This is a genomic window from Streptococcus sp. HN38 (genome assembly GCF_028335765.1).
Lineage (GTDB): Bacteria > Bacillota > Bacilli > Lactobacillales > Streptococcaceae > Streptococcus > Streptococcus suis_P.
The window spans coordinates 173,015-230,685 of sequence record NZ_CP116604.1 but is presented as its reverse complement, the minus strand read 5'-3'; the positions used below and the strand labels follow the sequence as shown (position 1 = coordinate 230,685).

The following is a 57,671-nucleotide window of genomic DNA, read 5'->3' as shown; positions in this document are numbered from 1 at the left end:
ATGCAAGCATTTGTGGAAAAGCTCCGCCTCAATTATGGAACCGAGCTGATCTTGGCAAAACTAGCTGAGTATGGTATTCCCAATAAATTGGCCTTTCAAATCCAAGACCAGTATAAAGAAAAAACACTTCAGATTATTGAAGAAAATCCCTATCAACTGGTCGAAGATGTCCAGGGGCTCGGCTTTACCATTGCCGATAGGATTGCGGAAAACCTGGGAATTGCCAGTGATTCACCCCAACGTTTTCGGGCTGGCATGCTCTTTAGCCTCATCCATCGCTCCATGGAAACAGGCGATACCTATGTGGAGGCCAGAGACTTGCTGGAAGCTACCCTTGAACTGCTGGAAAAATCCCGCCATACAGAACTGGACCCCGCTGCTGTTGCCCACGAGTTGACAGGACTGATTGCAGACGACAAGGTACAGCAAGAAGGCACAAAGATTTTTGACAACAGCCTCTACTTTGCCGAACATGGTATCCATAAAAACCTGATCCGTCTGATGGGAAAAAATGGTTTCAACCCCTTCCCACGCGCAGACGTTGAGGCTGCCATAGCAGAGCTGGAAAGCATGTCTTCTCTCACCTACGATGACATTCAAAAAGAAGCCATCGTCCAAGCCATTACCAATCCGCTTTTCATTCTGACAGGCGGACCAGGGACTGGAAAAACAACGGTTATCAACGGTATTATCGCAGTCTATGCCATCTTGCATAAGATTGATTTGACACGCAACCGAGAAGAATGCCCAGTCCTCCTAGCCGCTCCAACTGGACGAGCAGCCAGACGGATGAATGAATTGACAGGCCTGCCTTCTGCCACTATCCACCGCCATCTCGGTCTGGTAGAAGGACAGGAAGAATCCTACCGAGATGACTACCTCGAAGCTGATTTCATCATCGTGGATGAGTTTTCTATGGTAGATACTTGGTTGGCAAACCAGCTCTTCCAGAACATCTCCTCCCAGACCCAGGTTCTGATTGTCGGCGATGCGGAGCAATTACCATCTGTCAGTCCCGGTCAAGTCCTTGCTGACCTCCTGAAAATTGACAAGCTACCCAGCATCACTCTAGAACGTATCTATCGTCAATCCGATGATTCGACCATTGTTACCCTAGCCAGCCAGATTCGCCAAGGGGCTCTGCCGAGTGATTTCCGTGAGAAAAAGGCTGACCGCTCCTATTTTGAAGCGCAAAACGAACAAATTCCAGCCCTGATTGAGCGCATTGTCGGCGCAGCCATCAAGTCGGGAATTCCTGCAAACGAAGTACAAATCCTCGCTCCCATGTACCGTGGTGCTGCAGGTATTGACCAACTCAACACCATGACCCAGGCCCTGCTCAATCCACTGGAAGAAGGAGAGTTAGAATTCCTCCACAACGAGCAAGCCTTCCGCCAAGGCGACCGGGTTATTCATCTAGTCAACGACGCCGAAGCCAATGTCTTCAATGGCGACTTGGGCTACATCACCGACCTCCTGCCGGCCAAATATACGGACTCTAAGCAGGATGAAATCACCATCAACTTCGACGGCAGCGAGGTCACCTATCCCCGCAATGAATGGTACAAAATTACCTTAGCCTATGCCATGTCCATCCACAAGTCCCAAGGCAGCGAGTTCCAGGTCGTTATCCTTCCTATCACTCGCACCAGCCACCGTATGCTCCAGCGCAACCTGGTCTACACCGCCATCACCCGCTCCAAGAGTAAGCTCATCCTCCTGGGTGAAATCTCCGCCTTCGACTACGCCGTCAAAAACGCCGGCACCGTCCGAAAAACCTATCTGGTCCCACGTTTCCAAGGGGAAATGGCAGAGCAGGATAGCAAGGAAGCTTTAGCTGAAAAAGCCGAAAGCAAAACAGCTACAACCACGCAAACCCAGCCCCCTACTCAGCCAGACAGGAAAAAACAGGCTGAAGTAGTCAAAGAAAACAACCAACAACTCTCCCTTCTTGATCAAGACCAGCTAGAAAAAACAAGTGCCCAACCCACAGAATACATTTTGACTGTAGACAACCTACTAACCATCGACCCCATGATTGGCATAAAACAGGCAGATATTGAAGAATTTTTCAGGAAAAGATAACAAAAATATTTCTTTTGTTACAAAAATGTTACAAATATTACAACTTTGTGTTGACGAACTTGTTTTTATTTGTTATACTCTGTTTATAAGCGGAGGTAAGAACAAATGAAAAAGATATTCAACTACTCAGTATTGTTGCTCTCTGTAACCTGTCTATTGACAGCTTGTTCAGCAAAAAAACAAGAAAGCCAGACAGAAGCAACCACCAGTAAAACGACCCAAGCAAGCACCAAGCAGACTAGTTCCTCCAAGCCTGCTAGTTCCTCCAAGCCTGCTAGTTCCCAAGAAACTACAACTAAAACCAATTCATCAGCAGAGGCTAGTCAACAAAACCAGGAAACTCAGAACTCTCAAGTCGAAGAAAGTGTCCTAAGTACCGAAACGACTCACACTCAGCTCCTAACCCTACCAGCTACCACTATTCCCGACAGTCTAGTTGGAAAATGGCAAGGAAGTAGCCAACAAGCGCGTAATATTGAGGTAACTATCAGCGCAGACGGTACCTTTACTACTTATGAAGATTTTCGACTTAGTGAAAACGAGGAAGGAGAACACCTCATCCATACCTACACAGCTCGAGTTACAGATCTAGTTGAATATGCTCCAAACCACTACCTAATCCGCGAGGCAGAGGGGGAATATTCGGCTCTTCTCCCTGGAATGACTGGATTGGGAGGAAGAATTGCACCAGGATTTATCCTAGAAGGTGGACAATACAAGGTTGTTATGTGGGGAAATCCTGCTGATCCTGCTGCCGAAGCTAAATACAACCTAGTATCAGAACCTAATGTTTTTGTAACCTTGGATAAGGTAGAGTAACCCAAAGGTTTATTCCCCTATTCTCTAACAAACTTAAAGGAATATTCGTGCATCCCTTTCCGAGAAGAAGACAAACATCTTATTTACAGTGTTTGTCTTTTTCTATTGTTCTCTATTTCGCTCTCCATAGAAATAAAGATCGGAGCAAGTCAGCAATAGCCACCTGTTCTTTAGAAGAGTAGCGCACTTGTGAGGAAATCGGCTATTTTATGCTCAATGAAAATCAATGGGATCCTAGGGTCGACCTGAGTTCAGCAAGGTAAGTTGACTACAGATATGTTTAATTTCAAAAAGTATTACCGACTAAGGTAGGCTTGGAACAAAGAGTGTCATCATCCTTCCCAAATCCTCCCATCTGCACAAAAATAAGGAGGGGAAACCCTCCTTAAGTGTGATTAGTTACTGATGATTGATTAGTTTTCTTGTTTTTTGGCAAGCACTGCTGCTGCACCAAGAAGTCCTAGAGCCGTAGCAAAATAAACTGCTGTAGATGCTTCTCCTGTTTCTGGAAGTTTTGCTGATGATGTTGCTGCTTTAGCTGTTGGTACTGCTGCAGCCACTTCTGCTTTAGGAGCTTCAACTTTAGGAGCTACAACTGGCGCTTGTGCTGGTGCAACTGTAAGTGTTGCTGGGTCAATTACTGGCAGCTCTGCTGCTGTTACACTAGCACCTTTAGAGAAGAGATACTCACCTGCTTCATCTTTAGCAACTTCTACAGTTGGTAATTCTTCAGCTGTTACACTTTCACCTTTAGCTGTTTCCAAAGCTGGCAACTCAGCTACTGGAAGAGCTGGTGCTGTTACACTCTCGCCCTTAGCTGTTTCAATAGGAGCACCAAGTGTTGCTGGGTCAATTGTTGGAAGCTCTACTGTCGCACCTTCACCCTTAGCATAAAGATAGAATTCTCCATCTTTACCACCTACTTGCACTTCTGGAAGCGCTTCTGCTGTTGGAGCCTCAACTGGTGTGTTTGTAAAATACAAACCATTTTCATCCAAGGCAACCGCTACTTCATTTAATGTTGGTGCGGTAAGGCCCTCACCATGTTTTGTGATATCTACAGTACTTGGGTCCAAGGCTGGCAATTCTACTGATGCAGTCACACCTGTACCGTGCGCATAAACATATGGCTCACCATTGTCAAAACCAAGTGCTACTTCTGGAAGTTCCGCAGTCACACCCTCGCCATGTTTTGTGATGTCCACCGTACTTGGATCCAAGGCTGGTTTGTAGTCAGAGTTCAATACGCTGCTACCTTTTGCTGTCAATTCACCTGTATTGATATTGAAAGTTGGGATTGGATCTGCATAAGCACCTGTACCATGTGCAGTTGCTACACCAATCTCATTAGCTGATACAGTTGTTCCTACAACCGCAAGAGCTGCCAATGATACCAAACCAATAGAGGTTTTTCTCAAAAGATATGTTTTCTTTGTTGACATAATGTCACCTTCCCTTATATATAATCTACATTTGAAATAAAGCTGAGATAATGTTTCACCATTATCCGTGGCTCTTATCCTAACCATCACCCTATAAATGCAATGATTACAGTTATTATACCCCCCCCCCGATATTTTTGTCAAGTTTTTTATTGTATTTTTTATCATTTTCTTTATGTAATTTTTTGAAAATTTTCTCAAAATCTTTCTTGTTTTTCTGAAAATAAAGGGGAACAAAAAGGACCATTTAGGTCCTTTTTTGTATGTAGATTATTTTCTTTTCTTGAGCAAGGCTGCTGATCCAAGAAGACCTAGGCCACCTACAAGCGAAAGAACTGTCATCACTTCACCAGTTTCTGGAAGTTTTTCTGATGCTGTTGAAGTTGTTTTCTTCTCTGCTGCTTTTGTTTCAGTTGCTTTAACTGTTGCAGGGTCAATTGTTGGCAAAGCGGCTGCCTTAACGCTTTCACCTTTGACAGTTTCCAAAGCTGGTAATGTTGCAGTTACACCTGTACCTTTAGCTGTTTCTACAGCACCTTCGCTTGTTGGAAGGTCTGTTGTCACGCCAGCCTCTGTCCATGATATCAAGGTGGTTTATGAGCTATTAGAGGGGTGTAAGCAATCGGTTATCTTAGGTGATTTAGGCTACCTGAGCAGTGAACTCAAGAAGGACTTAGAACAAGAAGGTTACCATCTATGGACGCCATTTCGACAAAACATGGCAGGGGCTGAAGAACATAACGATTGGAAAGTGATGGCCATGAGACGAACTGAGGAAATATTTTTAAACCTGCTCTAGAACAACTTTACCCGCTATCTCTGCAAACTGCTCTGCTTCAACCTCTGGGAAGTAGTTAAGACAGTTAGCAGTTGCAAAGGCTGCTGCCTCTTTCAAGAAGATTTCAGGGTCTTGTCCTTGGCTGATACCCTTAACTAGCAAGCCCAGGTAAAAATCTCCTGCCGCAATGGGATTGCGTGTTTCTTTTTTAGGCGACTGGATACGGAAGTAACGCTGGCCAATCTTAGCCAAACTGCCCTTTCCACCCATGGTAATGATGATATTCTCATGAGGAGTCACTTCTTTCAGGATACCTAAAATAGCTTCAGGACTTTCTTCATCCAGCTCTGGATAAATATCTTTCAGCTCTTCATTATTGATTTTGATAAGGGCCGGTCTAGCTTGATAAGCCGCACGTAGAGCTGGTCCACTGGTGTCCACTATGGTCATAACCTCTGGGTATTTTTCAATAAACCGCTGAATATAATCATCCGGCATCCCCTTCATCAGACTACCTGAAAAGACTAGGATGTCGCCAGCCTCTAGGCTATTTTCTATCTGCTGGGTAAATTGGTCAAGCAGGTCCTCTGTTAGTTCAAAACCTTTTTCATAAAATAGTACTACATCGCCTGTACTGGTTTCTACGTAAATATTGCAGGTTCTTGTGTTCTGATTATTTTCAACGACCTGCAATTGATTTCCCTTTTGGACATTGAGGTCTTGAATGTAGCGACCAATCTGCCCACCTAAAATGGTATGGATAGTGTAGTCTGCCACTCCATTTTCTCGAAGTGCATAGGCTACGTTGAAACTTTTTCCACCAGGATAATCCCTCACTTCCGTCGGTCTCAGGGGAATATTCTTTTCAATCTTTTCCACAAGAAGCGTGCGGTCTAGGGCTGGATTGGGACAAATCAAGTGAATCATAGGGAACTCCTTTTTTGTTTTATACATATTATTATACTATATAAAACAAAAAATAAAAAAGATAATTCCACGAGGGGAACTATCTTTTCTACTATTTTATGATGCAAAAACCGAAATTCGTTCCTGCTGGTAGCCACCTTTTTCCGCAATGTCAACCAAAGCCACAGCATAGTCGGCATAACTAATATAGCTTTCACCTTGGGCATTGACTTGGAAAACCTCGCCAGCCAAAGTGTAGGCACCTGCTTTTTGTCCTTCTGCATCAAAATCGGCTGCCGGGCTGATATAGGTCCAGTTAACTGCTGTCGCCTGACGATAGAGGTCTAGACCAGCACCCATAGCCTCAGCGATTGGCAGGTAGTCCGCAGGGAAATCTGGTGTATCTTTCAGCATAGCTGTCTGGCTCTCGTCTAAATAAAGACTGCCTGCACCACCAACTACTAAAAGACGGGTTGGACTACCAGCAAGGATAGTCGCTAGATGCTCAGCAAGACGAGCGTGATCCGGCAAGGTTTCTGGTGTCCAAGCACCAAAAGCATTGACTACTACATCAAAACCAGCCAAATCTTCTTTGGTAAGAGCAAAAGCATCCTTCTGGATTACTTCTTGGGCTACGCTTTTATTTTCAGAACGGACAATAGCCGTCACCTGATGACCACGTTCTAATGCTTCCTTTGCAATAGTTTGACCTGCTTGACCATTCGCTGCAATAATAGCAATTTTCATATTGATACCTCACTTGTTTCGTTGTAATAACTTTACTTACAACGTAAGTATAAATCATTTCGGTTGTAATGTCAATTGTTACAGCTCGAAAATTAAAAAAATCATCACAAGGATGATTAAATACCTATAATTCTGCCAATAAATCAACAATGGTCGTGTGTTCCAACTCTTTTTCCAGAGCCGACTGGGCATTTTCCAAACGGCTATCTAGCAGGGGATGGATAGAGCGGCCGACCTGACAGGCTGGATTGGGTTGTTCATGAAAACCAAAAAGTTTCCCTTTTTCTCCAAATAACTCTACAGCCTGATAAATATGAAGGAGGGTAATTTTATCTGGATTTTGGGCCAAACGTGCCCCACCTACACCACGCGCCACCTGAACCAAACCAGCCTCTTTCAACTGGGACAAAATATTGCGGATGATGACTGGATTGACACCTACACTTCCTGCAATGCTGGTACTGGTCTGTTTTTCCTTTTCTCCCTCCAAGGCTAGCAAGACCAAGATATGACTAGCAATGGTAAATCTACTCGAAATTTGCAATTCTACTTTCTCCTTCCATAAAATTGGTAACGGTCACTCCTAGCAAGCGAACACCTTTCTCAGCCTGTCCAACTTCTTCAAAAAGCTGACGGATTTCTTTCTCTATTACTTGAGCTTGATTGGTCGCTTCTTCCAAACTATGCCGCTTTGTCAAGGTTGAAAAGTCACCATAACGAACCTTCAACACAATGGTTCGTCCTTTTTTCTCATTTCTTTCTAAACTAGCTGCTACTCGTTGGCAGAGACTGATTAGCTCTTTCAGGACATCCTCCTCCCGATAAAGAAGTTTGCGATAGGTTCTTTCCTTTCCAATTGACTTACGAACACGGTCCACTTTAACGGGCGAATTAGAAATCCCCCTCGCTTTCCGATAAAGGTCGAAGCCAAAACGACCAAATTTATCAATCAAGGTCATCTCTGGTACATCCAACAAATCCTTCCCTGTGTAAACCCCCATCTCATGCAGGCGTTCCACCGTCTTCTTCCCCACACCGTGAAATTTTTCAACAGGCAGGGAGGCGAGAATACCAACAGCATCCTCAGGCAAAATCAGGGTCAGCCCATGCGGTTTTTCCATATCCGAGGCAATTTTTGCCAAAAATTTATTGTAGGAAACACCTGCGGAAGCTGTCAAATGGAGTTCATTCCAGATGTCGTATTGAATGAGTTTAGCGATTTTGACCGCTGAGCCAATTCCAAGCTTATTTTCTGTTACATCCAAGTAAGCCTCATCAATAGACATGGGCTCCACCAAATCAGTATAGCGATGGAAAATTTCTCGAACCTGTCGCCCAACTTCCTGATATTTTTCATAATTGCCAGAAATGAAAATCGCCTGAGGACAACGCTCATAGGCCTCTTTTGAGGACATAGCCGAGTGAATCCCAAAGGCACGCGCCTCATAATTACAGGTAGACACCACTCCTCTACCGCCAGATAATCTTGGGTCAGCCCCAATGATAACAGGTTTGCCCTTCAAAGCAGGATTATCCCTGACCTCAATAGCAGCAAAAAAAGCATCCATATCTACATGAATAATTTTTCTAGATAAATCATTGATTAGGGGAAAAATTAACATGGACACTCCTTTCTGCTCCTTACTACTAGACATATTATAGCCTATCTAGCAAATTTTTTCATAAAGCGAACATTGACGGGCAAGTAGTACTCAATGAAAATCAAAATCAGACTAGGAAAGTCAGATGTAGATAGAACCCTTCTACTTTCGCATTTTTAGATATTATAGTCGAATGAATTAGCTTTCAGACAAGGAACTGAGGTGCAGGCTGTACTAGAGTACGGCAAGCCGAAAGTGACGATGTATCAAAGTTAATTCAAATGACTATAGAATTTTCAAATGTATAAACTTAGACGTGTCCTGGCTCTAATTCCATTTTGCTATAAGTTTGTGAAAAGGTTCGATAAACAATACAAAAGAGGCAGGTCCGAGACCCACCTCTAATGTATTTGGAGAACAAGCTATATTTTTCTGAAATGACTACTCAAATCGTCTTCTTCGAGCCGCCATAGCCATTAGACCTACTAAACCAGCTGCTAGGAGCAAGCCTTGTTCAGTTGTTTCACCTGTTTGCGGTAAAGTAGCTGAAGTAGCTTTTGCTGGTTTTGGACTAGCAGCTTCTTTCGCCAAGCTTGCAGGATCAATACTTGGAAGAGCCGCTGCTGTAGGAGCATAGTTAGGAACTAAGCCTCCATCGAAAGCAGGTAATGGTTCTGCTTTAACACTATCACCTTTTGCAATCACAAGCGGTGGCAAATCCCCTAACGGAAGAGGATCTGCTTTGGTACTTTCTCCTTTAGCAGTGACGATGTCCTCATCTTGTTTGACTGGCTCATCAACTGGCTTCTCACCTGAGCCTGGGTTTGCAGGTGTTTCACTAGCATTCAAGCGAGCAACTGTAGCATCTAAGATATTTGCTGTCAAAAGATTTGCAGCTTCAACAGAAGCCATAAAGTCTTCCACTTCTTTGACAAGAGCTGTCTTACCTGCTGAACGTGCTGCAGTAAGTGCTGCTTCATATGCTGCCTTATCAAGGGCGGCTTCTTCCTGAACAGGTGTCAAGAAACGGAATTCAGCAGCAGACATAAATTGATCTGCAGTATCACCGTATGAGGCAGTACCTGTAATCACAATCTTCTTAGCCTTAATTGTCTTACCGAAATCAATTGTCTTAGTAGCACTTGTTGCTGGCCAATCCGCACCAGTAAAGGTATGTTCCACATTTTGATCATCAGTAATTACCAATGTCAATGCTTTCAAGATACCGTTACGGCCTGATTGTCTCGGCACGTATTCAAAACGTTGAATGTCAACTGGTCTACGAAGGTTAACTGTCGCTGGCTCATTAATATGACGGCCATTCCATGGTGTGTGCCAGATAGTAGACGGATTGCCGTCAAAGGCTTTAGCTATTTCTTCACCTTCTTGAGCGTTAGCCTGAGCCAAGCCAATATCTTCGTTTGTGATCGCTGTTTTCTTCACTTGAAGATTTTGACGGGCTGTATTGGCAGTAGCAATCAAGGTACGAGCGTCTTCGATACTAATATCCTCAGGAGCTGCAGACACTGCTAACAAAGCTTCTTTGTACGGTGCCAAACTTGCTTGAGTATAGTTTTCATTCAAGACTGGAGTATTCAAGTTAAAGTAATCCGTTGTCAACAAATGACCAGTCAAGGTAACTTCTTCGATCACCAGATTATCCAGCATAAAGTCATTGTAGCCTCGGAAGTTGGCGTTTCCACTAGTATCTCCCTTGGTATCACCACCACGGCGAGTTGAGAAGATACCAACCCAAGTATTGCCAGACTCTGCACCTGTAACTAAGAAACTTGCTTTCTTAGCCTTATCACTATCTTCCCATGAATTGTTCAATGGATTCAGCGTTAGGCTACCGGCATCATTGTTATAACGTCCTTCACCGATAGCAAAGGCATAAGTTCCATTGGAACCAGCTTCATAATCAAAGCTTACACGATAGGCCTTGCCAGCTTCAAAGCGGAAGTTTTGAGGAATAGTTTGGTAAACAATGCTATTGCGAGCTGTCAGACCATTTGTCTTGAGTGACCATGTGCCTTCAATGACATCGTCCACCTTCTTACCATTCCAGCCACGTTGAGTGTATGGAGCATGTTTTTCTGCAAGGTGGGTACGGTTGTCCTCAACTCCTTCAATACCACCGATAACAAATGGGAAAATACCTTGTGGAACACTCTCAAAGTTTTGCTTAAAGGTACCAGCAGTTGTATTGTGACCTCCTGCAAACATCGTTGAGTCATTTTCAAAGACACGAATTTCATCAAAATAGGTTGCTGCAGCATCTGCATCGCGAGATAGGGTCAAGTGTACATTATCCACATTGTCTCCAGTTGTGAAGAAGACATACATATTTTGGAAGTAACTTGTATCCTCAACTGTCGCATTCTGTCTCAATGTGTTATGAGCATAGGCTTTAACGTAGTTCAGAGCAATAGACTCATTTGTATAGTTTGTAACTTCTGAACTGCCTGTATTGACTGTAATGCTAGCTTTTGCTGTACTGCGGTTGTCTACCCCTACATAAGCTGCATAGCTGGTATTTGGTTTCAGACCTGTCAATTTTTGACTGAGACTAACTTTGGATGTATTGCCTTGGATACGGAGCATATCGTTGGCACCTTGGGATTTGACCAAAGTAGCCTTGCTAGTATCACCTTCAATTGTCCAATGGTCTAACTTACCTGAGTTAAAGCCTTGGTCATAGATATGCATACCGTCGCTCCATGACATCTCTGGATTTGTCTGCGGAGATTTATATAGAACATACGGCACATTTGCATCAGCTTGAATGGTAATTTGACCATTTGTTACTGCCAATTCTTGAACATCTGTCTTACCAAGCTCAGTAAGTTTGTAGAGGTAAACCTTGTTACCAGTCCAATCTGAAGGAAGGGTCCAAGTTGTGGCACCTGCAGCAGTGTTGAAGTAATACATCTTATGATCTTTGGCTTCAAGATCCTGACCATTGGCATTCCAGTTCCATGGAACCAAGTAGGCACTGCCATCTTGGATTGTACGACCATTGAGGATTACTGTACGTTGGCGATAGCCTTCATTTCTCACATCATTTGACTTACGTCTGAGCAAGAGTTTGTTACCATCTTCATCTTCTAGACCAATTTCCATTTCAGGTGTCCATCTATAGGTTTCACCATGGTCTGTCATGGTAACTGGTGTACCGTTCTTCCAGCTTGTTACCTTAAAGTGCTGGATATACTTGGTCATCAGGTTGTTGGCAAACAAGTTGGTAATGTAACCATTATAGTCACTACGTCCTTGCCATCCTTCGAAATCTTTCATATCGTAGCCGCCAAGCAGTGGATAGTTGGCCGCACCACCATAAGCCGGGTAATCACCAACCCAAGAGTCTTTTTGGTGGTTGCGAATAAAGCGAACAATGTTACTGTTAATACCTTTTAGACGGTATCCGCCATAAGTCAAGTCTGCTGCCCAGTGTTGGAAGGTCGAGTCATACTCACCTGCATAGCCCCATTCAAAGGCATTTCTCCAACCCTGCATATTGATTTCCTTAGAAAGAATATGGGTTTCCCAAGCATTTTCGCCACCAGACTGGCCGTTACCCCATACATCGACATAGATAAAGTCTAAGCCGTCGCCCAATTCTTTCTTCAAATCTTCCCAACGTTTCAGACGGTTGTGAGCCAAATCGTAGTGACCACTGATATTGATACCTTGATCAATCCAGTTCCAACCATAAACGTACTCGCCATTTGCGTGACGACGAAGAATTTCTTCAGAGAAGTATTTGGATTCTGGATAGGTTTCAGATGCATTAACGTGAATACCTAATTTTGCGCCATATGGTTGCGATTTTTCAATCAAAGTCTTGAAGTCTTCTGTGCCACCGATACGTTTACCAATATCTGCATAGTTCAAGTGACCAGAGTCATGACCTTCACTACCATACCCTTTAAGAAGAACACTTTGACCTAGACCATCTGTATGAAGAGCAATCTTCTTAATACCATCCAAGGTCATCAGGAATGGGTTTTGCGCTTGTGAACCAAAGTTCATGGCAATACGGTAAGCTACCAATTCTGGTACGTATTCATGCCCTTTTGGATTGTTCATAATTTGACGGTAAGCAATAGCACCGTCTTGCCAGTCTACCACATTGTCTTCGTTAGCATCTTTTGTAAAGACAACCTTAGCACTTGGTAATTCCAAGGTGTAGGCTGGATATACAACACTGTTATGTGCCTTTTGCCACTGCCAAGGTGAGCTTGCAATACCGTAGTGGACACCTGTTTCACCATTTAGACTGTACCGTTCGCTGTTTGCAGTCAGACGAGTAAAGTCATCTGCACCACCTGTACCGTGCTGTGAATTGCTCCATACCGCAGCAGCTAGCTTATCAGTAGAAACAAATCCATACATAAATCCTGCACTAGAGCTTGGTGTATTGTCTTGCACATCTACGTGACGATCACCTGTTTGGTGAGTGTTAGTAGACATACGTGCACCGTCAAACTTAGCACCAGCCTGTGTGCTAGCTACCGATACCAAGTTATTATTGGCAAAGGAGATACTTTGTACCAATTTAGCGACATCATCAATGGTCTGACCAGGAGTTACTTGGTTACGGTTGTTTACTTCTGTCACATCAAAGTGCAACTCATTTCCAGCAACCTCTACCTTAACCTTGATAGCGACATTTAGTTTCTTAGCTTCATCAACAACATCTAGAACATACTCTGCAACTCTGTCACTTACCTTATTGAAAGTAACTGTTGGTGTAACTTCGTAATCATTGATTCTGAGGGTACGGATTGGATTGACTTGACCATAAACCTTTTCACCCTGCATCGTATATTCTTTGATACGTGGGAAGGCACGGTCAATCTTAGCAGTAAGAACATCTGAAGCAAGGGTCTCGTAGGCAACATTGCTATCATTTAGTACAATTGCATCTTCTGCTGTTGTTTCAACTGGTTTGACGCCGTCTTGGTTGTCTGCAACCACGTTAACCTTGGTTAGTTGTTGGCCATAGGTTCCCAATTTCAAGGCAATGCGCTTGTCATTTGCCAAGGCTTGACGAACTTCTGTTCCGACTGTATAGGTATCAAATAAGTTCTGACCATTGACAGTCGCATTTAATTGTCCATCTGACTTATAAGAAATCTCTAGGCGGTTAGTGCTTCCCTTAGTTGGTGCTTGAACACTGCGATTGCTGAGGTAATTACCTTGACCATTTACCTTATATTCCCAGAACCAACCACCACTGTCATAGCCGACAAAGATATGGTTGCGTTCATCCCTGTGTTTCAAATAGACACCAAAACGACCATGACCTGCTTCTGAATTTTCCACAAAGGTCACTGCAAGGTTGGCGTTGTCCGAAGCATCTACTGTCAAGCCTTCTTTAACAAACAAGGCTACATTCTCAGAATTGTTATTAGATGTAGTAGAAGCAAGGGCATTATAGCGAACACCATTTACTTCTACGACACCAACTGTTCCTTGAACAGTCGATGCTGGACGCCAGTCTGGACCAATGGTTGTAGGAGCTGTATTTTCAGTTGCTACTGGAGTTGGTGTAGTTGGAGCAGTAGGTGTATTCGTCTCTCCTGTACAAGTTGTGGCATTCGTTATTGGCTGGCTAGCAGTTTCTGAAACTCCTTCTTGGTTTTTAGCAACAATATCTACCACTGTACGGTCAGCATCACGGCTAGTTACTTTTAATTTTGCTGAGCGTGTATTCTTCAAGTCATTCCAAGCTGCTTCAGGAATTTGCTTGGCAACAAATAATTCCTGAGCTTCAGTCATGGAATCTGAAATAATAGATGCAGAAATTTCCCCAGTAGATGTTAGGTTAACACTTAATTCATAGAGAACATTTCTTTCAGGAGCAGGTACCCGTTGCCCTTGGTACCATGTGCTTCCGCTTGGAGACTTGTACTCCCAGAACCAACCACCTTTATCATATCCAACTAGGACATGTTTATTTTGATCAGTATGATTGAGATAAACACCAAATCGAGCCTTTTCTGGCTCAGAACGTTCTACAAATGACAATGATACCTCCGCACTGCCATCTGCATTCATATTCAAGTCAGGATTTTCAAATGTTCCAATATTAGTCGAATTATCTTGGCCACTAACAGAAGACAAACGGTTGTAACGAATTCCTTCTTCTTCAACGACCTCAACTGTACCAGCCGGTGTAGAAGTTGGCGTCCATTCCGCAACGGCTTCTTGAGATTCTGACTGGGCAAAATTCAATTCCGTCCGTACTGCTTCTATATCCGTAGCAACTACCTCGTCTGTTTGGGAGCTATCTTGATCCACAACTCCTTCATTTGTATTGCTAACATCATTGTTTTCTATCGTCTCAACAGGAGTATCGGCAAGTGCTGTTCCCTCTGCCAATACTGTTCCACCTGAAAATAGAGAAATTCCTACGATAACTGACGCCGCACCCACTGTCAATTTTCTAATTGAATATCTATTCTTCTTAGAAAATAATTCCTTAGAGTAAGCTCTCATCGTCTGCCTCCTTTTTATCTTTTGTTATTAATATAATATACACATACATTCTACATGATAGCGCTTTCTTTGTCAATATATCAATCCATTATATTTGACCTCTGTTAGATATTTTAATATAATGATAACTTGAGAGACCGATGACTGGATTATTGGATTTATATTCCACTACTTGGAAAAAATTCCAATTTATTTTTCAGTGTTTTGTCTTGAAGAAAGTGCTTACATATGATATACTAAAATATGTGAAAAGTAACAATATCTTAAAGGAGAACCCTCATGTCAACAAAAGTTAAAACAAAAAATGTTGCTGAAGACATTTTCGCCCAAGCCTGGGAAGGCTTTAAAGGTACAGATTGGCAAGATAAGGCAAGTGTAACACGCTTCGTTCAAGCCAACTACACTCCATACGATGGAGATGAAAGCTTCCTCGCAGGCCCAACTGAGCGTTCACTTCATATCAAAAAAATCATCGAAGAAACAAAAGCTGGCTACGAAGACACTCGCTTCCCAATGGACGTAGATCGTGCTACTTCTATCGCTGATATTCCAGCAGGTTTCATCGATAAAGAGAACGAACTCATCTTCGGTATCCAAAACGATGAGCTCTTCAAACTCAATTTCATGCCACGTGGTGGTATTCGTATGGCTGAAACCACTCTTATCGAAAACGGCTATACTCCAGACCCACTCCTTCATGAAATCTACACAAAACACGCAACAACTGTAAACGATGGTATCTTCCGTGCTTATACAGCTGATATCCGTCGCGCTCGTCACTCACACCACGTTTCTGGTCTTCCAGATGCTTACTCACGTGGTCGTATCATCGGTATGTACGCTCGTTTGGCACTTTACGGAGCAGACTACTTGATGGAAGAAAAAGTAGCTGACTGGAATGCAATTACTGAAATCGATGAAGAATCAATCCGTCTTCGCGAAGAAATCAACCTTCAATACCAAGCATTGCAACAAGTTGTCCGCTTAGGTGATCACTATGGTGTTGATGTTCGCAAACCTGCGATGAACACGAAAGAAGCGATCCAATGGACAAACATTGCCTTCATGGCAGTCTGCCGTGTTATCAACGGTGCCGCAACTTCTCTTGGTCGTGTGCCGATTGTTCTTGACATCTATGCAGAACGTGACTTGGCTCGTGGTACATTTACCGAATCTGAAATCCAAGAATTTGTCGATGACTTCGTATTGAAACTTCGTACAGTGAAATTCGCTCGTACAAAAGCCTTCGACGAAATCTACTCTGGTGACCCAACATTCTTGACAACATCTATGGCAGGTATGGGTAACGATGGTCGTCACCGTGTTACTAAGATGGACTACCGTTTCTTGAACACACTTGACAACATCGGCAACTCTCCAGAACCAAACTTGACAGTTCTTTGGTCAGACCAACTTCCATATTCATTCCGTCGCTACTGTATGGCAATGAGCCACAAACACTCTTCTATCCAATACGAAGGTGTAACAACAATGGCGAAAGATGGTTATGGCGAAATGTCATGTATCTCTTGCTGTGTATCTCCACTTGATCCAGAAAGCGAAGACCAACGCCACAACATTCAGTACTTCGGTGCTCGTGTTAACGTTCTTAAAGCTCTTCTTTCAAGCTGGAACAACGGCTACGACGATGTTCACAAAGATTACAAAGTGTTCGATGGTGTTGAACCAAATACTTCTGAAATCTTTGACTACGATCAAGTTATTGCCAACTTTGAAAAAGCCCTCGACTGGTTGACCGATACATATGTAGACGCGATGAACATCATCCACTACATGACTGACAAGTACAACTATGAAGCAGTTCAAATGGCCTTCTTGCCAACTCACCTTCGTGCAAACATGGGCTTCGGTATCTGTGGCTTCGCAAACACAGTTGACTCATTGTCTGCTATCAAGTACGCTCAAGTGAAACCAATCCGTGACGAAGATGGCTTCATCTACGATTACGAAGTAACTGGCGACTTCCCACGTTATGGTGAGGATGACGACCGTGTAGATGACATCGCGAAATGGCTCATGGAAGCATTCTTCTCTCGCTTGAACAAGCACAAATTGTACAAGAATGCTGAAGCAACTGTGTCTATCTTGACAATCACTTCAAACGTTGCTTACTCTAAACAAACAGCTAACTCACCAGTTCACCGCGGTGTATTCCTCAACGAAGATGGTTCTGTTAACACTTCTAAAGTGGAATTCTTCCCACCAGGTGCCAACCCAACTTCTAAATCTCGTGGTGGTTGGTTGCAAAACTTGAACACTCTTTCTAAACTCAACTTCAAACATGCCAACGACGGTATCTCATTGACAACTCAGGTTTCACCAAAAGCTCTTGGTAAGACCTTCGATGAGCAAGTGAACAACTTGGTGACAATCCTTGACGGATACTTCGAACAAGGTGGTCAACACGTCAACTTGAACGTTATGGACTTGAACGATGTTTATGACAAGATTATGGCAGGTGAAGATGTTATCGTTCGTATCTCTGGATACTGCGTAAACACTAAATACCTCACTAAAGAGCAAAAAACTGAATTGACTCAACGTGTCTTCCACGAAGTTCTTTCAATGGACGACCACGCTGCTGAAGTTTCAGGTCAAGCTTAATCAAGCAAACACAAAAGGACTTGCACATGCAGGTCCTTTTACTATGTCGAAAAATCTACTGAGTGTTGCGGAAGGATAGTTATTAGTCAACAGCCTCTTCTTCCTCCAGAACTTGCCGTATCAGAGCCATGACCTGGTTTCGATCCAGCTTCCACTGGGCACGGACGTCCTTTTCAAAAGTTCGATTAGAAAGGAAAATAGCCGCCTTTTGCAAGGGACGATTGTACATGATAAAGGTTCCTGTATAGCCCGTATGGGACAACCAGTCCCCTTTCTTATCCCAGGCCAGCGACCGCTTGCGCTTGTCGTCAAAGCCATAATCCTGGGTCAAATTCGCCGCAAAGTCCTCTGTCAGATAGCGCTCCAAGAAGATTTCCAAATCCTTGACCGTCGAAAAGAGACCCGCACTACCCGCATGGATACCCAAGACACGCGCCTTGGGATCGTGCACCACACCTGCTTTTACACCACGTACCGTCGGCACCGCCTGACTGACTGGTCCAAAGGAGGTTTGGGACATGCCAAAGGGCTCTAGAACGTCTCGTCTGATCAGCTGGTCCAGACTAGCCCCACCCAGTTCTTCCAGCAAAAAGCCCAGCAGAAGAAAATTGATATCTGTATAGAGAAAATCTTTTTTATCCGTCACCCTAATCTTCAAAATCGCTTCTTTTAATTGGTCGGCATCCAGACTATCCCGATTGGGAATGAAGGGATCAATGCCGCTAGTATGGGTCAATAATTGCCGGATGGTCACTTGACTATTCTGAAAAGCAGGATAGTAAGACTGCAAGGTCCTATCTAGCTCCAAAGCTCCGCTATTGACCAAAAAAGTCGCAAGAGTACCTACACCAACCACCTTAGACACGGAGGCCAAATCATAAGTCAAACCCGCCTCAACTGGCGTCTGACCATCCTGGGTACCCAGATAATACTCCTGCCACTGACCCTTAGAAAAAAGAGCCAGACTGGCACCAGGATAGACTCCTGCTACAATCTGCTCTGAAATCTTGTCTAAAATCGCTTGTCTCATTTTTCAAACCACAATTCAATACCACTTGGGTCAACCGTTTGGATAAAGGTTTCTTTTTTGTCTTTAAAGAAGGGGCCTTCCAACTGACTCTCCAAGTTTGCCCAGTCAAAATCCTGCTCGACAGGAAAACGCAAACTGTCCAAGTCCCAAACCTGATCCGCAGGAGTTACTAAATCTTCACCTTCCGCCCCAACAAAATGCAAAAAGTCTTGTTCAGGTAGGATTGCCTCATAGAAATCCTGACTAACGCTGGCTTGTGGACTATTAATCCACACTGATTCCACCGCAAAAGCAGTCAGACCTGAAAAATCAGCTTGAGCAGTAAAGTGTACTGGCGGAAGAATGGCCGTCAAATCCTCGATAGACTGTTCTGCATGGAGCAAAAAGTTATCTCCCTCTGGAGAAAGAGCTTCAAAGCCAAAACCAGCTTTGCCTTTGTAGAGCTTGGTAAAAACAGTTCCTCGAGCTAGCAAGGCTTCAATTTCATGAGCCTCTTCGACCTTGATGACCAGTTTATTTAATTTTTTAAATCCCTTGACAGCCCGAGTGCGATTGCCCGGCGATTCCATCAAAACCAATTTTGTTGCAGAACTGGTTCTATCGCCAAAATCAGCAAAAGGACCATCTTCTAGTTTCACTTTCATTCCTAGTTGATCTTCTAGGAAGGCTTGATTGATACCACGATTATTGACACGCAATACAGGCACAATCACATCATTTTTTCTCAACACGATAGCTATTCTCTCCTCAATAAATACTAGAATATTGTATAAAAAAAATCACTATTTTACAACTAATTATACTGTCATTTTCTACATTGATATTTTTATGTTTTCATCCGATAAATCTTAGACAAAGGCCTTCTTATCAGATATAATAATAAGTACAGACTACTAAGTAAAAAAGAGGAAAAGCTATGCGTTTTAATCAGTTTTCTTTTATAAAAAATGACGTACCTGGCTCTTTGGAGGAGCTAAACAATCTTGGTTTCGCATTGCAGAGCGACCACAGTCAGAAAAAAAATCTGGAAATCTTTGTCAGAAAGTGCCATTTCCTGACAGCAAATACCGACTTTGCTCTGTCCAACATGATTGCGGACTGGGATACAGACCTGCTGACCTTCTTCCAGTCTGACCGTGAGCTGACAGACCTGATTTTCTATCAAGTGGCCTTTCAGTTGCTGGGCTTTGTGCCTGGTGTGGATTACACAGATGTGGAAGAATTCCGCGAGGCTAGCCAATTTCCTATTGTCTATGGAGATATCATCGACAACCTCTACCAGCTGCTCGCTACCCGCACCAAGTCTGGAAATACCTTGATTGACCAGCTGGTCAGTGACGACCTAATCCCAGAGGACAATCGCTACCACTTCTTCAACGGTAAATCGCTAGCGACCTTTTCAACAAAAAAACTCATTCGTGAGGTGGTCTATGTCGAAACGCCTGTCGATACGGCTGGGACTGGGCAGACAGATATTGTTAAGCTATCCATTCTCCGGCCGCACTTTGACGGAAAAATCCCTGCGGTGATTACAAACAGTCCCTATCATCAAGGAGTCAATGAAGTTGCCAGCGACAAGGCCCTGCACAAGATGGAAGGGGAATTAGCACAGAAACCTGCTGGCACCATTGAGGTCAAGCAGACCAGCATCACCAAGCTAGACTTGGACCAGCGGGAGCTACCTGCCAGCCCTTCCACCGAAAAACTGGGCCACATTACTTCATACTCCCTCAATGACTACTTCCTCTCTCGCGGCTTTGCCAGCCTTCATGTGTCTGGTGTCGGCACGCTGGGCTCGACGGGCTACATGACATCTGGCGACTACCAGCAGGTTGAGGGCTACAAAGCGGTGATTGACTGGCTGAACGGCCGCACCAAGGCCTACACAGACCACACTCGCTCGATTGAGGTCAAGGCCGATTGGGCCAATGGTAAGGTAGCGACGACGGGACTTTCTTATCTCGGCACCATGTCCAATGCCTTGGCAACAACTGGCGTGGACGGATTGGAAGTCGTTATCGCAGAAGCGGGGATTTCCTCTTGGTATGACTACTACCGTGAAAACGGGCTGGTGACCAGCCCTGGTGGTTATCCAGGAGAGGACTTGGATAGCTTGACCGCCCTGACCTACTCGAAAAGCCTGCAAGCAGGCGACTTCCTCCGCAATAAAGCAGCCTACGAAAAAGGACTGGCAGCAGAACGAGCTGCCCTGGATCGCATCAGCGGTGACTACAATCAATACTGGCAGGACCGCAATTATCTGCTCCACGCAGATAAGGTCAAGTGCGAGGTGGTCTTTACCCACGGCTCACAGGACTGGAATGTTAAGCCCATCCATGTCTGGAATATGTTCCATGCCCTGCCAAGTCACATCAAAAAGCACCTCTTCTTCCACAACGGTGCCCACGTGTATATGAACAACTGGCAGTCTATCGACTTCCGCGAGTCTATGAACGCCCTGCTCAGCCAGAAACTGCTGGGCTACGAGAACGACTATCAACTGCCAACGGTTATCTGGCAGGACAACAGCAGTGAGCAAACTTGGACGACCTTGGACACCTTTGGCGGTGAAAACGAGACTGTCTTGCCACTAGGTACTGGAAACCAGACCATTGCCAATCAGTATGCCCAAGAAGATTTTGACCGCTACGGCAAATCATATCCAGCCTTCCACCAAGACCTCTATGCAGGCAAGGCCAACCAAGTCAGCATGGAACTGCCTATAACGGAGGATATCCTGATTAACGGACAAGTCATGCTGAAACTCCGTGTCGCTTCTAGTGTAGCTAAAGGTCTCTTATCTGCTCAGCTATTAGACAAAGGAAATAAAAAACGCCTAGCCCCAATCCCTGCGCCTAAAGCAAGATTGAGTCTAGACAACGGTCGTTACCATGCCCAAGAAAATCTGCTGGAGTTGCCTTATGTGGATATGCCACAACGCTTGGTAACCAAGGGCTTTATGAACCTGCAGAACCGCACCGACCTAATGACTGTTGAGGAAGTGGTGCCAGACCAGTGGATGGATGTGAGCTGGAAACTGCAACCGACTATTTATCAGCTGAAAAAAGGTGATGTCTTAGAGCTGATTCTCTATACAACCGACTTTGAGTGTACTGTTCGGGATAATTCTCAATGGCAAATCCACCTTGATTTAAGTCAATCACAGTTAATTTTACCGCACTAATACTCAATGAAAATCAAAATCAGACTAGTTTCAAAGGTTTGGGAAGCCTTTGGAGGTTGGAGATAAAGTGAACGAAGTTCATTTCTCCAAGAGCAGATATACCCCTGCTACCATAAAATCAAGTCAACAACGTCTGATTTTGATGTTCGAAGAGCATAATATTGATTTTCAGTTCTAAAAAGAGGCTGGGCGTTTCCGCCCTGCCTCTTTATTATTTCATAATAGTTTAGATTTGATCTTTAGATTTTTTGTTTATAGCTGTAGCGACTACTGCCAAGCTAATTCCAGCTAAACCAAGGCCTACTAAGGTTAGGTTATTGCGTTGTTCACCTGTTGCAGGTAGGGTTGCTTTGTTTGCAGAAGGTGCACCCTTCTGACTCATTGTTGGATTTGATTGTACTGAAGGAGTTGTTTTTACTTCTTCTTTCTTCATTTCCAAGCTACCTTTTACAAGGATACGATTTTGGCCTTCAACAACAGTTTCTGATAATAGGTTGGTTGCGACAACTTTACCATCAACTATGACATCTTGATAAACAGATACTTTTTTACCTGCTTTTCCTTCTTGAAGAAGGTATGATTTGCCAAGTGCTAGGCTTGCATCATATCTGATTTCTTCTTTGATAGGGAGAGCTTCTTCTACCTTGCGTTCTTTTGTTGCGAAGTCTAGCTTTGGTTTTTCCGCTGTTTTTGGTGCGACTTCTGGAACTGCTGTCTTAGGTGCAGAGTCTTCCGCTTTTGGTTGCTCCGCCTTTGGCATTTCCTCCTTCGGCATGTCTTCTGCTTTCGGCTGCTTCATTTCTGGTTGCTTAGCCTCTGGCATCTGTTTGTCAGACTCTACTTTATCAGTTTTCGGTTGGTCCATTGGAGTTTCCGGTGCTGGAGCTGGGGTCGGAGCGTCTTCCTCAGTTTTTGGCTCTTCCTCTTTCGGAGTTGGAGCTGGAGCTGCGTCCGGAGTTGGGACTGGTGTTTCTTCTTTCGTTTCCGGAGTCTTCTCTTCTGTTTTCGGCTCCTGTGTTTCCTCTTCTACTTTCGGTGCCGAAGTGTCCTTCTCAGCTTTTGGTGCCGGTGCCTCTGGCATTGGAGCCGGAACTTCGTCCTCTGCTTTCGGCGCTGGTGCTGCGTCCGGTGCTGGAGTTGGAGTTTCTTCTTTCGTCTCTGGTGCCTTCTCTTCTATTTTCGGCTCCTGTGTTTCCTCTTTTGGAGCCGGTGCCTCTGGCATTGGAGCCGGAATTTCTTCCTCGGCTTTTGGCGCTTCTGCTTCCGGTGTTGGAACTGGAACTTCTTCCTCTTTCGGCGCTGGTGCCTTCTCTTCTATTTTCGGCTCCTGTGTTTCCTCTTCTACTTTCGGTGCCGGTGTGTCTTCCTCTTTTGGAGCCGGAGCCTCTGGCATTGGAGCCGGAACTTCGTCCTCTGCTTTCGGCGCTGGAGCTGCGTCCGGTGCTGGAGTTGGAGTTTCTTCTTTCGTCTCTGGTGCCTTCTCTTCTGTTTTCGGCTCCTGTGTTCCCTCTTCTACTTTCGGTGCCGGTGTGTCCTCCTCTTTTGGAGCCGGTGCCTCTGGCATTGGAGTCGGAATTTCTTCCTCGGCTTTTGGCGCTGGAGCTGCGTCCGGTGCTGGAGTTGGAGTTTCTTCTTTCGTCTCTGGTGCCTTCTCTTCTGTTTTCGGCTCCTGTGTTTCCTCTTCTACTTTCGGTGCCGGTGTGTCCTCCTCTTTTGGAGCCGGAACTTCGTCCTCTGCTTTCGGCGCTGGAGCTGCGTCCGGTGCTGGAGTTGGAGTTTCTTCTTTCGTCTCTGGTGCCTTCTCTTCTGTTTTCGGCTCCTGTGTTTCCTCTTCTACTTTCGGTGCCGGTGTGTCCTCCTCTTTTGGAGCCGGTGCCTCTGGCATTGGAGTCGGAATTTCTTCCTCGGCTTTTGGCGCTGGAGCTGCGTCCGGTGCTGGAGTTGGAGTTTCTTCTTTCGTCTCTGGTGCCTTCTCTTCTGTTTTCGGCTCCTGTGTTTCCTCTTCTACTTTCGGTGCCGGTGTGTCCTCCTCTTTTGGAGCTGGAGCCTCTGGCATTGGAGCCGGAACTTCGTCATCTGCTTTCGGCGCTGGTGCTGCGTCCGGTGCTGGAGTTGGAGTTTCTTCTTTCGTCTCTGGTGCCTTCTCTTCTGTTTTCGGCTCCTGTGTTTCCTCTTCTACTTTCGGTGCTGGAGTGTCTTCCTCTTTTGGAGCTGGAGCCTCTGGCATTGGAGCCGGAACTTCGTCCTCTGCTTTCGGCGCTGGAGCTGCGTCCGGTGCTGGAGTTGGAGTTTCTTCTTTCGTCTCTGGTGCCTTCTCTTCTGTTTTCGGCTCCTGTGTTTCCTCTTCTACTTTCGGTGCCGGTGTGTCCTCCTCTTTTGGAGCCGGTGCCTCTGGCATTGGAGTCGGAATTTCTTCCTCGGCTTTTGGCGCTGGAGCTGCGTCCGGTGCTGGAGTTGGAGTTTCTTCTTTCGTCTCTGGTGCCTTCTCTTCTGTTTTCGGCTCCTGTGTTTCCTCTTCTACTTTCGGTGCCGGTGTGTCCTCCTCTTTTGGAGCTGGAGCCTCTGGCATTGGAGCCGGAACTTCGTCCTCTGCTTTCGGCGCTGGTGCTGCGTCCGGTGCTGGAGTTGGAGTTTCTTCTTTCGTCTCTGGTGCCTTCTCTTCTATTTTCGGCTCCTGTGTTTCCTCTTCTACTTTCGGTGCCGGAGTGTCCTCCTCTTTTGGAGCTGGAGCTGGCTCATCTGCGGGACTTGACTGAGGTTGTTTTGATTTTTCCAGTTCAGCAACTCGTTGCTTAATTCTGTCCATGGCCTCACTTGCTTCTCTATCAACGTAGTCTCTTAAGGTATCGCCCTCTTGGCTAGCTGTACTCTTGTCTTCGTCTTGCTTTAAATGCGCATCATATTCTTTCTCAATGTTTTCATTACCAGGGTATTTTTTACGATACTGAGCAACCTCACGTGTCAAACGTTCCATTGTAATATGGTTTTTAAAATCAGATAATAGTCCAGAAATCCTAGAAATTTCGGGTGCATCCTCCTTCAAAGTAGAAACACGCCCCATTTCAGCTTTTCCAAATCCTAAATAAAAATCCCACAAGCTTTTTTGAAACGAGTACTCAGAACGATCATATTCAGGAAATTCATTCAATTTTTCCAAGTCCGTTTCTAGCTCTTTTACAAGGTCTTGGAGCTTTTGAAGAGGTGTTTTTGTAGTCTCTGTAGCTGTTGAAGTCTCTGTCGTCGCAAAAGTGGTTGGTGTCGAGACTCCCGCCCCAAGTAGGCAAGTAGCAATTAGCACCGATCCTACGCCGACTTTAAATTTACGAATACTATATCTGAATTTTTTATTTGCAGTTTCCATTTCTACCATCCCTAAATATATTATATTTTATTATATACTATATTATACCACGATACTCAGGTGGTTGGATGTGTTTTTTATGTGTTAAAACTCTACCGAATAGCTCTGCTTCTTCATCATTGAATACATGTAACTATTTTTCTAGTGGATGAATAATCACACCCTGCACCACACGGTTTACGGTGCCTGTTGGAGATGGTGTATCTGGCAAGTTGTTGCACTTAATGGCTGCCATAATAGATACCGTTTGGGCAAAGAGGATGTAAGGGAAGGTTAGGAAAACATCTGGCAGATCTGCTCCGCCTTCTGCCAAGACAAAATTGGCTGCTTCTGTACCGACTAACTTATCAGCCGACAATGCCACTATCCGCTCTGCTATGCCATCACCATGAACTTCATTAAGCAAGTCCACATCATACTGACGTGTGTAGGCATCGTTTGAGGCAAAGAGGAAAATCAAAGTCTTTTCATTGATGAAGGATTTTGGTCCATGACGGAAACCGAGTGGTGACTCGTACATGGTCGCAATTTTGCCTGCTGTCAATTCCAGAATTTTCAACTGAGCTTCGTGGGCAAGACCATAGAAACCACCTGAACCGAGGTAAATCACTCGCTCAAAATCAAGGTTAATCAAGTCTTGCACGTAGTCTTCACGGTCTAAAACATCTTGACCCAGACGGGCAACGGTCTCAACCCAAGCAGCTTTTTCTTCTTGACTGGCTGGCGAGAAGACGAGGAGGGCTGTCAGAGCCATACAGCTGTAAGAACCTGTCATGGCAAAGCCCTTATCGTTTGATCCAGCCGGTTGCAAGAGCAAGAGATTGTCCGCATCCCCTTCGGCTGCTAGTGCCAGCTTACCTTCTGGTGCACAAGTAATAGTAACTTGGTAAAGCTGATCAACCAATTGCTTAGCGACTTCAACTGCTGCCACACTTTCTGGTGAATTTCCTGAACGGGCAAAGGATACCAAAACCGTTGGCACATCTGCCTGTAAATAGTCATGTGGGCGACTAACCAGCTCCACTGTACCAATGGCAGAAAAACAAATGTGTTTCAAGTCATTGACTTGGTTGAGGTAGTTGGCAATACTTTGCCCAACAAAGTCAGAAGTCCCTGCACCTGTAAAAACAATGTGAACAAAGTCATGTTTTTCCTTGATAACCTTCAAGAAGCCCTCAATCTTCTCAAGCTGGCCAAGATAGAGTTGATGAGCCTCTTTCCACAAGCCAGGCTGTTGGTAAATTTCGGTCGCCGTAATAATAGCTCCCAATTTTTCTAATTCTTCTTTTGCTAAACGGAACATAGCTCCTCCTTGATTTCTGGTTATAACCAGTTTTTTCTTATATTATAGCGAATTTATCCCTCAAAGTCAATTTAAAATAGATTAATATGTCAAATTCATATCCGATATTGCTGACTATAACTTATTTTAAGAAGGTAGCATTATCTACATAAAACATGTTATAATATTTACTACGCCTCTGCCTTTGAAAATTTTTAACAATAAGGCAAAATAAGGCAAGGAAAAATTACAAACAAGGTCTAAACCCTTGTTACGAAAGGAATCTTAAAAATCTTATGATGAACATGCAAAACATGATGCGCCAAGCTCAAAAACTTCAAAAACAAATGGAGAAGAGCCAAGCTGAGTTGGCTGCTACTCAATTTACTGGTAGCTCTGTACAGGACTTGGTTACTGCTACTTTTACTGGAGATAAGAAATTGGTTTCTATCGACTTCAAGGCTGATGTTGTGGATGCAGACGACCTTGAAACCTTGCAAGAAATGACAATCCAAGCAGTCAACGCTGCACTTACAAAAGTTGACGAGGCAACTCAGAAAAAACTAGGTGCCTTTGCAGGTAAATTACCTTTTTAAAAGAAAACGCGATTGGATATTCTCCTCTCGCGTTTTTTTATTCAAAATTATAAATCAAAGACTGAAATTGCAGGAAAAAGAGGTCTGGATAACGTCGATTCTCTTTCATTTCCTCCATCAGAATTTGAAGCTCGGTCATGTTGTCAGTGATGATACCATCCACTTGTAGCAGCAACATCTTGGTCATACTCTCTTCTTCATTCGGTGTCCAAGCATAAACTGACTTCCCACGAATCCAAGATTTTACCATAAAGTTTTGATCCAGCGAAGTGTATTCCATAGTATAGCCATCAGCAACCGTCGTCGGATAGATAGAGTTGAACGGAAGAATAAAGAAGGATACTAATTTCTTGCTATACTGCTTTATTTCGATAATAGTACGGTAGTCTAATGATTGCATCTGATGTCCTTTGGCAATCAAACGTTGACCATATTTTTTTAAGAAATTCTGGGTGAGTTTTGGCGAATCTGCCTTGGTCACTTTAATTTCTACCAATAATTTCTGTCCCAGCTCATCTGCTTTTTCAAGATATTCATCAAAAGAAGGAACTGGAGCTGCCATGCCGTTTTCTGATGCAGTCATCCCTGTCAACTCTACAAGAGTATAGTCATGTGTACCTCCGGGATTGCCCGTCAAAGCCAATAAATCCGTATCATGCATGACAATAAACTGACCATCCTTCGTCTCCTGAACATCCATCTCAATATAGTCTGGCTTGAGCTGAGAGGTTTTCTCTAGGGCCTCGATAGAGTTCTGGACAGCATTGCCATTGTCAACACCGCGATGGGAAATGGTAACTGGCAGGGTATCGAAGGGATAGTAGAGTGCAAGCGCTCCTTTGGTACCGAATACCAGACCAGATACTAGCAAAATTGCCAATCGCAGGCGATGACGGAGGCGTTTACGGCGGTAGTTTGGCAATTGTTTCCCTGTTAAGAGACTAATGAATCCCATCATAAAGAGTGCAACTACTCCGTAGTAGGCTAATTTTAGGATTGCATAACAAACAACTGCCAGCCAATATGAAGGGCCTGTGTCTGGTAGATAAGGTTCAGCCACTAGTTGCACTAGATAGAGCAATATCCCTATTCCTGTGAATAGGAGGACTGGAAAAGTGACCAGCCAAATCAGACGGAAAAAGGAACTGACTTGTTTTCTTCCCCTGGTCTTTTTCCAAGAATAAGCGATGGATTCCTTCACACTCCTGTGTTCAAAGTAAATGTTCGGCAGAGCGTACATAAAGCGTGATGCGAGCCAGAAGAACAAGAGGAGAAAGAACAAAATCAATATTCCTAGCCAGACTGTGTTGGATAGGTAATCTACGATAAATTGGGGTACTACGATTTTATTAAAATAATAGATATTTAATACCCGTCGTAAAGACGGGAGAAGAATAACTGAGTAAAAGAGCAGAAATAAAACCTTTGGTAGGCTGCTGTGACGGATAATCGCCACCATACTATCTCGTACATCCCGTAAATAGTCGGGGAGGTGCTTGACTTTTTCATCCAACAGTTGCCAAACCCCTGTGAACAATAGAGCTAATTCTAGATAGGCAATGGCAATGTTGACAAAAAAGAGGAGAATAAACAAGCCCGTCACGAGCGGATTTTCAGCAAACACCGCCAACAAATTCGTCGGTGAAAGGTAGGCATGCCCTGTCATAGCTAAGAGTCCCTCAGAAATCCATGAATTGAGCGGTATCCAAACAAATTCCATAAAGGTAAACAGGGTAAAAAAGAGCAAAAGAATCTTGTCTAAGTTGTAATATATTTTTTGAAATTCACGCTGTATCTTTTTCATGATTCTAGTGTCCCATATTCTGACAGGAATTGCAAGCCTTCATCAAATATGCTAGACTAGAAAAATAAAGGAGGTTCTCATGATTAGAATTGCACCGATGACTGAAGATTATTTGCATACACTTTGGAAGATTGGCCATCGTGAAGCTGCACCTCGCTGGAAGGAATTTGCAGCTCCCTATTTTGATGACTACCAGGCCTGTGCCACTTTTGAAGATTTTCAAGCACTGGAACTCTACCAGTGGTTACAAAAAGATTGTGTCAGAGCAATCTTAGTGGATCAGCTGCCTATTGGATTTGTGAGCTATTACTGGGAGTGCCAGCCAACACGCTGGCTCGAAATCGGGATTGAAATCTATGACGATAAGGTCTGGGGAAAAGGATATGGCACAGCTGCTCTCCAACTCTGGATTGATACCATTTTCCAGCAATTTACAGAATTAGAACACATCGGGCTCACTACCTGGTCTGGCAACAAGGGCATGATGAGAACCGCTGAAAAATTAGGCATGACCAAAGAAGCCCATATCCGCAAGGTTCGATACTGGCAAGGGCATTATCATGATTCTATCAAATATGGAATTCTGAGAGAAGAATGGGTAGAGAATAAGAAAAAATCAAGTTCCTAAGAGCTTGATTTTTTACTTATCTATCTTCCAAATAAACGTGCAAAGAAGCCTTTAGCTTGCACTTCTTCTGCCTGTGCTTTAACTTCGTCCAATTCCAACTTGAGAACTTCCTTATCGGCCATAGCTTTTAGTGTCAATTGCTGTTGCTGATCCAACTGTTTATCCTTCTCAGCAATCTGCACATCTTTGACCTTGAGTTGTTCATCTTTTTCGGCAAGTTGCTTATCTTTGGCTTTTAATTGACTATATAAGCGGATGATTTCAGCATTTTTCTCGTCAACTAAAATTTCCATCAATTCACGATGCTTGACTTCATCACTAATCGGCTCATCTTCAAAAATGGTTGTTTTGTAGATTTCCTCCAACTTAATCAAGCCAGCACGATTTACAACGGTCACACCCTTGTCATTTTTATCTACAAATTCTTCAGGAAGTGATTTGACACGATTATTCATAGCCTGCCGGCTCACTCCTAAAATTTCAGCTAACTCACTGACTGTTTTTTCGATTCCCATAATATCCTCGGTACTTACATTTCTCATAGTTTGTATCATTAAAATATTACCACAAAAGCCCAAGTTCTGTCAAATTATGGGAGATTTCCAAAACAAGACTATCACCCTCTAGCTATCTTGTAAATCCGTTCTCTTCACTCACTTGCTTGAACCAATATCCAGATTTTTTGACAGTACGCTTCTGAGTTTGGAGGTCAAGCGAGACCAAACCGTATCGGTTTTTATAGGCATTTAACCAAGACCAACAGTCAATAAAGGTCCAGACCATATAGCCCTTACAGTTCGCCCCTTCATCAATACCTCGATGGAGCTGAATCAAATGGTCTTCCATGAAGTGAATCCGATAGTCATCCTGAATCATGCCATTTTCTTCAAAAACATCCTCCCCTTCGACTCCCATGCCATTCTCAGTTACCAACCATTCGATATTGCCATAGTTTTCCTGGATATTTTTGGCAATGTCGTACAGCCCTTCTTCGTAAATTTCCCATAATCCCAGTTATTCCCCCCCTTTCCATCACCAGCTACGCTTCCCTCACTTTGAGGCCCTGAAGTGGAGGATCCCCACAAAAAACCTTCTGGAAAACAATACTCTCTTTGCTCAGTTACCATTCTTCTACCTACTTTCTTTCATGCTACAGACGGAGTTGTTAGAACCTGGATTCACAATGCAGCTTCCACAAAATTACTTTGCTTGTATATACAGGCTCCTGATGAAAACTAATTTTCCTTAGTCTAAGTATACTCCCCTAACCCGTCAATGGTCTTCCGCAATCTCAAGGAAAAACTCCACAAATCATAGCAAAGACTCAAACTACTTTCTTGATGAAAATATGATACAATAAAGGCATGAATGCAGTAGATACCATTATTATCGGAGCGGGGCCAGCTGGCATGATGGCCGCCATTTCTTCTAGTTTTTATGGCAAGAAGACCCTGCTCCTTGAAAAAAACAAGCGTTTGGGTAAGAAACTGTCTGGCACAGGTGGCGGACGTTGCAATGTGACCAACAACGGCACCTTGGAAGACCTACTGGCTGGCATTCCAGGAAATGGCCGCTTTCTTTACAGCGTCTTCTCCCAGTTTGACAACCACGACATCATGAATTTCTTTCAGGAAAATGGGGTCAAGCTCAAGGTGGAGGACCACGGTCGTGTCTTTCCGACCACCGACCGTTCCCAGACCATTATCAAGTGCTTGGAGATGAAGATGCTGGAAAACGGCGTGGACATCCGTACAGGGACTGAGGTGGTGTCCGTCCGCAAGATTGATGAACTCTTCCATGTCAAGACCAGCGAGGAGACTTTTACAGCTCCCCAACTCATTGTCACCACCGGCGGCAAGACCTATCCTTCCACTGGCTCGACTGGCTTTGGACACGACATTGCCCGCCACTTTAAGCTGGAAGTCACGGAGATTGAAGCCGCAGAAAGCCCTGTCCTGACCGACTTCCCCCACAAGAAGCTCCAAGGCATTTCCTTGGACGACGTCACCCTGACCTACGGTAAGCACGTCATCACCCACGACCTGCTCTTCACCCACTTTGGTCTGTCGGGACCCGCTGCTCTTCGCTTGTCCAGTTTTGTCAAAGGCGGCGAAACCGCATTTCTCGATGCTCTGCCGACCCATTCTGACCAAGACCTGTTTGAGCATTTAGAAAAGAACAGGGAAAAATCCGTCAAGAATGCCCTCCGAGAACTCATGCCAGACCGCCTAGCCGACTTTTTCGCTGAGAACTACGACGGCAAGGTCAAACAAGTTTCCCAAAAGGACCTGACTGAACTGGTCACTCTCCTCAAAGCCCTGCCGATTAAGATTACAGGTAAGATGTCCCTGGCCAAGTCCTTTGTGACCAAGGGTGGCGTTGACCTCAAGGAAATCAATCCAAAAACCTTGGAAAGCAAGAAAATTCCTGGCCTCCACTTTGCCGGTGAGGTCTTGGACATCAACGCCCACACCGGCGGCTTTAACATTACCTACTGTCTTGCGACTGGCTGGGTGGCTGGAAGTTCCTACTCTTCGTAAATCAAACTCAGACGTTGTTGACTTGATTTGATGAGTGCAAAGCTCCAGTGGAGCTTTACAGCCTGCTACCCGAAAATAAAAGGTAGCAGCGTTCTATCTACATCTAATGGCACGAACTTTGTTCGCCCTATCTCCAACCTCCAAAGGTTCCCCGAACCTTTGGAGCTAGTCTGAGTTCGATTTTCTTTGAGTATTGCACTTTTATAAATCGCTCTTCAAGCTCAACCTAAAGGAGAAACTATGCCTATCAACTCATTTGACCAAATTGGATCCCCACTACCAAACCATACGACTGGCGCTTTTCCAAACATTAGTATTCTAGAAGGAAAGACAGTTCGCCTAGAAAAGCTTAATCTCCATCATGCAGATGATCTCTATCAGTTTTATGGACCAAGTGCCAAGAAAGCTGACTGGACCTATCTACCCATTGAACCCTTGGCAGACCGTGACTCTTTTCAAGCCTATTTCCAAAAGATGATGGCCTCTTTTGACCCTTATTACCTTGCGATAGTTGATAAAGCTACCAATCAGGCAGTCGGAACCTTTGCACTCATGCGAATAGATACCAACCATCGTACCATTGAAGTGGGCTGGGTCATCTTTTCTCCGCAACTGCAACGGACCCGACAGGCGACAGAAGCTCACTATCTTCTCATGAACTATGTGTTTGAAGAACTGGGCTATCGACGTTATGAATGGAAATGCGACTCGCTCAACCAAGCCAGTCAAGCTGCTGCCAAACGCCTGGGATTTACCTACGAAGGCACCTTCCGTCAAGCCCTAGTCTATAAGGGACGTAACCGAGATACCGCCTGGTTTTCTCTATTAGACCACGAATGGCCTGACCGCAAGCTTGCCCTTGAAAACTGGCTAAAGGATAGTAACTTCGATGAACTGGGTCAGCAAAAACAATCCCTATCCTCTTTCTAAATTCAAGCAAAAACTGCTTGAATTTTTTTGTTTTTTATTGTATGATAAAACCATAACAACATAACAAAAGGAGATTGGCTATGCAACTGAAACTGTCTTCTATTTCTAAAAAATTTGACCACAAGATTATTCTAGAGGATGCCAGCTTTCAATTTGAACAAGGCAAGATTTACGGTTTGCTAGGGCGGAATGGGGCTGGTAAGACAACCTTGTTCAACTGCATTGCCCGTAATCTGACCTTAGATGGTGGCTCGATTCAGTTTGTGAAGGATGAAAATGCCTTTGACTACGACAACACGGACATCGGTTTTACCCAGACCTATCCGCAACTACCTGCCTTTATGACGGCTTACGAGTTTGTCCGTTTCTATATGGATATCCACAAGGATAAACTCAAATCTCCTCGTAGTCCAGAAGAATGGCTAAACTTGGTAGGCATCGGAGAAGAAGACCAGCACCGTCTGCTCAAGGACTTTTCCCACGGTATGCAGAACAAGGTCCAGTTACTCCTGTCTTTGATTGTCCAGCCTCCTGTCCTGCTCTTGGACGAACCTCTAACTTCCTTTGACCCTGTGGCTGCCCACGAGTTTAAACAGCTGATTCGGGAGGCTAAGAAGGATTCCGTCATTATCTTTTCAACCCATATTCTACAACTGGCTCAGGATCTCTGTGACGAGATTGTTTTGCTCCATCACCAAGAATTACAGGCTGTTCCGAGTGACAAGCTCCACGATCCTGATTTTGAACAGGAAGTGGTTGCCCTCTTGACAGCAGACTAGGAGGGGCTTATGAAAACCATTCTACGTTATTTTTGGTATCAGGAAAAGTACAACCTCTATCGGACCGTCAATGGATTTTTCTACTATTTGCGAAAACTGCCACTTGTGGGCCAGAGCATTCCAGAGAGTATTTTCAAGTCTTACAGCTTTAAGTCTGGTCTCTTTTTGGTCCTGCACATTCTGTCTATTCCCAGTCGTTTTCTTGTCAAGGGAATTTGGTTAACCATCTATTCTTGCATTGCTGCCTTCTGGATTAAACTCCTATCCAACAATCAGCTGGACTTTTGGCAAATCCCGTCAGATACTTGGCTCCTTGGCTTTTCTCTATGGCTGGTCTTTGTTGGCTATGCCTATCGGTTTGGCAAGGGATTTGAGCCTTTTATCGCCAAATCTGAGCGAGAGTTCATGCGAAATTTTGGTCTTTCCCAGTCTAGTTTTCTCCAGAGTCAACTCTTTGTAGAGCCCATTATCACCAGTCTGTTCTACCTGCCTGCCCTGCTGATTTTTTCTAGCCTGTCAGGAAATTGGCTCTATCTGCCTCTAGGATTACTGACCATTCCAGCAGGAAGTTTTACCGGACAGGCTCTCAACCGCTGGTTTTTTAATCGTCAGATTCTATCCCGCCGTAATTCTTGGCAATACTGGGTTATCTTGGGTACTGGTCTAGCAGCCATTGCCAGCCTTATCCTTTTCCGCAATCATCTATCACTAATCTTTTTACTGACTGTGCTTGTCTGTCAGGTCTTGCTGATTTGGTTTGGCTATGGTTATTTGAAGCAACAGACCAATCATCTGGACTATCTCTATTATTGCATGGACCAGTCCTTGCAGATGGATAAGAAACTTTTTGAGCTGACCAAGGGCAATGAATACACCCGCCAAGGTTTGCTGATGCAGGATAAGCTAAGTACAGAAAAAGGAAAAGACCTGTCTCACCTGTCTGGCATGACCTACTTAAACGCTCTGCTATTTGACCGCTACAAAAAAGTCCTCTATAAGAAGGTGCGGGGCTGGGTCCTGTCGCTCGTGGTGATTCTGGTCGCTCTGGAGGCCTTCCGCTACTATCTGGAGCCTTTTGAACTGACCGATGCCGTCCTCCTGCGGTGCCTGCCCTTCTCCTTTATGATTATGTATGTGGCTTCGTCGGGCAAGGTAGTTGCTCAGATGGTCTTTGTCAACTGCGACATATCCATGCTTCACTATCCCTTCTATCGCGAGGCCAAGACCATTATCGCTGGTTTTAACTACCGCTTTTTGCAAACGTTCAAGCTTAATCTCATCTTTGCCTTCAGCCTCTTTCTGGCTATCATGGCGCTGGGACGATTTGCTTTCAGCCTGGAAACCATTCTCCTGACAGCCTTGCTCCTTATCAGCCTGACCGCTCTCTTTTCCTTCCACGACCTCTTTATCTACTATATTCTCCAACCCTTTACCAAGGATATGGAGGTTGTCAACCCAGTCTATAAATTTCTCAGTGGAGCTCTCTACTGGGTAGCCTATCTCAATACCCAGCTGGACCTGGGCAGTCACACCTATATCCTGCTGGTGTCTCTTGCCATGATTACCTATGTCAGCATCGGCTACTGGATTTTATTGAAAAAAGCTCCGCAGACCTTTAGATTGAAATAATAAAAATAGCCTCTCGCAAGAGAAGGCTGTTTTCTCGTCATTTAGTTTCTCTTTTATTACTTCAACGAATGAGGAAACTTTGTTTCCTTATTTCCAACTTCAAACACTCCACTGGAGTGTTTGAACTCGCCTTGCCTGATTGAAACAGTCTGGGGGACTGTTTCAAGTCAATGCCTAGAAATAAGAAAGCATTGAGTTATGTCTGCGGCTCGTTGCCTAGTACTAAAAGTAAACTAAAAGACTATATTTACCAAATTCCCAAGATTGCCTGCCAAACCAGTGTCAGCACAGTCACACCCAGCCAGCAAACTAGTCCGACAAAAAGAGCAACTCTGCCATTTTTCACCAAGGAAAATAAATTAGTCCGCAAGCCAATGGCTGCCATGGCCATACAAATGAGAAACTTGGACAGGGTTTTGAGCGGAGTAAAAATGTCCGCACCCAATCCAAAGTGACCCGCGATTGTTGTCACCAGACTGGCTAGGATAAAGTACAGAATAAAAGTCGGAAAACCTGCCAAGAGGGACTTCTTGTCTGCCTGAACTCCTTTCCCTCGAGCCTGCCAAATCGCCAAAACCGTCGTAATGGGAATAATAGCCAAAGTCCGCGTCAGCTTGACCGTCACCGCCATGTCCAAAGTCTGACTGCCTAGGCCGTAAAGACTGTCCCAAGTAGCCGCCGTTGCGGTGACCGACGAGGTGTCATTGACCGCCGTTCCGGCGAACATCCCAAAGGCCTGACCCGAATCGGTCGAAAACCCAAGCCAAGTTGCCAAAGTCGGAAAAATCAAGGCCGCCAAGACATTAAAGAGAAAGATGACCGAGATAGCCTGAGCCACATCCTCATCATCTGCCTGGATAACGGGAGCTGTCGCCGCAATGGCAGAGCCTCCACAGATAGAGGTACCTACGCCAATCAAGGTCGCCAAATGAGATGAAATAGGCAACCATTTCCACATCAAGAAGGCCAAAAACAAAGCGAAACTGATAGTGGAAAGAATAATTGGAAGAGATTGACGTCCAACAGCCAATACCGCTGATAAGTTTAACCCAAATCCCAAACAAATCACCGCATACTGCAAAATCTTCTTAGAGGTAAAGGTCAAGCCTGGCTGAAAGGCATTTTTCCTTGAAATGTAGGAATGCAGGCTCATCCCGATTAGAAGGGCAAAAACAGGCCCACCCACCAATGGCAACAAGCCACCTAACCACTGTCCCACCAAAGCCAAGACAAGACAAAGTACCACACCTCTGGCATTTTCTTTTACCATAAAAACCTCCTAAAATATCAAACGTAAAACCGCGGTTGTAACAACACCAACCAAGACTGCTAAAAGGATATTTTTTGTTTTCAAAACCACAAAAAATGTCGGAATGAGGGCCAGACTTTCGACAGGGAGAAGGCTGGGAAGGGATCCCACCTTTTCGTCCATGATGCTGGACAGGGTCAATGCAAAGATAATGGTGATGGGTAGAAAGCTGAGAAATTTCACCAACTTTGGAGGCAGGGATTTGTTCTGTGTCAGGACAAAAGGCAGGACGCGTGGCAGCCAGGTCACCAGAGCTGACGCCAGAATAATCAGTAAAATGCTAGTTTTTATCATCAATCATCACCCCCACAAAACAGCCCAAGAGCGTTGCCAGAAGCACCGCAACATAGGACGACACTAGCACAGACAGACCGACATAGGCTAGACCAACCGTCAGCAAAATCAAGCCGATCTTTTTCAACGGAATGGTCCGAGCCATAGCCTCCAACTGACCTGAGAAAATGCCGACAAACATAGCCACCAAGGCAAAATCCAAACCAAACTGCTCTGGATTTGGAATCAGCCCTCCAATCAGATTACCCAAAATGGTAAAGGTTACCCAAGAAGCGTAGCTCGCAAAGTTATTGCCGTACATCCAGCTTGGTGCAATCTGCTTGTCTTCAATGTGCTTACGGAGCAGTACCGCATAGGACTCGTCTGTCACAAAAGTGCCAATTAGGATATTAGACCCCAGACTGTTGCCTTGAAAAATGGTCGTCGTATGGAGGCACATGAGGAAATTCCGCAGATTGACAAAGAAAACCGTCACTGCAATGGACACCAAGGGAACCCCTGCCAAAATCATAGCACACATGACAAACTGGGCACTTCCTGCATAGACCAAAAGGCTCATCAGCCCCATTTCCGCCGCAGAAATGCCTGAATTGACCGAAACGACACCGCAGGCCAAACCGATACTGGCATAGCCTAGAGCTGTGGGAATGGCATCCCGCAAGCCCTCACGAAAATCCTGTTCTTTCATAGAAACCTCCTAGCCTAAAACACTTACTGTGCAAATATGTATAGTCATTTGAATTAACTTTGATACATCGTCACTTTCGGCTTGCCGTACTCTAGTACAGCCTGCACCTCAGTTCCTTGTCTGAAAGCTAATTCATTCGACTATATTTTTCTATTCTCTCATAATGACCACTGATTTTCAACCATTTCCCAACAACAAAAGGACCTAAAGTCTAATGACCTTAGATCCTTTTTATTTTGAACTGTACAGATGGATGACTTACCAAGAGATATCCATCTGTACTCAACTTTTCGAGAAAAGCTCGTTTCTTCTCAAAGAGTTTCCGATGAATGGCTTATTTTAAGCTTCTTCTTCGTCTTTTTTTCTCTTTGCTGCGAAAAGTGCTAATCCCATTCCAAGAACTGCTAATCCAAGTGAAGTTGCTGAAGTTGCTTTTTCACCTGTATTTGGCAATTGCTTAGCTTTCTTAGTTGACTTGTTGGCATTTGAAGTAGAAGTAACTGATTTCACTTTCACTCCTGCTGCAGGATTATTTGCATCTACTGCTTCAACTTCTGCCGAATTCAAGTCTGAAACATTTCCAGCCATATCTTTAGAGTAAGCTGTCACAACTGTTCCTGGCTTGATAGCAGAACCTGGAATGATAACTTGACCAGTAACAGGATCTACAATCACAGCTTTAGCAGTTGTTGTCCATTTACCATCTGCACCCTTAGTAACAACAACAAGTTGAGCCTTACCATTGTTATCTACGTAGGTAACAACAAATTCAACAGCCTCTTTAGTTGGAGCAACTACAATATTACCTTTAGCATCGTCTGTAATCGCAGGAGCAGTTGTATCTGCCTGTTTCACAATCTCTGCTGGCAATATCAAGTCGATAGTACCATCTGGATACTTGATTGACACAGAAGCACCTTTAGAAACGATGATCTCAGTTCCTTCTGGGAATGTATTGTTCTCTTCAAGGAGAGCCTTGATGCGAGCAATTTCTTCTTCAGTCAAGTTGTTTGGATCAAGTACTGGTGTTACTGTTACAACTGGTTTGATAAGAGCTGAAAGTGGAAGTTTGATTTCACCCAATGCATGATGAGTTCCAGCACCATTGATAGCAATAATTGCTTCTTCAACAGCTTTATCGATTTCAGCCTTAGCTGCTACTTTCTCTTCTGGTGTCAAGTTGTCGTTAGCATCGATTGCTGCTTTCGCTTTATCTGCTTCTTCCATAAGCTTGTTCTTAGCACCTTGCTTAGCTGCATCAAGAACATTTTCTGCAATAGCAGCGTTGCCCTTACCTTTAGCAGCTTGAACTTCAACTGAAGATGTTGAACCGTCAATTGCTTTATTTGCCGCTGCTGCTGATGCATCTACTGCATCTTTAGCTGCTTGTTTCTCTGCATCTGACAAGTTTGGATTTGCATCGATGGCTTTCTTAGCATCTTCTACTGCCGCTTTAAGTTCTTCTTTAGCGACTGCTTTCTCACCTGCAAGAGTTGCTGTCTCAACTTCTTCTGCTGATGTTGCTGCATCGATGGCTTCTTCTGCCTTAGCTACTTCTGCATCTACGGCATCTTTAGCTGCTTGTTTCTCAGCGTCTGTCAAGCTGTCGTTGGCATCGATAGCTTTCTTAGCATCTTCTGCTGCCGCTTTAAGTTCTTCTTTAGCGACTGCTTTCTCACCTGCAAGAGTTGCGGCATCTACTTCGTCTGCTTTAGTTGCTGCGTCGATTGCGTCATTAGCTTTCGCTACTTCTGCATCTACTGCTGCCTTAGCGGCTGCTTTCTCTTCTGGTGTCAAGTTGTCGTTAGCATCGATAGCTGCTTTCGCATCTTCTGCTGCCGCTTTAAGTTCTTCTTTAGCGACTGCTTTCTCACCTGCAAGAGTTGCTGCGCCAACTTCATCAGCTTTAGTTGCGGCATCGATGGCGTCGTTAGCTTTCGCTACTTCTGCATCTACTGCATCTTTAGCCGCTTGTTTCTCAGCATCTGTCAAGTTGTCGTTAGCTTCGATGGCTGCTTTCGCATCTTCTGCTGCAGCTTTAAGTTCTTCTTTAGCGACCGCTTTCTCACCTGCAAGAGTTGCTGCGCCAACTTCATCAGCTTTAGTTGCGGCATCGATGGCGTCGTTAGCTTTCGCTACTTCTGAATCTACTGCATCTTTAGCTGCTTGTTTCTCAGCGTCTGTCAAGTTGTCGTTAGCTTCGATGGCTTTCTTAGCATCTTCTGCTGCTGCCTTAAGTTCTTCCTTAGCGACTGCTTTCTCACCTACAAGAGTTGCTGCATCTACTTCGTCTGCCTTAGTTGCTGCATCGATAGCTTCGTTAGCTTTTGCTACTTCTGCATCTACGGCATCTTTAGCTGCTTGTTTCTCAGCATCTGTCAAGTTGTCATTTGCGTCGATAGCTGCTTTCGCATCGTCCGCTGCCGCTTTAAGTTCTTCCTTAGCGACTGCTTTCTCACCTGCAAGAGTTGCTGCGTCAACTTCGTCTGCTTTAGTTGCTGCATCGATGGCGTCGTTAGCTTTTGCTACTTCTGCATCTACTGCTTCTTTAGCTGCTGCTTTCTCTTCTGGTGTCAAGTTGTCGTTTGCATCAATTGCTTTCTTAGCATCTTCTGCTGCCGCTTTAAGTTCTTCTTTAGCGACTGCTTTCTCACCTGCAAGAGTTGCTGTCTCAACTTCGTCTGCTTTAGTTGCTGCGTCGATTGCGTCGTTAGCTTTTGCTACTTCTGCATCTACGGCATCTTTAGCGGCTGCTTTCTCTTCTGGTGTCAAGTTGTCGTTGGCATCGATAGCTTTCTTAGCATCTTCTGCTGCTGCCTTAAGTTCTTCCTTAGCGACTGCTTTCTCACCTGCAAGAGTTGCGGCATCTACTTCGTCTGCTTTAGTTGCTGCGTCGATGGCGTCGTTAGCTTTCGCTACTTCTGCATCTACGGCATCTTTAGCCGCTTGTTTCTCAGCGTCTGTCAAGTTGTCGTTAGCATCGATTGCTACTTTCGCATCTTCTGCTGCCGATTTAAGTTCTTCTTTAGCAACTGCTTTCTCACCTACAAGAGTTGCTGTCTCAACTTCGTCTGCTTTAGTTGCTGCATCGATTGCGTCGTTAGCTTTAGCTACTTCTGCATCTACGGCATCTTTAGCCGCTTGTTTCTCCGCATCTGTCAAGTTGTCGTTAGCATCGATGGCTTTCTTAGCATCTTCTGCTGCCGCTTTAAGCTCTTCCTTAGCGACTGCTTTTTCACCTACAAGAGTTGCTGCGTCTACTGCATCTGCGGTTGCTGCCTTGTCGATAGCTTCGTTAGCTTTCGCTACTTCTGCATCTACTGCATCTTTAGCGGCTGCTTTCTCAGCATCTGTCAAGTTGTCGTTGGCATCGATTGCTACTTTCGCATCTTCTGCTGCCGCTTTAAGTTCTTCTTTAGCGACTGCTTTCTCACCTACAAGAGTTGCTGTCTCAACTTCGTCTGCTTTAGTTGCTGCATCAATTGCTTCGTTAGCTTTCGCTACTTCTGCATCTACGGCTTTCGTAGCTGCTGCTTTCTCTTCTGGTGTCAAGTTGTCGTTGGCGTCAATTGCTTTCTTAGCATCTTCTGCTGCTGCCTTGACTTCTTCCTTAGCAACTGCTTTCTCACCTGCAAGAGTTGCTGTATCTACTGCATCCGCGGTTGCTGCCTTGTCGATTGCTTCGTTAGCTTTAGCTACTTCTGCATCTACTGCATCTTTAGCGGCTGCTTTCTCTTCTGGTGTCAAGTTGTCGTTGGCGTCGATGGCTTTCTTAGCATCTTCTGCTGCCGCTTTAAGTTCTTCTTTAGCGACTGCTTTCTCACCTACAAGAGTTGCTGTCTCAACTTCGTCTGCTTTAGTTGCTGCATCGATAGCTTCGTTAGCTTTAGCTACTTCTGCATCTACTGCTGCCTTAGCGACTGCTTTCTCTTCTGGTGTCAAGTTGTCGTTGGCATCGATGGCTGCTTTCGCATCGTCAGCTGCGGCTTCAAGTTCTTCCTTAGCGAATGCTTTTTCACCTACAAGCGTTGCATTGTCGATAGCATCTGCTGTAGTTGCTTTATCGATTGCTTTTTCAGCCTTGCTCAATTCAACGTAGACATCTGCTTTCGCTGCTGCTTTCTCATCGTCTGTCAAGTTAGCATTTTCATCAATAGCTTGCAATGCATCTTCTGCAGCGGCTTTAACTTCTGCCTTAGCAATTGATTTTTCTGTTGCAAGAGTTGCTGCATCGATTTCTTCTGCTGTCTTAGCATTGTCAATCTCAAGGTTTGTTGCTGCAACTTCTGCATCAATCGCTAATTTAAGAGCAGTCTTCTCAGACTCAGGCAAGTTTGCGTTTGCGTCGATGGCTTTCTTAGCATCTTCTGCTGCCGCTTTGACTTCTTCTTTAGCGACTGCTTTTTCACCTACAAGAGTTGCGGCATCTACTTCGTCAGCTTTGGTTGCTGCGTCGATGGCTTTTTCTGCCTTAGCAACTTCATCATCTACGGCTTTCTTAGCTGCTGCTTTTTCTTCTGGTGTCAAGTTTGCGTTTGCGTCGATAGCTTTCTTAGCATCTTCTGCTGCCGCTTTAAGTTCTTCTTTAGCGACTGCTTTCTCACCTACGAGTGTAGCTGTGTCTACTGCATCGGCTGTTGCTGCCTTGTCGATAGCTTCGTTAGCTTTCGCTACTTCAGTATCTACAGCTGCCTTAGCGGCTGCTTTCTCGTCGTCTGTCAAGTTGCTGTTAGCATCGATAGCTTTCTTAGCATCGTCTGCGGCTGCCTTGATTTCTTCTTTAGCAACTGCTTTTTCACCTACAAGTGTAGCTGCATCTACTTCATCAGCTGTTTTCGCTGCTACAACGGCTTCCTTAGCTTTTGCCAATTCAGCATCGACTGCATCCTTAGCAGCTTGCTTCTGGTCGTCTGTCAAGTGAGTGTTGGCATCGATGGCTTTCTTAGCATCGTCGGCTGCTGCTTCAAGTTCTGCAGTAGCGAATGCTTTTTCACCTACAAGAGTTGCGTTGTCGATAGCATCCGCTGTGGTTGCTTTATCGATTGCTTTTTCAGCCTTGCTCAATTCAACGTAGACATCTGCTTTCGCTTTTGCTTTCTCATCGTCTGTCAAGTTAGCATTTTCATCGATAGCTTGCAATGCATCTTCTGCAGCGGCTTTGACTTCTGCCTTAGCAATTGATTTTTCTGTTGCAAGAGTTGCTGCGTCGATTTCTTCTGCTGTCTTAGCATTGTCAATCTCAAGGTTTGTTGCTGCAACTTCTGCATCAATCGCTAATTTAAGAGCGTTCTTATCAGATGCAGGCAAGTTTGCGTTTTCGTCGATTGCTTTCTTAGCATCATCGGCTGCTGCCTTGATTTCTGCTTTAGCATTTGCTTTTTCAGCGTCAAGTGTCGCTGTATCTACTTCTGCTGCTGTTTTCGCGTTTTCGATATTTTCAAGAGTGGTCTTTCTTGCTTCCTCAATGGCTGCAATTGCTTCATCTTTGGCAGTCTCTGACAAGTTGTCGTTGGCCTTGATACCTGCGATTGCATCAGCTGCGTCAGCTTTGACTTCTTCTTTAGCGGCTGCTTGAGTCGCATCGAAGGTCTTGCTTTGAATGTCAGCAGCTGTTGTTGCATCTGTGATAGCTTTTTCAGCGTCTGCTGCTGCCTTAGCAACGTTTGCTTTGTATTCTGCTTTCTCTTCTGGTGTCAAGTTAGCATTTGCTTCGATACCTTCCACAGCATCTGCTGTAGCTGCTGCTACTTCTTGCTTAGCGATTTCTTTTTGAGCAAGGACTGTTTCAGCATCAACAGTGTCTGCATCTGTTGCATCTTTAATCTTAGCTTCTGTTGCTTTCAAAGCTGCATCGATGGCATCTGTGTAGACTTTCTTCTCATCGGCTGTCAAGTTTGAATTTTTAGCAATAGCTTCTTTTGCATCGTCGGCTGCTGCTGTTGCTTCAACTGTAGCAATCGATTTCAAGCCATCAAGTGCACCTTTGGCAACTTCATCAGCTGTTGTTGCATTCTTCACAACTTCTTCTGCTGCTTGACGAGCTTTCTTCAAGTCTTCAAGGGCTTGTGTTTTAGCTGCTGTTGACAAGTTGTCCGCTGCTTCGATCGCTTTCACTGCGTCGTCGTAAGCCGCTTTAATCTCGATGTTTGCAAGGTCTTTCACAGCTGCATCTTCTAAGGTTTGAACTGCTGCTGGAGTCGTTGCTTTTTCGATGTTCGCAACTGCTTCTGCTGCCTTAGCTTGAGCTGCAAGTTTCGCTGCATCTTTCTCTTCTTTTGTCAAGTTTGAGTTTGCATCGATAGCTGCTTCTACAGTTGCCAAGTCTTTGGCAATCTTGTTCTTAGCATCCAATTTAGCTGCGTCAAGAACATCTGCGGCGATAGCTTTCGTACCAGCTTCTTCTGCTGCTTGAGCGGCTTCTGGTGTTGTTGCTGCATCGATAGCTTGGTTAGCTTTTTCTGCTTCTGTATCTACTGCATCTTTGAAGCCTTGTTTCTCTGTATCTGACAAGTTTGGATTCTTATCAATCGCATCTTTAGCTGCTGCAACATCTTTGGCAATCTTGTTCTTAGCATCTAGTTTAGCTGCGTCAAGAACATCTTCTGCGATAGCTGCCGTACCAGCTTCTTCTGCTGTTTGAGCGTCAGCTGGTGTTGTTGCTTTTTCAATGTCCGCAACTGCTTTTGCTGCTTCTGTATCTACCGCATCTTTGAAGCCTTTTTTCTCATCTTCTGACAAGTTTGGATCCTTGTCAATCGCTTCTTTTGCTGCTTCTACATCTTTTGCAATCTTGTTCTTCGCATCTTGCTTAGCTGCTGCAAGTTCTTCAGCATCAATAGCTTTGACACCGTTATCTTCTGCTGTTTGTGCTTCAGCTGGAGTTTTTGCCTTGTCGATAGCGTCGTTTGCTTTAGCTACTTCTGTATCTACCGCATTTTTAGCTGCAGTCTTCTCTGCATCTGACAAGTTTGGATCCTTGTCAATCGCGTCTTTAGCTGCTGCGGCTTCTTCGGCAATCTTATCCTTAGCATCTTCCTTAGCTGCGGCAAGTTTTTGCTCTTCGTTTACTTTTTCAGCTGCATTGACTGCGTCTGTAATACCTGCAGTGTCTTTCGCTGCGTCGATAGCGGCTTTTTGTTCTTTTGCTGCATCCTCAATCGCTTCGATGTATGGAGCTTGCTCGGTCGCATCCAAGTTTGGATTGTTCTTGACTGCTTCGATAGCGGCTTTTGCTTGGTTATCAACATCCGCTTTAGCGAGTTCTTTATCCTTAGTCAAATCGATAGCTGCTTCGCCTGTTGCTGTTGCGTCGTCCAAGGCTTTTTCGCCTGCTGTCTTAGCATCGTTGATGCCTGCAACCGTTGTCTTAGTGTCGATAGCTTTCTTAGCATCGTCAGCAGCAGTTTGCAAGTCAGTCAAGGCATCATTAGCAGTATTTGTAACGGCATCTGTCGCAGCTTTCTTCTGGTCGTCTGTCAATCCAGGCGTGTTGTTAATTTCAGCAATTGCTGCATCACGTTTTGCTTCGATAGCTGCTTTTTCTTCTGCTAATTTCGTGTCGATGGCATCTTTTGCTTTCTTCTGTTCATCTGCCAATTTGACAGTTGCATTAGCAACCTTGTCTGTCACAGCGTCAACACCTGTATTACCAGCACTGTAATCAACTGATACAGTACCATCAGCGTTTACTGTGAATGCTGTATCTGGCAAAGCATTCAATTTCTCGTTGTCTGCGTTGTCTTTCTTGAGTTGAGCGATAACAGCTGCTTTTTCATCTGCTGTCAAGTTTGCTGGGTCTACAACTGCAACTGGAGTTGTCATTGCAGCACGTTTGACAAAGGTCACTGTTACAGGTGTCAAGCCAACGTTTTCTGGTACTTTACCATCAACACGTTCTACATTTGGACCCGCAGGGTAGTTGTTTTCACCGACACGAAGGTTATATGTGCCTGTACCTTCTGCTGATGGAGCAGTTCCTGTGATGTTAACGTTGAACATGGTTGAGTTACCACCTTGGTTGTCAACGCCTCCAGAAACATCAACTCCTTTTGGATCCAATTCAGAAGCGATAGCGGTGTTTGTACCTAGACCTGGCGATACTTTCCCTGTTTCGCCATCTTTAAGAACTGAAAGGCTACCATTGATTTTACCTGTGTTGAGGAAGGCATTATCTGTACCTGGAACGCTAATCTTGTACTCTTCATCAACAAAGCGGATATACTCTGACTTAGGAGTCATAATCGGTTTCTGAGTATCTGTGTACAAGATAGTGTATTTTAGGTTTGAGGTCTTATCCGTATTATTTACTTGGTAAGTATATTCGAAGACATAGTCTAGGTTACCTGAACCAGTGTACTCAACCTTACCACCGTTTTTGGTTTGGATAGTACCTACAGTACCATCTGTACCAAGGCTACCTGCTTTTACAAACTCAAGGTTACGCTCAGCGAGTTTATCAGCTTCGCCTGCTTTAAGGTTGAAGTTGGCAATATTGAAGTCTTCTGGCAGATCTCCCTCAAGTTTAACTGTTCCAACAGTGCCTGACGAACCAAGCTCAATAATGGCATGAATTGGAGCTTGGAAATCTGTGTATTTAGTGACAGTATCACGAGAAACCTCTTCCAGCTTATAGTGGCTTACAGGAACCCAGTTATAAATTTCCTGACCATAGGCGTTACTTGTTTTTACACGAACTTGGTATGAACCTTCAGTTGGCAATCCTGCTACTGAGTCAACAGCTACTGTATCTTGAGAGCCGTCTAAACGGTAACCAACAACTGTACGGGTATAAGCATCCTTTGGAATTTCTACCTTAGCGTTATTTGGATAGCCACTGTTGCTGTCAATGACCATCTTCCCTGTAATTTCTTCCAAGGCTGGACGAGTTCCTTTGGCTAATCTAACAGTTACATTAGCTGGGACAGTATCTGAGAAAGCATACACTCTGAATGTTGGACTTTGTCCTACGAGTCCTTTATCATCAGTCACTTTCAATAAACGAGTTGCATTAGTACCTGCAGGAGCTGCAACACTTCCTTCAAAGTAGCCGTCAGTACCAACTAGAGTTGCAGGAGTTACACCTTTTTCAAGCATATCGGCCGTGTCATGTTTACCATCGTTGTAAACGATTGTTCTGACTTGCCCATCATCCGTTATGTTTACAACAGCTTTTGTAGCCTTAGCTCTTTCGAATGCTACATTCGTTCCGGTTGCACCTGTACTATCCTCAGTTGTACCACTATTTTTAGAGAAGACATAAACAGTCTTTTGTGTGCCTTCAACTGCATCAACAATTTCAACTTTTGGTTTCAAGTTGTAATCAACTTTTACCCAGTTATAGATAGTCTGACCGTAAACGTTAGTTGTTTTAACTTTAACTTCAAAATCCTTATCTTTCGGGAATTGTGCAAGGTCAGTTTGTTCAGTATATACACCATCCGCAGTACGGTATCCTACAATGGTACGAGTTACTTCACTTACAGGAACTGTAAGATTAGGGTTTGTATCACTGAACCCACCTGATTGAGCGTCAAGGGTCAACTTAGCAAAAACTTCTGTGTCTGTCAATGCAACATCTTGATTCTTAGCAATAGGTTGGTCGTCTACCAATTTATCCGTATACGATACTGTGTAGAAAGGATCCCCTTTAACTTCTGTACCTGATTCATCTGATATGATAAACTGACGGGTATACTTACCACCAGGTTTGTCATCATAAGTACCGCCTAGATAAATATTGGCAGTACCATTGGTTACGGTTACGTTCGTAAAGGTACCATCAGTTGCCTTCAATACAGTACCATCAGCTGCCGTTGCCACCATTTTAGAACCGAGGTTATTTAATCGGCTAAGTGGTGCACCATCTCCATAGTTCACTTTGATGCTTGTGCTATCTGGATCTGTGATGGTAGCAACTGGTTTCGCAATAGTACTGTCAAAAATTGGTGCCTTAGCTGTTTCTGCTTTTTCAGCTGTAAGAATCTCGTCACCATTTTTAACTTCAGCAACCGTTACCGCCTCGGTCGTCCCTACTGTTATACCGAAGATGTAAACAATCTTACGTTCTGGATTGGTGGTATTGAATGGATTAGTCAAACCTGTTCCTGACGCAGTGATTGTTGGTGCAGCATTAAGAACGACTTTAACAGTATTCTCAATCGTTTGGCCATGAACGTTTGTTGAAAGAACAGTCACATTATATGTCCCTGCTTCTGTAGGAAGAGAGCCTGTAACCGCAGTACCTGAAACAGCAGTACCGTCAGCTTCAGCAACTTTGACATATTCTTTGATTTCATGCCAGATCTGTTTGCCAGTCTTAGCATCAGCTGCAACGGTAGTAGAAGTGCCAGTTGCACGAGCAGTTAGATTTTCGTTGAAATGTTGCTCAAAGGCAATATTCAAAGGACCTGCAGTAGCTTCGGTAGTAGAGCTTGTGTCGTTTCCACGTGTCACATCTGACTTAACTTTTGCAAGGATTTCATCAGCAGTCACTCCCGCCGAAACTGCTTTACGAACTGGCTCCTCATCTGTTTTTACAACTGTATATGGTACAAAGGTGAACTTTGATGCTGCTGTATTACTACCACTGCTAGCTTTGAACTGCCATGAAAAGGCATTACCTGCATCCGAGATAGTGGTTGTTCCGTATAGAACACCAGAACCATTGTCTCGAAGTCCAAAGTTTTGTATACCATTGATTGGTTCTCCTCCACCACCCAAGATTGAAATGGTTGGAGTTGAGGCATCCGAAGCTTGCGCTGTTGCACGTATTTGGCTGTTATCTTGAGTTAACTCCTTGCCAATCAAACCAAAGAAGAAATCTTGTTCATTGTAAACTTGTTGACCTCTGTCGGTTGCATAAGCACGGATATGATTTGGATAATCTGGCCGAACTGCACCTTTACTTGACGTAGTGATTGTAATACCTTGAGTCGCATCCAACATGGCAGTCAAGACACCGTCTTCATCGAATTTCAACAATTCATCAGCAAGTGTTTTTGAAGCAGCACGCACCAGTTCAGTTTGTGCATCAACTTGTTCTTGAGTAGAAGTTGGCTCATCAAAAACTTGGATAGCCTCTTTTAAAACTGCTTTCGTATTGTTGGTTGCAACTTCAAGTCCAGTATTACCTGCTTGACTAGTCTCTAGTAAACGAGTCGCATCATTTGAAAGAAGAACTCCTTCTGACAATACTTGCTCTAATACATCTTTATTAGCCAATTGTGATTCGGCAACTTCTTCTTCTTTAGATTTTTTGGTAACAGCAAATACCAAAACATTTGTTTGGTTTTCAACCAATTGAATAACAACTTCTGCCTTATCTTGAGCCAATTCGTAACCAGAAGGCATATTCTCAGATGCAGAAACTGTTACTTGTTTTTTAGCAGTATCATCAGTCGTTGTTACAGCTACAAGGTGACCTGTTCTGTCAACAGTTTCGTTTGCTTCATTGACGTAATGCGTGATGTAGCTAAGGTAGGCTGTACGTTCTGTTTTGTTAGAAACTGTCTCAGCGGCTGCTACAGCAACCGCAGCAGTATTCGCTACTTCAGAAGTTGCTTTTGTTGAAGTTTCAGATGCTGCTACAGTTGTTGAGCTTACTGTTTCAGAAGTCGCTGTTGATGTCTCTTCTGAAGTTGCTGCCGTCGTCGAGGTTTCAGATGCTGAAACTGCTGCCGAATCCTCAGTTGATGCTACTTCTGACGTTGCTTTCTCAACGACAACTGTAAATACATTTTCAGCATTTTCAGTAACTGTTACTTGACCCAAACCTGATACAAGTGCATACCCTTCTGGGACAAGATCAGTTGTCAAATTAGCGGTTGCTACGGCTGTTGCTTCTGTTGTTTGAACTGAAACATTTTTTGTTTGCGTATTGATAACTGTGCCTGCTTGATCCACCACATTTACTGTGTAGGACACTGAGGCTAACCGCTCGCTTGTTGCGACTGTAGCTGTTTCAGTTGTTGTGTTGGCATGTACAACTGGGGTGTTTGCGATTGCTCCACCGAAAATAACGTTGGCAATGACCGCTGAAGCTAGACCAAAGCTAAATTTACGAAAAGAAAAACGTTGTTCTTTTCTAAACATATCTTTACTAGACATGAAAATCCTCCTATAATTATGCTGGCTTATGCCATAGTCACTAACATAGACCTTTTTATCGCTTGCTTACACACAAAAATACCCCCCCCCCTGCTTTAAAAAAATAGGAAAGAAGTATCGCTTGTGATTAGCTCATTTCTGAACATAGGGTAACGTATATTGGCGCAAAAGCTCCGAAAAATCTACATAAGTACGTTATTTAAATTATAGCACTATTGTTTCTTAAAAAGCAAGAAAAACGCTTGGTATTCACGCTATACGCATGAAGAAAATGCATGTAAGCATTTTCTTATTACATGCATTTTTTTGATTTATTTTCATAGTTTTTTTCATTTAGTTATGAGTGACTCCTCAAACTAATTATAGCATAAATTTTTTTCTAAAAAACTGTATAAAATATGAAAATTTTCTCATTTTTCATATTTTTGGGAGTGGGAAAGAACTCGACCAGTCTAAAAAGAGTTCGTCAACAAGTCCTTATTTCCAGTTGTTGAGCTGAAACAGTCTATCCCCAGACATCAATTTATGTGAGCTGACTGCCGTCAGCTTATATCTCCCACTTTAAAAGGTCTCCCAGACCTTTTAAACTCCCACCCCCGTATAGCTCAAACTGTCTGGGAGACAGTTTGAGGTTGGAAATGAAGCGAACTCTATTCGCATCAGTCGTATAGGCCAGATTTGGAGTGTAAAAAACGAACTGCTGAGATTTGCTTTGCAAATCTTATCTCCTACCTTTAACAGTCTCCCAGACTGTTAAAGCCAATCAACCACTGCGCTGAGATGTTGACACGAACTCTGAGAAGGGGTGCTGGGCTTTCTGCCCAGCCTCGTCGGGATTCGGCTAGGTTTTTTGGGTGCGTTTTCATGGTATTTGCTGAAATACTTGCTTTGGATTTTTCATATTGCTCGTTGCGTTTCCCGAATATTTTTTCAGGTTATTTTGTATATTTTTCTAACAAATGCGAATGATGGGACTTGTATATTTATGCAAAGAGAGGAGGGGAGTGCTGGTTTTATATCGGTGCCATAACCTAGTTTGCACACATTTATTCATGTTGATGAAGTTGAACCTTGGCGACTATAGACTTGTCAGGCTGTAAGCGAGGGGGTGTTACATGGATATTGTTGTGTAAAGAGATAGAGTTTGTTATATTTTTATGTTTTTGGGCTGGACGAAACTTTTCCCCTTATATCAATTGTTTAGTTCTCTTGTATAGCAATTTGAATCAAGAGTAGGACAGTTTTGGGTTATTGTATCAGTAGCTCAATCTCAAAATAGCTTTAGAGTCCTCAAGCTGATAAACTTGAACCTGTCCCGTTTTTTATTCAATTTACTATAGTACAAGGCACAAGAAAACCCTCGAATGAGCATATCCAGAGGGCTTTGGTAGGTTTTATAAATTTCAGCCTGGGCGATAATCTTATCGGGTTGAATGGTAAAGTCACATCAGGTATTGGCATTCAACTCATTTTGAAGTTGGAGAACACGTTCGAGAGGAAGGTTTAGATTTTCAGCTATTACATCCGCTGGAAAACCAGACCTCAAGAAATTACGGGCAGAGGTGATTTGAACTTCTTCACGTCCTCGCTCCAGCCCTTCTTCAAATCCGTCTTCCTTGGCAGTCATCAAGGTAGCGTAACTAACCTCAAGGCTATCGATTTGTCTATCCCACATATCTTTTTCCTCCTTTGTCCAAGTTGTAAAATCTAGGGCATGTTCAGCCTGAGATATGATCTTGTCAGGTTGAATGGTAAAGTCGTATCATGTATTGGCATTCAACTCACTTTGAAGTTGGAGAACTCGCTCGAGAGGAAGGTTTAAGCTGTTCGATATGATATCAATATCAACTCCAGCTAACAAGAAATTACGGGCAGAGGTGATTTGAACTTCTTCACGTGCCTCCTCCTGTGCAGTCACCAAGGTAGCATAGCTAACTTCAAGGCTATCGATTTGTCTATCCCACATGTCTTTTTCCTCCTTTGTCCAGCTTGTAAAGTCTAAGGCGTGTTCTGCCTGAGATATGATCTTGTCAGGTTGAATGGTAAAGTCACGATTGCCGAAAAATTCGAACCATTTTTTGACATCGTAGTCGGAAATGGTTTCGGGCTATATGGAGGGCAGATGTTAGCTATTTGCGTTCAACTCACTTTGAAGTTGGAGAACTCGCTCGAGAGGGAGGTTCAGATTTTCAGCTATTGCGTCCGCTGGAAAACCAGACCTCAAGAAATTACGCGCAGAGGTGATTTGAACTTCTTCACGTGCCTCCTCCTGTGCAGTCACCAAGGTAGCGTAGCTAACTTCAAGGCTATCGATTTGTCTATCCCACATGTCTTTTTCCTCCTTTGTCCAGCTTGTAAAATCTAAGGCGTGTTCTGCCTGGGAAATAATCTTGTCAGGTTGAATGGTAAAGTCACGATTGCCGAAAAATTCGAACCATTTTTTAACATCGTAATCGGAAATGGTTTCGGGTTGGTATTTTTCCAACTCCAGAAAAGCCATTTTCAAGAGGCTGTGGTGCTTGGAGCTGGTTTTGGGTTTGACTGTCAGCTCTTCATCGGTCTCTTCTTCACGCAGGCTAAAGACGTGGAAGGGCTTATCGTCATCAAAATAATTTTTCTCCAAGAGAGCGATACCGTAAACAGGATAAATCCTCTCATGTGTGAAGTGGGTGTGACCGTATTCTTGCCGAATTTTTTCAACGTTATCATGCACCTGCGTACAGATGTAGGCCCACAAGCGATTGACAAAGGTCTTTTGCTTGGCAATCTGGATTTCAATGACAACTTGTGTGCCATCGTCCAATTTGACTAAAATGTCCGTCACCGTGTAAAAACCTTTAGGCAAGTCATCATTGGGCAGACGAATCTGGTAGCCGTCAAGAAGTTCTACTTCTAGAACAGGCAGGTCCAAAATATCTGAAATAAAAGCCTTGGTCACTTCCGTGTTTTGAAAAATTTTCTTGGCAACCGTGTCTTGCGTTGGTCTTAGTAGGGTATGTCTCAATATCCCACATCCTTTCATTTGATTTTTCATGTTGGAACCAGTTTTTTGGGGTTCTACTTATTTTATTCGAAATCAAATGAAAAACTTTTCTATATATAGTATACCACAAATGAAAAAAGTAACCCACCACAAAATGTGATGAGTTCGTTTCTAGGTACGTATAAAATTTTCTTTACAAATTCTCAAAAGCCAGACTAGGCTTGGCATTGAGGTCCCAGCCAGCAATATTTTCCTTGTTATATTCGCTAACGGCTGCCAAGGCAATCATCCCTGCATTGTCACCGCAGAGGCGAAGCGGGGGAATGATGACCTCCACATCGGTGATTTCAGCCGCCAACCGCTCTCGTAAGCCCTGATTAGCTGCCACACCACCCGCTACGACCAAGGTCTTGACAGGGTATTGCTCCAAGGCCTTCTTGGTCTTAGCCATGAGAATGTCCATGACACAGGCTTGGAAAGAGGCTGACAAATCCGCATTGGACAAGTTTTCCCCTTTTTGCTGGGCATTGTGGTAGAGATTGATAAAGGCAGATTTGAGTCCAGAAAAAGAAAATTCCAGATTATCCTCCTTAATCATAGCCCGAGGGAAGTCATAAATGTCCTGACCCTCATGTGCCAACTCATCAATGACCCGACCAGCTGGGTAGGGCAGACCCATGACCCGCCCCACCTTATCGTAGGCCTCACCGACCGCATCATCTCGCGTTTCACCGACAATCTTGTAGTCACCCGCCTCTGACACATAGACCAATTCCGTGTGTCCACCGCTGACCAAGAGGGCCAAGAGGGGAAACTCCAACTCCTTGACCGCACGCGCCGCCATCAAATGCCCTGCCATGTGGTTGACAGGAATGAGTGGTAAGCCATTAGCCCAGGCAAAGGCCTTGGCTGCCGAAATACCGACCAGCAAGGCACCGACCAAGCCTGGCCCATAGGTCACAGCCACAGCCGTCAAGTCCTCTGCCATCACTTCCGCCTCCAACAAGGCCTCCTCGATACAGGCCGTAATCACTTCCACATGGTGACGGCTGGCCACTTCAGGCACCACCCCACCAAACCGCTGGTGGCTGGCAATCTGGCTGGCAATGACATTGGATAAAAGCTCCGCCTCATTGCGCAAAACAGCCACCGAAGTCTCGTCACAGGAGGTCTCAATCGCCAAAATCAATCTATCTTTCATCACGTTCTCTCTTCATTAGCACCGCGTCCTCGACAGGATGGCGGTAGTAGTCTTTTCGTTTTCCTATTTTGGTAAAATGCTGGCGTGCATAGAGGGCTTGAGCTGCACTATTGGACTCCCTCACTTCGAGGAAAATGTCCCCCTCCCAGTCCATCACAGCAGCCATCAGCTGACTGGCGATTCCCAACCTCTGAAAATCAGCCCTAACAGCAATCTGCAAGATTTCCATTTCATCCAGCACCGTCTGCACAGCCAAAAATCCGACTAATTCCTGACCTTTATAAGCCAAATAGTAATCCTCATCCTGACTAGCCATACTGGAGGCAATCTGCTCCAAGGTCCATGGAGACTGCTCATAAACCGACTGCATAACTGTCAAAACAGCCTCTGCCAGATTTTCCTGACCATCGTAGTGTTTAATCTCTATCATACACGCTTGATATAACTTTCTGAGCCAGCTTGGTTGTCCTTGAGCCAGTTTTCCTCTGCCTCGACTCGTTTGAGATAGTTGGGCTCAAAGCTAGTGACATCTACTGCTGGCAAGTCTTGACCAAGCACCGCCAGCTGATAGGCAGACGGCTGACTCGTTTGGTACTGAGCAGTTGGCAGAGCTTGTTCGATTTGCTCCATAAAGTTTTCTACTTCTCCGACAAAGGTGATGTTTTCCTTACCAGACAGGCTAGAAAGCAAGTCCTCAAAAGACCAGTAGCGGTCTGGCTCGGCTGCTCTGCCATTTTCATAAACACCTGCATAGACGCAGTTACGGCGGGCATCGATGAGGGGCACCACCAGACCCGTCAGGCTGGTCGGAACCAGAGACTGAAGACTGGATAGCCCCACCAAGTCGATCTTGAGAGTGTAGGCCAGGGTCTTGGCAGTCGCCACCGCCACCCGCAGACCCGTGTAGGAGCCAGGCCCCTGAGCAACCACAATCCGCTCCAAGTCTTTGGGTGTCCAGCCCACCTGTGCCACCAAAAAATCGACCACAGGCATGAGGCTGATACTATGATTTTTCTTGACGGTCAGCAGGGTTTCCGCCTGCAAACGACCGTCCTCCACCAAGGCCACCGATAGGGCCTGGTTGGAGCTGTCTAAAGCTAGTATTTTCATAAGTTTCTCTTTCTTTACAATGCTACTCTCTATTGTATGCTAACTTGGGGAATTTTTCAAATATAGAAAACCTCCTATGAGTATAGGAGGCAAAAAAATCTCATCAAAAATGAATACTACCGAAATATCCCAGTGTAACAAACAGCATCAACCAGATTGAAAATACAATTTGAAAGAGGGACGTTACGACGACAAATCCTTTTTGTAGCTTGGAAGTAGCCTTAGCAAAGTACCTTGTCGAAAAATAGACTTGAACTCCAACAATAAGGACAACGAACACAATTGAAATTAATTCCATCTAACACCTCACATTTGAGTCGGCAAAATTAACAAGGCAAGAATAACCAGTAACACGTCCGTTACAACGATGTACCGCATATAAGCACCCCGCACCTCACTCTCTTTTCTCGCGGTGAGTATCCCTAGGATTGTCTGGAAAACAAGAAGACCTATCAGAGATAGAGAGAGCACTGTGTAGCTGTTATTTACCAAAGCTTGATGCGTTTCATAACCAGCCAACAATGGAGACTGCTTGCTCTTCACAGACCGTGCACTAAAAAAGTCATCTAGTTGCTTGGTGATTTCTGCATCGGTTTGTCCGACGGAGAGCAAGTGGGCAATTGTCCCCGAAACAAAGGCCGTGCTAAAAGAGGAACCCTCGCTTCGTACAATCCTGTTTTCCATTGACAGCGTTTCTTGAGAGTACGGTGCGTAGTAAGCAATCTCTTCCTGCGGATTCAATAACGTAAAAAATTCATTGTAGGTACCTACGGAGACAACCCCTTCAATCGTCAAAAGAGGGTTTAGGGCCTCTACCTTTTTCAAATCATAAGCTGGGACAACCATATAGCCACCTTGTTGAAGGTAGGCTTCAACCACATCTTCCAATTCTTTACTTGGATTGGTCACCACCATACTCAGATTCACAACATCAACATGATCTTCAATAGCCTGCTGAACAGCTTTGACAAGGTAGTCATTTTTTATCGTCCCGTCATCATCCGTTACCTTGTAGGAAAACAATCTTGCTTCCGGGCTCAATCCCAGCGTTAGCACATGATTATTCTTAGCACCAATGATACTGGCAATCTTTGTCCCGTGACCAATGGTATCAAAGACAGAGGTTGAAGTGGAAAAAACTTGCATATCCTCAACATAAAACTCATCTACCGCTTCTTCCCTTATACCAGAGTCAATGATAGCAACTCTGACCTCCTGAGTCGGCTTTGCTGTCGGATCAATGTTGGGATAATAACGCGATGTTCCCCAACCTGTATGCTGGTGGTTAAGTGGAAAACCCGAAAATTGACCAAGTGGATTGGAAACCAGCCCCTCTCTAAATACCACCGCACAAACCAAGGCAAGAAGACAACTAACAAGCCCAAACAGTCTTAGTATTTTTTGAATCAACCTGCAACTCCTTCTAATTTTATACAAACACATTTATTAATGTCTATGCCAATATGGACTGTGACCAATCCTAGGAGAACAATTTCTATATAAATCCGCTCTACAGTAACGCAAATTGGGATTCTTAATGATAGATTCATAAACACATTGGCTAACAACTGCCATAGCTATGTTACAATCTGAGGTAATAAAATTTTGGTATCCCCAACCATTATCATCTAAACAGTATGGAAGACCACCGCCTGAAAGAATTGCATCTGAATTTTCTGCGGTCTTATCAATATATACCATTGATAACGGTACCTTCATATCAGAATGATTGTAATCCATAGTGGCTTCAATCATACCTTTAATACTCTCCACCTCATCAGGAGTCGCATTCGGAAAAGCCTCATTTGGTAGATCTAAGATTTCTTCAAAACTATATAGAGGCTCCGTCTGTGCTGCAACCTCTATTTGTTGCTCCACAATCAACTGACCTTCAGCCATTTCACTAATAACAACAGCCTCAGAATGGTCTCCGTGACTAGAGTGGTCTCCATGAGACTCAGCAAACACTAAAGAAGCTGGAAAAACCAATGAAAACAGCATAGTAACTGCTAAGAACTTCTTTTTCATAAGACTACTCCTATCTTTTTTATAGTACATCTACATTGTATCATCTTCAAAACGAAATAAAGTCCACTTACAAATCTGTAAGTCAATTTTTTAAACTTACAAATATGTAAGTCATTTTAACAAATAAAATGTTGTGCTATACTAAAAAGAAAAAGAGGTGCGTTCTATGAAAAAGAATATATCAATTATTGTACTCGCTTTGTTGCTATCAATTCCAATCGTTATTGACCCATTATCCAATCCTGTCCCCATTCTCCTAACTTCTTATTTTTAAGACTCAAATCTTAAAAAATGAACCCGGATAATCGAAGCTGTCTGATCATCTATCAATTCCTGTATAGATTGAATGTAGGTTTCGATTATCTCTTTTTCTTTGTCTGAACGACCATTTTCGATATAGTCCAATAGCAGACGATAATAGCGAGCCATTATCTTTACAAAGGTATCTTTAAAACTAATCATAGACTCCATTTTATCTAAGTAATAGGAAACTTGAGAGTATATTCCTCTATCAAATAATTCCGAAATCGTATTGAGTAACGTAGATTTTATAAGTTCCTGATGTTTCCTAAGTTTATTAAAAGATTTTTCTTCCTTACATAAGTCATGAGCAAAATACAATAACATCCGATTATTCAACAACATCTGTGCATTCATAAATAGATAAAGCTCAAAACTTGTCC

At 44.1% G+C, this 57,671-nt stretch carries 37 protein-coding genes and 2 pseudogenes (2 of these 39 running past the window's edge); 11 read left to right on the top strand and 28 right to left on the bottom strand.

What is annotated here, in order from left to right:
• On the top strand, positions 1 to 2,085 hold the 3' portion of the coding sequence (gene recD2, locus PHA78_RS01165; RefSeq protein ID WP_272158356.1) for an SF1B family DNA helicase RecD2. Its footprint begins 408 nt before the window's first position; only the last 2,085 of its 2,493 coding nucleotides appear in the window; its start codon lies off the left edge, out of view; it ends in the stop codon at positions 2,083 to 2,085.
• A 105-nt stretch (positions 2,086 to 2,190) separates the two neighbouring features.
• Positions 2,191 to 2,904, top strand: a complete 714-nt coding sequence (locus PHA78_RS01160; protein WP_272158355.1) for a hypothetical protein — start codon at positions 2,191 to 2,193, stop codon at positions 2,902 to 2,904.
• 413 nt (positions 2,905 to 3,317) lie between these two features.
• On the opposite strand, the gene PHA78_RS01155 is transcribed toward PHA78_RS01160, so the two are convergent.
• Both PHA78_RS01155 and PHA78_RS12505 read right to left on the bottom strand, forming a co-directional pair.
• Positions 3,318 to 4,346: an LPXTG cell wall anchor domain-containing protein gene (locus PHA78_RS01155; RefSeq protein ID WP_029175768.1), complete on the bottom strand. Its 1,029-nt coding sequence runs from the start codon at positions 4,344 to 4,346 to the stop codon at positions 3,318 to 3,320.
• A 270-nt stretch (positions 4,347 to 4,616) separates the two neighbouring features.
• Entirely contained in the window at positions 4,617 to 4,688 is a 72-nt protein-coding gene (locus tag PHA78_RS12505) for a hypothetical protein (protein WP_231640516.1), read from the bottom strand.
• A 214-nt stretch (positions 4,689 to 4,902) separates the two neighbouring features.
• Here PHA78_RS12505 and PHA78_RS01145 point away from each other — a divergent pair.
• Positions 4,903 to 5,124: pseudogene (locus PHA78_RS01145) on the top strand (transposase); the annotation flags it as partial.
• Between the two features lie 6 nt (positions 5,125 to 5,130).
• Here the strand turns inward: PHA78_RS01145 and PHA78_RS01140 are convergent.
• The 5 genes from PHA78_RS01140 to PHA78_RS01120 form a co-directional block, all read right to left on the bottom strand.
• Positions 5,131 to 6,051, bottom strand: a complete 921-nt coding sequence (locus tag PHA78_RS01140) for a 1-phosphofructokinase family hexose kinase (protein ID WP_029175767.1) — start codon at positions 6,049 to 6,051, stop codon at positions 5,131 to 5,133.
• A 96-nt stretch (positions 6,052 to 6,147) separates the two neighbouring features.
• On the bottom strand, positions 6,148 to 6,777 hold the full coding sequence (locus tag PHA78_RS01135) for an NAD(P)-dependent oxidoreductase (RefSeq protein ID WP_029175984.1): 630 nt from the start codon (positions 6,775 to 6,777) through the stop codon (positions 6,148 to 6,150).
• A 124-nt stretch (positions 6,778 to 6,901) separates the two neighbouring features.
• Complete coding sequence (locus tag PHA78_RS01130) at positions 6,902 to 7,321, bottom strand: Rrf2 family transcriptional regulator (protein ID WP_272158354.1); 420 nt, start codon at positions 7,319 to 7,321, stop codon at positions 6,902 to 6,904.
• Positions 7,305 to 8,399, bottom strand: coding sequence for a DNA polymerase IV (dinB, locus tag PHA78_RS01125; protein WP_272158353.1), 1,095 nt, complete (start codon positions 8,397 to 8,399; stop codon positions 7,305 to 7,307). Before dinB ends, PHA78_RS01130 begins: the two co-directional genes overlap by 17 nt.
• Positions 8,400 to 8,819: 420 nt before the next feature.
• Positions 8,820 to 14,882: an endo-alpha-N-acetylgalactosaminidase family protein gene (locus PHA78_RS01120; protein WP_272158352.1), complete on the bottom strand. Its 6,063-nt coding sequence runs from the start codon at positions 14,880 to 14,882 to the stop codon at positions 8,820 to 8,822.
• A gap of 279 nt (positions 14,883 to 15,161) precedes the next feature.
• On the opposite strand from PHA78_RS01120, the gene pflB reads away from it, so the two are divergent.
• Positions 15,162 to 17,507, top strand: coding sequence for a formate C-acetyltransferase (gene pflB / locus PHA78_RS01115; RefSeq protein WP_024376804.1), 2,346 nt, complete (start codon positions 15,162 to 15,164; stop codon positions 17,505 to 17,507).
• Positions 17,508 to 17,589: 82 nt separating this feature from the next.
• Here pflB and PHA78_RS01110 read toward each other — a convergent pair whose 3' ends face one another.
• Entirely contained in the window at positions 17,590 to 18,537 is a 948-nt protein-coding gene (locus tag PHA78_RS01110; protein WP_192369862.1) for a serine hydrolase domain-containing protein, read from the bottom strand.
• Positions 18,534 to 19,268 (bottom strand): CppA N-terminal domain-containing protein, encoded by a 735-nt coding sequence (locus PHA78_RS01105; protein WP_192369855.1) that lies wholly within the window; start codon positions 19,266 to 19,268, stop codon positions 18,534 to 18,536. The genes PHA78_RS01110 and PHA78_RS01105 overlap by 4 nt, the downstream gene beginning before the upstream one ends.
• A 185-nt stretch (positions 19,269 to 19,453) precedes the next feature.
• Between PHA78_RS01105 and PHA78_RS01100 the strand changes: the two genes are divergently transcribed.
• On the top strand, positions 19,454 to 21,721 hold the full coding sequence (locus PHA78_RS01100) for a Xaa-Pro dipeptidyl-peptidase (protein WP_272158351.1): 2,268 nt from the start codon (positions 19,454 to 19,456) through the stop codon (positions 21,719 to 21,721).
• Positions 21,722 to 21,947: 226 nt separating this feature from the next.
• Here the strand turns inward: PHA78_RS01100 and PHA78_RS01095 are convergent, their stop codons facing one another.
• Complete coding sequence (locus tag PHA78_RS01095; protein WP_272158558.1) at positions 21,948 to 25,082, bottom strand: GAG-binding domain-containing protein; 3,135 nt, start codon at positions 25,080 to 25,082, stop codon at positions 21,948 to 21,950.
• Positions 25,083 to 25,215: 133 nt separating this feature from the next.
• Positions 25,216 to 26,385 carry an SIS domain-containing protein gene (locus PHA78_RS01090; protein ID WP_272158350.1) on the bottom strand — a complete coding sequence of 390 codons (1,170 nt, stop codon included), beginning with the start codon at positions 26,383 to 26,385 and terminating at the stop codon, positions 25,216 to 25,218.
• Positions 26,386 to 26,660: 275 nt separating this feature from the next.
• Between PHA78_RS01090 and PHA78_RS01085 the strand changes: the two genes are divergently transcribed.
• The gene (locus PHA78_RS01085; protein ID WP_002941492.1) at positions 26,661 to 26,960 is read left to right on the top strand and encodes a YbaB/EbfC family nucleoid-associated protein; all 300 of its coding nucleotides are present in this window, start codon (positions 26,661 to 26,663) and stop codon (positions 26,958 to 26,960) included.
• Positions 26,961 to 26,997: 37 nt separating this feature from the next.
• Here PHA78_RS01085 and PHA78_RS01080 read toward each other — a convergent pair whose 3' ends face one another.
• Positions 26,998 to 28,764 (bottom strand): glycerophosphodiester phosphodiesterase, encoded by a 1,767-nt coding sequence (locus PHA78_RS01080; protein ID WP_272158349.1) that lies wholly within the window; start codon positions 28,762 to 28,764, stop codon positions 26,998 to 27,000.
• Between the two features lie 79 nt (positions 28,765 to 28,843).
• On the opposite strand from PHA78_RS01080, the gene PHA78_RS01075 reads away from it, so the two are divergent.
• On the top strand, positions 28,844 to 29,392 hold the full coding sequence (locus PHA78_RS01075; RefSeq protein WP_014635825.1) for a GNAT family N-acetyltransferase: 549 nt from the start codon (positions 28,844 to 28,846) through the stop codon (positions 29,390 to 29,392).
• A gap of 20 nt (positions 29,393 to 29,412) precedes the next feature.
• On the opposite strand, the gene PHA78_RS01070 is transcribed toward PHA78_RS01075, so the two are convergent.
• The 3 genes and pseudogenes from PHA78_RS01070 to PHA78_RS12500 form a co-directional block, all read right to left on the bottom strand.
• Entirely contained in the window at positions 29,413 to 29,907 is a 495-nt protein-coding gene (locus PHA78_RS01070) for a DUF536 domain-containing protein (protein ID WP_015646325.1), read from the bottom strand.
• A gap of 112 nt (positions 29,908 to 30,019) precedes the next feature.
• Positions 30,020 to 30,397: pseudogene (locus PHA78_RS01065) on the bottom strand (family 1 glycosylhydrolase); the annotation flags it as partial.
• Positions 30,319 to 30,519, bottom strand: coding sequence for a family 1 glycosylhydrolase (locus PHA78_RS12500; protein WP_099809105.1), 201 nt, complete (start codon positions 30,517 to 30,519; stop codon positions 30,319 to 30,321). The gene PHA78_RS12500 and the pseudogene PHA78_RS01065, both read right to left, overlap by 79 nt.
• Before the next feature lie 237 nt (positions 30,520 to 30,756).
• On the opposite strand from PHA78_RS12500, the gene PHA78_RS01060 reads away from it, so the two are divergent.
• The 4 genes from PHA78_RS01060 (at position 30,757) to PHA78_RS01045 (ending at position 35,270) form a co-directional block, all read left to right on the top strand.
• Entirely contained in the window at positions 30,757 to 31,932 is a 1,176-nt protein-coding gene (locus tag PHA78_RS01060; protein WP_105151784.1) for an NAD(P)/FAD-dependent oxidoreductase, read from the top strand.
• A gap of 240 nt (positions 31,933 to 32,172) precedes the next feature.
• The gene (locus PHA78_RS01055) at positions 32,173 to 32,862 is read left to right on the top strand and encodes a GNAT family N-acetyltransferase (protein ID WP_105097053.1); all 690 of its coding nucleotides are present in this window, start codon (positions 32,173 to 32,175) and stop codon (positions 32,860 to 32,862) included.
• Positions 32,863 to 32,942: 80 nt separating this feature from the next.
• Positions 32,943 to 33,641: an ABC transporter ATP-binding protein gene (locus PHA78_RS01050; protein WP_044694159.1), complete on the top strand. Its 699-nt coding sequence runs from the start codon at positions 32,943 to 32,945 to the stop codon at positions 33,639 to 33,641.
• 9 nt (positions 33,642 to 33,650) lie between these two features.
• Entirely contained in the window at positions 33,651 to 35,270 is a 1,620-nt protein-coding gene (locus PHA78_RS01045) for a hypothetical protein (RefSeq protein WP_272158348.1), read from the top strand.
• Between the two features lie 247 nt (positions 35,271 to 35,517).
• Here the strand turns inward: PHA78_RS01045 and PHA78_RS01040 are convergent, their stop codons facing one another.
• The 13 genes from PHA78_RS01040 to PHA78_RS00980 form a co-directional block, all read right to left on the bottom strand.
• Positions 35,518 to 36,540 carry a YeiH family protein gene (locus PHA78_RS01040; protein ID WP_272158347.1) on the bottom strand — a complete coding sequence of 341 codons (1,023 nt, stop codon included), beginning with the start codon at positions 36,538 to 36,540 and terminating at the stop codon, positions 35,518 to 35,520.
• A 9-nt stretch (positions 36,541 to 36,549) separates the two neighbouring features.
• Complete coding sequence (locus PHA78_RS01035; RefSeq protein WP_272158346.1) at positions 36,550 to 36,873, bottom strand: AzlD domain-containing protein; 324 nt, start codon at positions 36,871 to 36,873, stop codon at positions 36,550 to 36,552.
• Entirely contained in the window at positions 36,860 to 37,561 is a 702-nt protein-coding gene (locus PHA78_RS01030) for an AzlC family ABC transporter permease (RefSeq protein ID WP_272158345.1), read from the bottom strand. The genes PHA78_RS01035 and PHA78_RS01030 overlap by 14 nt, the downstream gene beginning before the upstream one ends.
• A 339-nt stretch (positions 37,562 to 37,900) precedes the next feature.
• The gene (locus PHA78_RS01025) at positions 37,901 to 49,666 is read right to left on the bottom strand and encodes a DUF1542 domain-containing protein (RefSeq protein WP_272158343.1); all 11,766 of its coding nucleotides are present in this window, start codon (positions 49,664 to 49,666) and stop codon (positions 37,901 to 37,903) included.
• 1,447 nt (positions 49,667 to 51,113) lie between these two features.
• Positions 51,114 to 51,341: a hypothetical protein gene (locus PHA78_RS01020; protein ID WP_272158341.1), complete on the bottom strand. Its 228-nt coding sequence runs from the start codon at positions 51,339 to 51,341 to the stop codon at positions 51,114 to 51,116.
• 87 nt (positions 51,342 to 51,428) lie between these two features.
• A complete protein-coding gene (locus PHA78_RS01015; protein WP_272158340.1) occupies positions 51,429 to 51,632 on the bottom strand; it encodes a hypothetical protein in 204 nt (67 codons plus the stop codon).
• Between the two features lie 159 nt (positions 51,633 to 51,791).
• Positions 51,792 to 52,670 carry an Rpn family recombination-promoting nuclease/putative transposase gene (locus PHA78_RS01010; protein ID WP_272158339.1) on the bottom strand — a complete coding sequence of 293 codons (879 nt, stop codon included), beginning with the start codon at positions 52,668 to 52,670 and terminating at the stop codon, positions 51,792 to 51,794.
• A 172-nt stretch (positions 52,671 to 52,842) separates the two neighbouring features.
• Positions 52,843 to 53,850 carry a tRNA (adenosine(37)-N6)-threonylcarbamoyltransferase complex transferase subunit TsaD gene (gene tsaD, locus PHA78_RS01005; RefSeq protein WP_272158337.1) on the bottom strand — a complete coding sequence of 336 codons (1,008 nt, stop codon included), beginning with the start codon at positions 53,848 to 53,850 and terminating at the stop codon, positions 52,843 to 52,845.
• Complete coding sequence (gene rimI / locus PHA78_RS01000; protein WP_272158336.1) at positions 53,840 to 54,280, bottom strand: ribosomal protein S18-alanine N-acetyltransferase; 441 nt, start codon at positions 54,278 to 54,280, stop codon at positions 53,840 to 53,842. The genes tsaD and rimI overlap by 11 nt, the downstream gene beginning before the upstream one ends.
• A complete protein-coding gene (gene tsaB / locus PHA78_RS00995) occupies positions 54,277 to 54,960 on the bottom strand; it encodes a tRNA (adenosine(37)-N6)-threonylcarbamoyltransferase complex dimerization subunit type 1 TsaB (protein WP_272158335.1) in 684 nt (227 codons plus the stop codon). The genes rimI and tsaB overlap by 4 nt, the downstream gene beginning before the upstream one ends.
• Positions 54,961 to 55,266: 306 nt before the next feature.
• A complete protein-coding gene (locus tag PHA78_RS00990; RefSeq protein WP_073259261.1) occupies positions 55,267 to 56,370 on the bottom strand; it encodes a S8/S53 family peptidase in 1,104 nt (367 codons plus the stop codon).
• 36 nt (positions 56,371 to 56,406) lie between these two features.
• Positions 56,407 to 56,988 carry a hypothetical protein gene (locus PHA78_RS00985; protein ID WP_024397995.1) on the bottom strand — a complete coding sequence of 194 codons (582 nt, stop codon included), beginning with the start codon at positions 56,986 to 56,988 and terminating at the stop codon, positions 56,407 to 56,409.
• Between the two features lie 270 nt (positions 56,989 to 57,258).
• On the bottom strand, positions 57,259 to 57,671 hold the 3' end of the coding sequence (locus tag PHA78_RS00980) for an Rgg/GadR/MutR family transcriptional regulator (protein ID WP_024412005.1). Its footprint extends 454 nt past the window's final position; only the last 413 of its 867 coding nucleotides appear in the window; the start codon falls outside the window, past its right edge; the stop codon is at positions 57,259 to 57,261.

Excerpts from the sequence above, each read along its gene's own strand:
- PHA78_RS01160 (WP_272158355.1), top strand. The coding sequence starts at position 2,191 with ATGAAAAAGATATTCAACTACTCAGTATTGTTGCTCTCTGTAACCTGT.
- PHA78_RS01155 (WP_029175768.1), bottom strand. The coding sequence starts at position 4,346 with ATGTCAACAAAGAAAACATATCTTTTGAGAAAAACCTCTATTGGTTTG.
- PHA78_RS01140 (WP_029175767.1), bottom strand. The coding sequence starts at position 6,051 with ATGATTCACTTGATTTGTCCCAATCCAGCCCTAGACCGCACGCTTCTT.
- PHA78_RS01135 (WP_029175984.1), bottom strand. The coding sequence starts at position 6,777 with ATGAAAATTGCTATTATTGCAGCGAATGGTCAAGCAGGTCAAACTATT.
- dinB (WP_272158353.1), bottom strand. The coding sequence starts at position 8,399 with ATGTTAATTTTTCCCCTAATCAATGATTTATCTAGAAAAATTATTCAT.
- PHA78_RS01120 (WP_272158352.1), bottom strand. The coding sequence starts at position 14,882 with ATGAGAGCTTACTCTAAGGAATTATTTTCTAAGAAGAATAGATATTCA.
- pflB (WP_024376804.1), top strand. The coding sequence starts at position 15,162 with ATGTCAACAAAAGTTAAAACAAAAAATGTTGCTGAAGACATTTTCGCC.
- PHA78_RS01110 (WP_192369862.1), bottom strand. The coding sequence starts at position 18,537 with ATGAGACAAGCGATTTTAGACAAGATTTCAGAGCAGATTGTAGCAGGA.
- PHA78_RS01100 (WP_272158351.1), top strand. The coding sequence starts at position 19,454 with ATGCGTTTTAATCAGTTTTCTTTTATAAAAAATGACGTACCTGGCTCT.
- PHA78_RS01095 (WP_272158558.1), bottom strand. The coding sequence starts at position 25,082 with ATGGAAACTGCAAATAAAAAATTCAGATATAGTATTCGTAAATTTAAA.
- PHA78_RS01090 (WP_272158350.1), bottom strand. The coding sequence starts at position 26,385 with ATGTTCCGTTTAGCAAAAGAAGAATTAGAAAAATTGGGAGCTATTATT.
- PHA78_RS01085 (WP_002941492.1), top strand. The coding sequence starts at position 26,661 with ATGATGAACATGCAAAACATGATGCGCCAAGCTCAAAAACTTCAAAAA.
- PHA78_RS01080 (WP_272158349.1), bottom strand. The coding sequence starts at position 28,764 with ATGAAAAAGATACAGCGTGAATTTCAAAAAATATATTACAACTTAGAC.
- PHA78_RS01075 (WP_014635825.1), top strand. The coding sequence starts at position 28,844 with ATGATTAGAATTGCACCGATGACTGAAGATTATTTGCATACACTTTGG.
- PHA78_RS01070 (WP_015646325.1), bottom strand. The coding sequence starts at position 29,907 with ATGGGAATCGAAAAAACAGTCAGTGAGTTAGCTGAAATTTTAGGAGTG.
- PHA78_RS12500 (WP_099809105.1), bottom strand. The coding sequence starts at position 30,519 with ATGGTAACTGAGCAAAGAGAGTATTGTTTTCCAGAAGGTTTTTTGTGG.
- PHA78_RS01060 (WP_105151784.1), top strand. The coding sequence starts at position 30,757 with ATGAATGCAGTAGATACCATTATTATCGGAGCGGGGCCAGCTGGCATG.
- PHA78_RS01055 (WP_105097053.1), top strand. The coding sequence starts at position 32,173 with ATGCCTATCAACTCATTTGACCAAATTGGATCCCCACTACCAAACCAT.
- PHA78_RS01050 (WP_044694159.1), top strand. The coding sequence starts at position 32,943 with ATGCAACTGAAACTGTCTTCTATTTCTAAAAAATTTGACCACAAGATT.
- PHA78_RS01045 (WP_272158348.1), top strand. The coding sequence starts at position 33,651 with ATGAAAACCATTCTACGTTATTTTTGGTATCAGGAAAAGTACAACCTC.
- PHA78_RS01040 (WP_272158347.1), bottom strand. The coding sequence starts at position 36,540 with ATGGTAAAAGAAAATGCCAGAGGTGTGGTACTTTGTCTTGTCTTGGCT.
- PHA78_RS01035 (WP_272158346.1), bottom strand. The coding sequence starts at position 36,873 with ATGATAAAAACTAGCATTTTACTGATTATTCTGGCGTCAGCTCTGGTG.
- PHA78_RS01030 (WP_272158345.1), bottom strand. The coding sequence starts at position 37,561 with ATGAAAGAACAGGATTTTCGTGAGGGCTTGCGGGATGCCATTCCCACA.
- PHA78_RS01025 (WP_272158343.1), bottom strand. The coding sequence starts at position 49,666 with ATGTCTAGTAAAGATATGTTTAGAAAAGAACAACGTTTTTCTTTTCGT.
- PHA78_RS01020 (WP_272158341.1), bottom strand. The coding sequence starts at position 51,341 with ATGTGGGATAGACAAATCGATAGCCTTGAGGTTAGTTACGCTACCTTG.
- PHA78_RS01015 (WP_272158340.1), bottom strand. The coding sequence starts at position 51,632 with ATGTGGGATAGACAAATCGATAGCCTTGAAGTTAGCTATGCTACCTTG.
- tsaD (WP_272158337.1), bottom strand. The coding sequence starts at position 53,850 with ATGAAAGATAGATTGATTTTGGCGATTGAGACCTCCTGTGACGAGACT.
- rimI (WP_272158336.1), bottom strand. The coding sequence starts at position 54,280 with ATGATAGAGATTAAACACTACGATGGTCAGGAAAATCTGGCAGAGGCT.
- tsaB (WP_272158335.1), bottom strand. The coding sequence starts at position 54,960 with ATGAAAATACTAGCTTTAGACAGCTCCAACCAGGCCCTATCGGTGGCC.
- PHA78_RS00985 (WP_024397995.1), bottom strand. The coding sequence starts at position 56,988 with ATGAAAAAGAAGTTCTTAGCAGTTACTATGCTGTTTTCATTGGTTTTT.